Source organism: Vibrio sp. AH4 (assembly GCF_030710545.1).
GTDB classification, from domain to species: domain Bacteria; phylum Pseudomonadota; class Gammaproteobacteria; order Enterobacterales; family Vibrionaceae; genus Vibrio; species Vibrio metoecus.
The window spans coordinates 2669320-2726990 of sequence record NZ_JALAIV010000001.1 but is presented as its reverse complement, the minus strand read 5'-3'; the positions used below and the strand labels follow the sequence as shown (position 1 = coordinate 2726990).

Annotated in this window: 50 protein-coding genes and 1 tRNA gene (2 of these 51 only partly in view); 26 read left to right on the top strand and 25 right to left on the bottom strand. The window is 45.6% G+C overall.

Annotation, left to right across the window (positions count from 1 at the left end; all coding sequences use genetic code 11):
- On the bottom strand, nt 1-280 hold the beginning of the coding sequence (locus tag MKA69_RS12485; protein ID WP_305848162.1) for a YecA family protein. Its footprint begins 293 nt before the window's first position; the window shows 280 of its 573 coding nt (coding positions 1-280); its start codon is at nt 278-280; its stop codon lies beyond the left edge, outside the window.
- 209 nt (nt 281-489) lie between these two features.
- Here MKA69_RS12485 and cqsR point away from each other — a divergent pair, with 209 nt between their 5' ends.
- Both cqsR and MKA69_RS12475 read left to right on the top strand, forming a co-directional pair.
- Entirely contained in the window at nt 490-2691 is a 2202-nt protein-coding gene (gene cqsR / locus MKA69_RS12480; RefSeq protein WP_055033019.1) for a hybrid sensor histidine kinase/response regulator CqsR, read from the top strand.
- Between the two features lie 302 nt (nt 2692-2993).
- Entirely contained in the window at nt 2994-3446 is a 453-nt protein-coding gene (locus tag MKA69_RS12475) for an L-alanine exporter AlaE (protein ID WP_000647487.1), read from the top strand.
- Nucleotides 3447-3562: 116 nt separating this feature from the next.
- On the opposite strand, the gene manA is transcribed toward MKA69_RS12475, so the two are convergent.
- Together manA and MKA69_RS12465 are read right to left on the bottom strand one after the other, a co-directional pair.
- Entirely contained in the window at nt 3563-4783 is a 1221-nt protein-coding gene (gene manA / locus MKA69_RS12470) for a mannose-6-phosphate isomerase, class I (protein WP_305848161.1), read from the bottom strand.
- 61 nt (nt 4784-4844) lie between these two features.
- Entirely contained in the window at nt 4845-6746 is a 1902-nt protein-coding gene (locus tag MKA69_RS12465) for a fructose-specific PTS transporter subunit EIIC (protein ID WP_305848160.1), read from the bottom strand.
- 371 nt (nt 6747-7117) lie between these two features.
- Here MKA69_RS12465 and MKA69_RS12460 point away from each other — a divergent pair, with 371 nt between their 5' ends.
- A complete protein-coding gene (locus tag MKA69_RS12460) occupies nt 7118-7957 on the top strand; it encodes an AraC family transcriptional regulator (RefSeq protein ID WP_000575416.1) in 840 nt (279 codons plus the stop codon).
- Here MKA69_RS12460 and MKA69_RS12455 read toward each other — a convergent pair.
- Nucleotides 7949-8728, bottom strand: a complete 780-nt coding sequence (locus MKA69_RS12455; RefSeq protein WP_000972040.1) for a PTS sugar transporter subunit IIA — start codon at nt 8726-8728, stop codon at nt 7949-7951. The two genes, MKA69_RS12460 and MKA69_RS12455, sit on opposite strands and share 9 nt — an antisense overlap.
- An 8-nt stretch (nt 8729-8736) precedes the next feature.
- Entirely contained in the window at nt 8737-9036 is a 300-nt protein-coding gene (locus MKA69_RS12450) for a PTS fructose transporter subunit IIB (RefSeq protein ID WP_000706150.1), read from the bottom strand.
- A 228-nt stretch (nt 9037-9264) separates the two neighbouring features.
- Here MKA69_RS12450 and MKA69_RS12445 point away from each other — a divergent pair, with 228 nt between their 5' ends.
- Nucleotides 9265-11130 carry a fructose-specific PTS transporter subunit EIIC gene (locus tag MKA69_RS12445; RefSeq protein WP_305848159.1) on the top strand — a complete coding sequence of 622 codons (1866 nt, stop codon included), beginning with the start codon at nt 9265-9267 and terminating at the stop codon, nt 11128-11130.
- A gap of 100 nt (nt 11131-11230) precedes the next feature.
- A complete protein-coding gene (locus tag MKA69_RS12440; RefSeq protein WP_305848158.1) occupies nt 11231-11410 on the top strand; it encodes a hypothetical protein in 180 nt (59 codons plus the stop codon).
- Between the two features lie 72 nt (nt 11411-11482).
- Here the strand turns inward: MKA69_RS12440 and MKA69_RS12435 are convergent, their stop codons facing one another.
- Nucleotides 11483-12886, bottom strand: coding sequence for a fructose-specific PTS transporter subunit EIIC (locus MKA69_RS12435; protein WP_000105923.1), 1404 nt, complete (start codon nt 12884-12886; stop codon nt 11483-11485).
- Between the two features lie 11 nt (nt 12887-12897).
- Nucleotides 12898-13338, bottom strand: coding sequence for a PTS sugar transporter subunit IIA (locus MKA69_RS12430; RefSeq protein ID WP_305848157.1), 441 nt, complete (start codon nt 13336-13338; stop codon nt 12898-12900).
- A gap of 402 nt (nt 13339-13740) precedes the next feature.
- On the opposite strand from MKA69_RS12430, the gene MKA69_RS12425 reads away from it, so the two are divergent.
- Nucleotides 13741-13956, top strand: a complete 216-nt coding sequence (locus tag MKA69_RS12425; RefSeq protein WP_305848156.1) for a VF530 family DNA-binding protein — start codon at nt 13741-13743, stop codon at nt 13954-13956.
- A gap of 10 nt (nt 13957-13966) precedes the next feature.
- Here the strand turns inward: MKA69_RS12425 and MKA69_RS12420 are convergent, their stop codons facing one another.
- Nucleotides 13967-14674 (bottom strand): SDR family oxidoreductase, encoded by a 708-nt coding sequence (locus tag MKA69_RS12420; RefSeq protein WP_301895971.1) that lies wholly within the window; start codon nt 14672-14674, stop codon nt 13967-13969.
- Nucleotides 14671-16059, bottom strand: a complete 1389-nt coding sequence (locus MKA69_RS12415) for a DASH family cryptochrome (protein WP_305848155.1) — start codon at nt 16057-16059, stop codon at nt 14671-14673. Before MKA69_RS12415 ends, MKA69_RS12420 begins: the two co-directional genes overlap by 4 nt.
- A gap of 151 nt (nt 16060-16210) precedes the next feature.
- Here MKA69_RS12415 and MKA69_RS12410 point away from each other — a divergent pair, with 151 nt between their 5' ends.
- Nucleotides 16211-16603: a thiol-disulfide oxidoreductase DCC family protein gene (locus MKA69_RS12410; RefSeq protein WP_305848154.1), complete on the top strand. Its 393-nt coding sequence runs from the start codon at nt 16211-16213 to the stop codon at nt 16601-16603.
- A gap of 57 nt (nt 16604-16660) precedes the next feature.
- On the opposite strand, the gene MKA69_RS12405 is transcribed toward MKA69_RS12410, so the two are convergent.
- Nucleotides 16661-17608, bottom strand: coding sequence for a sensor domain-containing diguanylate cyclase (locus MKA69_RS12405; protein ID WP_095458529.1), 948 nt, complete (start codon nt 17606-17608; stop codon nt 16661-16663).
- 550 nt (nt 17609-18158) lie between these two features.
- Between MKA69_RS12405 and MKA69_RS12400 the strand changes: the two genes are divergently transcribed.
- Entirely contained in the window at nt 18159-18632 is a 474-nt protein-coding gene (locus MKA69_RS12400) for an NYN domain-containing protein (protein WP_055027967.1), read from the top strand.
- 10 nt (nt 18633-18642) lie between these two features.
- Here the strand turns inward: MKA69_RS12400 and MKA69_RS12395 are convergent, their stop codons facing one another.
- The 5 genes from MKA69_RS12395 to MKA69_RS12375 all read right to left on the bottom strand — a co-directional run bounded on the left by MKA69_RS12395 (nt 18643) and on the right by MKA69_RS12375 (nt 24890).
- The gene (locus MKA69_RS12395) at nt 18643-18813 is read right to left on the bottom strand and encodes a DUF2986 domain-containing protein (protein ID WP_305848153.1); all 171 of its coding nucleotides are present in this window, start codon (nt 18811-18813) and stop codon (nt 18643-18645) included.
- Between the two features lie 597 nt (nt 18814-19410).
- Nucleotides 19411-21756: an exo-alpha-sialidase gene (locus MKA69_RS12390; protein WP_305848152.1), complete on the bottom strand. Its 2346-nt coding sequence runs from the start codon at nt 21754-21756 to the stop codon at nt 19411-19413.
- A 420-nt stretch (nt 21757-22176) separates the two neighbouring features.
- On the bottom strand, nt 22177-23313 hold the full coding sequence (gene nagA, locus MKA69_RS12385; protein ID WP_305848151.1) for an N-acetylglucosamine-6-phosphate deacetylase: 1137 nt from the start codon (nt 23311-23313) through the stop codon (nt 22177-22179).
- A 3-nt stretch (nt 23314-23316) separates the two neighbouring features.
- Complete coding sequence (locus MKA69_RS12380) at nt 23317-24180, bottom strand: N-acetylmannosamine kinase (RefSeq protein WP_305848150.1); 864 nt, start codon at nt 24178-24180, stop codon at nt 23317-23319.
- Nucleotides 24168-24890 (bottom strand): putative N-acetylmannosamine-6-phosphate 2-epimerase, encoded by a 723-nt coding sequence (locus MKA69_RS12375; protein WP_305848149.1) that lies wholly within the window; start codon nt 24888-24890, stop codon nt 24168-24170. Before MKA69_RS12375 ends, MKA69_RS12380 begins: the two co-directional genes overlap by 13 nt.
- Nucleotides 24891-25104: 214 nt before the next feature.
- Between MKA69_RS12375 and siaP the strand changes: the two genes are divergently transcribed.
- The 7 genes from siaP to MKA69_RS12340 all read left to right on the top strand — a co-directional run bounded on the left by siaP (nt 25105) and on the right by MKA69_RS12340 (nt 32252).
- On the top strand, nt 25105-26070 hold the full coding sequence (gene siaP, locus MKA69_RS12370) for a sialic acid TRAP transporter solute-binding subunit SiaP (RefSeq protein ID WP_055030291.1): 966 nt from the start codon (nt 25105-25107) through the stop codon (nt 26068-26070).
- Between the two features lie 50 nt (nt 26071-26120).
- Entirely contained in the window at nt 26121-26642 is a 522-nt protein-coding gene (locus MKA69_RS12365; RefSeq protein ID WP_005508754.1) for a TRAP transporter small permease, read from the top strand.
- Nucleotides 26643-26650: 8 nt separating this feature from the next.
- Complete coding sequence (gene siaM / locus MKA69_RS12360) at nt 26651-27934, top strand: sialic acid TRAP transporter large permease SiaM (protein WP_055030341.1); 1284 nt, start codon at nt 26651-26653, stop codon at nt 27932-27934.
- Between the two features lie 38 nt (nt 27935-27972).
- Nucleotides 27973-28869 (top strand): dihydrodipicolinate synthase family protein, encoded by an 897-nt coding sequence (locus MKA69_RS12355; protein ID WP_055044533.1) that lies wholly within the window; start codon nt 27973-27975, stop codon nt 28867-28869.
- 128 nt (nt 28870-28997) lie between these two features.
- Nucleotides 28998-29834, top strand: coding sequence for a MurR/RpiR family transcriptional regulator (locus MKA69_RS12350; RefSeq protein ID WP_001052934.1), 837 nt, complete (start codon nt 28998-29000; stop codon nt 29832-29834).
- A gap of 181 nt (nt 29835-30015) precedes the next feature.
- Nucleotides 30016-31170 (top strand): N-acetylneuraminate epimerase, encoded by a 1155-nt coding sequence (locus tag MKA69_RS12345; RefSeq protein ID WP_305848148.1) that lies wholly within the window; start codon nt 30016-30018, stop codon nt 31168-31170.
- A gap of 14 nt (nt 31171-31184) precedes the next feature.
- On the top strand, nt 31185-32252 hold the full coding sequence (locus tag MKA69_RS12340; RefSeq protein WP_305848147.1) for a YjhT family mutarotase: 1068 nt from the start codon (nt 31185-31187) through the stop codon (nt 32250-32252).
- A gap of 174 nt (nt 32253-32426) precedes the next feature.
- Here MKA69_RS12340 and MKA69_RS12335 read toward each other — a convergent pair.
- Nucleotides 32427-32514, bottom strand: a tRNA-Ser gene (locus tag MKA69_RS12335).
- Between the two features lie 443 nt (nt 32515-32957).
- On the opposite strand from MKA69_RS12335, the gene MKA69_RS12330 reads away from it, so the two are divergent.
- The 6 genes from MKA69_RS12330 (at nt 32958) to pepE (ending at nt 40128) form a co-directional block, all read left to right on the top strand.
- Nucleotides 32958-34370, top strand: a complete 1413-nt coding sequence (locus tag MKA69_RS12330) for a winged helix-turn-helix domain-containing protein (protein WP_305848146.1) — start codon at nt 32958-32960, stop codon at nt 34368-34370.
- Nucleotides 34371-34453: 83 nt separating this feature from the next.
- A complete protein-coding gene (locus MKA69_RS12325; RefSeq protein WP_305848145.1) occupies nt 34454-35614 on the top strand; it encodes a PQQ-binding-like beta-propeller repeat protein in 1161 nt (386 codons plus the stop codon).
- A 244-nt stretch (nt 35615-35858) separates the two neighbouring features.
- Nucleotides 35859-36713, top strand: coding sequence for a MurR/RpiR family transcriptional regulator (locus MKA69_RS12320; RefSeq protein WP_305848144.1), 855 nt, complete (start codon nt 35859-35861; stop codon nt 36711-36713).
- Nucleotides 36714-36774: 61 nt separating this feature from the next.
- Entirely contained in the window at nt 36775-38136 is a 1362-nt protein-coding gene (dcuC, locus tag MKA69_RS12315; RefSeq protein ID WP_305848143.1) for a C4-dicarboxylate transporter DcuC, read from the top strand.
- Between the two features lie 10 nt (nt 38137-38146).
- On the top strand, nt 38147-39400 hold the full coding sequence (pepT, locus tag MKA69_RS12310; RefSeq protein WP_055030356.1) for a peptidase T: 1254 nt from the start codon (nt 38147-38149) through the stop codon (nt 39398-39400).
- The gene (gene pepE, locus MKA69_RS12305; RefSeq protein ID WP_055030357.1) at nt 39397-40128 is read left to right on the top strand and encodes a dipeptidase PepE; all 732 of its coding nucleotides are present in this window, start codon (nt 39397-39399) and stop codon (nt 40126-40128) included. The genes pepT and pepE overlap by 4 nt, the downstream gene beginning before the upstream one ends.
- A 57-nt stretch (nt 40129-40185) precedes the next feature.
- On the opposite strand, the gene MKA69_RS12300 is transcribed toward pepE, so the two are convergent.
- From MKA69_RS12300 to MKA69_RS12275, 6 genes are all read right to left on the bottom strand, one after another.
- On the bottom strand, nt 40186-40968 hold the full coding sequence (locus MKA69_RS12300; RefSeq protein WP_055030358.1) for an EAL domain-containing protein: 783 nt from the start codon (nt 40966-40968) through the stop codon (nt 40186-40188).
- A 266-nt stretch (nt 40969-41234) separates the two neighbouring features.
- The gene (gene vexD, locus MKA69_RS12295; protein WP_055030359.1) at nt 41235-44285 is read right to left on the bottom strand and encodes an efflux RND transporter permease subunit VexD; all 3051 of its coding nucleotides are present in this window, start codon (nt 44283-44285) and stop codon (nt 41235-41237) included.
- Entirely contained in the window at nt 44285-45379 is a 1095-nt protein-coding gene (locus MKA69_RS12290) for an efflux RND transporter periplasmic adaptor subunit (RefSeq protein ID WP_055030360.1), read from the bottom strand. Before MKA69_RS12290 ends, vexD begins: the two co-directional genes overlap by 1 nt.
- A gap of 195 nt (nt 45380-45574) precedes the next feature.
- Nucleotides 45575-46153, bottom strand: a complete 579-nt coding sequence (locus MKA69_RS12285; protein WP_055030361.1) for a membrane integrity-associated transporter subunit PqiC — start codon at nt 46151-46153, stop codon at nt 45575-45577.
- A complete protein-coding gene (gene pqiB, locus MKA69_RS12280) occupies nt 46153-47778 on the bottom strand; it encodes an intermembrane transport protein PqiB (protein WP_055034646.1) in 1626 nt (541 codons plus the stop codon). Before pqiB ends, MKA69_RS12285 begins: the two co-directional genes overlap by 1 nt.
- 11 nt (nt 47779-47789) lie before the next feature.
- On the bottom strand, nt 47790-49094 hold the full coding sequence (locus MKA69_RS12275) for a paraquat-inducible protein A (RefSeq protein ID WP_305848142.1): 1305 nt from the start codon (nt 49092-49094) through the stop codon (nt 47790-47792).
- 249 nt (nt 49095-49343) lie between these two features.
- Between MKA69_RS12275 and MKA69_RS12270 the strand changes: the two genes are divergently transcribed.
- On the top strand, nt 49344-51035 hold the full coding sequence (locus MKA69_RS12270) for a mechanosensitive ion channel family protein (protein WP_305848243.1): 1692 nt from the start codon (nt 49344-49346) through the stop codon (nt 51033-51035).
- 78 nt (nt 51036-51113) lie between these two features.
- On the opposite strand, the gene MKA69_RS12265 is transcribed toward MKA69_RS12270, so the two are convergent.
- Nucleotides 51114-51941, bottom strand: coding sequence for a hypothetical protein (locus tag MKA69_RS12265; protein ID WP_095456868.1), 828 nt, complete (start codon nt 51939-51941; stop codon nt 51114-51116).
- Between the two features lie 202 nt (nt 51942-52143).
- On the opposite strand from MKA69_RS12265, the gene MKA69_RS12260 reads away from it, so the two are divergent.
- Entirely contained in the window at nt 52144-52743 is a 600-nt protein-coding gene (locus MKA69_RS12260; protein ID WP_305848141.1) for a TetR/AcrR family transcriptional regulator, read from the top strand.
- Nucleotides 52744-52903: 160 nt separating this feature from the next.
- Entirely contained in the window at nt 52904-54355 is a 1452-nt protein-coding gene (locus MKA69_RS12255) for an NAD-dependent succinate-semialdehyde dehydrogenase (RefSeq protein WP_304572661.1), read from the top strand.
- Here MKA69_RS12255 and MKA69_RS12250 read toward each other — a convergent pair.
- Nucleotides 54336-54620, bottom strand: coding sequence for a DUF1496 domain-containing protein (locus MKA69_RS12250; protein ID WP_009355462.1), 285 nt, complete (start codon nt 54618-54620; stop codon nt 54336-54338). The genes MKA69_RS12255 and MKA69_RS12250 overlap by 20 nt on opposite strands.
- An 18-nt stretch (nt 54621-54638) precedes the next feature.
- Nucleotides 54639-55532, bottom strand: a complete 894-nt coding sequence (locus tag MKA69_RS12245; protein WP_305848140.1) for a 1-aminocyclopropane-1-carboxylate deaminase/D-cysteine desulfhydrase — start codon at nt 55530-55532, stop codon at nt 54639-54641.
- Between the two features lie 442 nt (nt 55533-55974).
- Between MKA69_RS12245 and MKA69_RS12240 the strand changes: the two genes are divergently transcribed.
- A complete protein-coding gene (locus MKA69_RS12240) occupies nt 55975-56601 on the top strand; it encodes a TetR/AcrR family transcriptional regulator (RefSeq protein WP_032470065.1) in 627 nt (208 codons plus the stop codon).
- Nucleotides 56602-56694: 93 nt separating this feature from the next.
- Nucleotides 56695-57671, top strand: the 5' end (the start) of a protein-coding gene (locus MKA69_RS12235) for an acyl-CoA dehydrogenase (RefSeq protein WP_095456871.1). Its footprint extends 1306 nt past the window's final position; the window shows 977 of its 2283 coding nt (coding positions 1-977); the start codon lies at nt 56695-56697; the stop codon falls past the right edge of the window.

Genomic DNA, 57671 nt, shown 5'->3' with positions numbered 1-57671 from the left:
CATCCAGTATGTAGCCAGCAGGCCACTGCCATTGACCTTCCAACAACTGGGGACGGGTTTCATTCCAAAGATTAATGATCTCTTGAAAGTAATGCTCAAGCTGTCTTGCATCCGTAAACGGTGCTGTTTCTTCGCCTCCCCATAAGAAGGGTAACCACTCTTCTGGAGGTAATACGTTTGGACAACAAGCCATTGAGGTGACAAAACCAACCGTTTTTGCATGGTTGAGCAATTTATCTTCTAATTCGGGCTGTTGAAGAATTTCTTGTAAGGTCTGCATGAGTTCAATGGGTTAAAAAATCAGTGTGATGATTCTATCTTGAAAGCATGGTGAGAGCACCCGCTTGTTGGTTCAGTGAAGGATAAAGTCACAATTTGATCCGCGAGAGTGTTACATAGTGCGCAAGTCGATGGAAAATACCGCAGAAAACCGAACTGGCAGGAATTATTTCGCTATAATTTTGTAAACAAAAAGTAATTCAGTTGGTTATGGCTATTCGCTCCTCGCTTAAAAAGAAAAGTATTCTAGCGCTCACCATTTATCTGGCTTTCTTCCTCGCGATTGTAGGAACGCTAAGCTATTGGGGGCTTGAAGTCCCATTTCGTAAGGAGTTGAAGAATAATCTTGCCCTGAGAGCGGAGTTGCTCGCGACTCAAGTGCGTGAGCCGCTGAATAACTCAATCGGTGTACTACAAAGTGTCACCAGCATTGGAAAAAGCGCAACGGATAAGCAAGAGCAGGAACGCATGTTACGCTCGTTGTTCTCGGTGGTTGGCGGGGTCATTATCAGTGGTGGTTTGTGGCCGGATCCCAGTTTGTCTACCGATGAAGCATTACGGTATGACAGCTTGTTTTTCAACAAAGCGGTGGATGGTCACATCGATCAATTGATCTCATGGAACAATCCTCAAGCGGGGGGGTATGACAAAGAGAGTTGGTACCTCGCAGCAGAACATGAGGCTGAAGGGCTTTATTTTTGGTCCCCTGTGTATGTTGATGCCTACACGCGAGTAGAGATGATTACCGTCTCCACCCCATATTATCGAAATGGCGTATTTGCAGGTGTCGCAACAGTGGATTTATCACTGGATGGCTTGATTAAATTTGTTGCTGCAACGGCAGAGCAATACAATTTGGGCGTCAATCTTAAAGATGCCTTCGGAGTTGATATTGTTTCTCATAATTTTCGAACTTATGAACATGCGCTAGTGAGTTATCACAACTTTGGTGAGTTTAACTGGCAGATTGAAGTGGTCAATGCCACTCAACATGTTGATGAAATCATTTTCAATTTAATCATCGATATAGAAAAAAGATTGATGCCGATCCTACTACTGTGCGTAATGGTAGGGTATTTCTTGATCAACCATTATTGGATCCGCCCGATCGTGATGATTGCCAAGAAAGTCAGTGAATCGGGAGAAGGCGAAATCATTGATATTCGCTACCAATACCAAGATGAAATTCGCCATCTCATTGATACTTTTAACCAGAAAACCATTTACTTAGAAGCTGAGAAAGTCAAAGCTCAAGCGTCAACTAAAGCCAAAAGTGCTTTTTTAGCAACGCTTTCGCATGAAATTCGTACACCGATGAATGGGGTTCTCGGCACCGCGCAGATATTACTCAAAGATGAACTCACCACAAAACAGCGGCAACATCTAACCAGCCTTTATGAGTCAGGTGAACACATGATGTCGCTTCTTAATGAAATTCTGGACTATTCAAAAATCGAGCAAGGCAAGTTTGAGCTAGATTATAGCCCGTTCCCATTACGCTCTATTATTGGCAGTATCAAAAGTATTTATTCCAGCCTCTGTTATGAAAAGGGACTCAAATTTCAGCTCCACTCGGAGATCAGTGATACGCGTTGGTATTACGGAGATAAAGCTCGTTTACGACAAATCGTCTTTAACTTACTGAGCAATGCCGTAAAGTTCACTGAAAAAGGCTTCGTTTCAGTGGGTTTGATGGAAGAGAAAACCCATGATGGAAACTACCTCACCATTAAAGTTCAAGACAGTGGGATCGGGATTGCCCAAGAGGCATTGGGGCGTATTTTTCAACCCTTTGAACAAGCTGAGTCTCATACGACCCGCCGTTTTGGTGGAACGGGTTTAGGGCTAGCGATTGTTAAGCAGATTGCTGAATTGATGAATGGTAGCGTTGTCGTGCACAGTGAAGTGGGGCGCGGCACCTGTTTTGAAGTGAAAGTGAAGCTCTCCATCACAGAGCCTATCAAAGAAGAATTTAAACCAACGAAAGCCAAAACATATCCAGGGTTACGTGTGTTGATCGTGGAAGATAACCGCACCAACATCATGATTCTAGAGGCTTTCATGCGCAATAAAGGCTTTGAATGCCAAAGTGTAACGGATGGCGAACAGGCTATTGTGGCCTTGCAACAAGGTCAATTCGATTTGGTTTTAATGGATAACCACATGCCGTTAAAAGATGGGATTCAAGCTACACGAGAAATCCGCCAATTGTCTTCGCCACAGTCCAATATCCTACTTTTTGGTTGTACCGCTGATGTGTTCAAAGAGACGAGAGATCGCATGATCGCAGCCGGTGCTGATGACATCATTGCTAAACCGATTGCAGAGCATGAGTTGGATTTCACGCTTGAACAGCATTATGAGCGCCTCTATCAATACCATCCCGAATGTTTATCGGCAGTTTCCGATTAACCCCATCCTATTTCTATTCACCCAGTGTGGTTGGGCGATAACATCGCGTTGTCACATGTAATTAAATTACCAAAATTAAACCCACTAACCGATGTGTTATTTCAAAAAGCCAAAAACTAGCTATAGATGCTACTTTGGTTTCATTTTCTGGTTGTTTATTTACCTGTCGCGTTCAAAAACAAAGCCTAAAACTAAAAATTATATGATTTAATAGCACCATAAACTGCCATATAGGATTAATGGCAGTTCCATGTCTGGCTATGGTTGTGAAATTGTAGTGATATATTTTATAGGGGATGTAAATGAAAGCACGTGGTCCATTCTGTATTCGTCATGCAGCGGCAGATACTTTTGCGATGGTTATATTTTGTTTTGTAACAGGCATGATTATTGAAATTTTTGTGTCTGGGATGACGTTTCAGCAATCATTAGCGTCTCGAACCCTTTCTATTCCCGTTAATATCGCGATTGCTTGGCCGTATGGTGTGTTTAGAGATTATATCCTGCGCCAAGGGCGCAAAATTTCCCCAACGGGTTGGATGAAAAACCTTTCCGACCTTGTCGCTTACGTTCTCTTTCAATCCCCAGTTTATGCGGCAATTCTATTTACTGTAGGCGCCTCGACCGATCAAATTGTCACAGCGGTAGCGACTAACGCATTAGTGTCTTGTGGTATGGGCGTGCTGTACGGTTATTTTCTCGATATGTGCCGTCGCTGGTTTAAAGTTCCTGGGTATACCATCTCTGAAGGTTAGTGGGGTTAAATACTCGCTCCGTAGGTTGATCTACTGGTTAATTCGGCCAATTTCAGTTCCCCAAAAATCAAGCAGTCAGATCTTGGGAATGCACGAAATTGGCCTATTCGTTAACACTAGGCGCTAAACGCTCTTGCCACTCGGCCATTACACGTAATGGTGTACTGCTCTGCATAAGCAGGGATAAAGACGGACTGTCCTTTTGCTACAAGGCATTGCTCGCCATTTGCATGTTGCAACATCATCGAAGAATCGAGAGGCAGCACAATTTCCGCACTCCGAACGCATATTGCTTGCTGAGTCGCTTGCGGGATGATGGCAAATTTAAAATCGGCAACTGGGATTGGATATTGTTCACTTCCCTCAATCATCTCGGGCTTAAGGCGTAATTGCTCAAAGGGCTTATGTTTGAACTGAGTACACGCCACCAACTCTTCAATATCCATGTATTTTGGGGTCAGGCCTGCGCGCAACACATTGTCTGAGTTGGCCATAATCTCAAGGCCCGTTCCGTGCAAATACGCGTGCGGCGTTTCTGCATCTAAAAACATGGCTTCGCCCGGCTGTAAGGTAATCACATTGAGCATCAGAGGGGCGAACAAACCGATATCGTTGGGATACTGCTTTTCTAATTCGACGATCAATTGAAAAAGAGGCAGATCTATCTGTTTTGCTTGGTTCATGAATGTTTCAAGTGCTCGGTTTTTAGCTTCTCCCTTTAATGACAGGAGTCCCCAGAAAAAGTGGCTCAGGCCTTGCGCTGTCGGGTTTGCTTGGAATGCCTTTACCAGAGGTTGCAGCTCATCTATCGCTAATTCAATAAAGTAGCTAAGGATTTCCTGATTGGTACGAAAGCCATTCATGGCTTGGTATTCGGTGAGGGCATAAACCAACTCGGGTTTGTGATTCGGGTCTTTGTAATTTCGATGAGCCGCTGTGAGCGCAATGCCTAATTGTTCCTCTCGGGCAAAGCCTCGTTCCGCTTGCTGTTTGTTCGGATGGACCTGAATGGAGAGTGCATTTTCTGCAGCTAAAATTTTAAACAGATAAGGAAGCTCACCGAATTGTTGTGCAGTATGTTCACCCAGCATTAAGCTTGGATTTTGCGCGATAAAGGCAGAAAGCTTAACGTTTTGACCGTTGATAACCAGGCATGAACAGCCGTTAGGGTGTGCGCCCATCCAAAGTTCTGCTTGCGGCTCCTGATTTGAGTTTTCGATTGCAAATAGCTGATGCAAAGCCGTTTTACTGCCCCATGCGTAGTTTTGAATTGGATTGATCATCGGGAAGAACACCGCCTCTGATTGGGCAGCATCCTGAGTTTGAATCTGAGTCATTATGGTCACCGTTAGAAAGATGGCTTGAGTGAATCCTCAAGCCATAACGAGGAAGGGAGAATTAAGCCGCGGCGGCTTCAAACTTTTGCGAACGGATTTTTTTGAGTGTCACACACGTGATGGCCGTGACACCTGCACCGGCAGCCATACAAAGTAGGGCAAGCAGTGGGTAGTTCATTGCACCTAACAGAGCAACCACGGGGCCGCCATGCGCCACGCTATTGGTGATGCCAAAAGAGAATGCCATGACAGCGGCAACCATCGAGCCCAACACGTTGGCCGGAATGACCGACATAGGATCTTGCGCCGCAAAAGGAATCGCGCCTTCAGAGATACCGACTAAGCCCATCGCCCCTGCGGCTTTACCGGCTTCAAGCTCAGAAGACTCAAACAGTTCGAGCTTACGACCCATCGCTGTCGCTAGTGCCATACCGAGCGGAGCAACGGGAATTGCGCAGGCCATGGCACCCATAAATTGGGTTTGGCCACTGGCAATCATGCCGACAGAGAACAAGAACGCGACTTTGTTAAAGGGGCCGCCCATGTCAAACCCCGCCATACCACCGAGTACGATGCCGAGCAGAATGACGTTGCCTGAGCTCATGCTGGTCAATAGGGCCGTGAGGCTATCCATCAAGCTCGCAATGGGCGCACCAATAACGAAAATGAACAAGCCAGCAATAAATAGCGATGCGGTGATTGGTGCGATCATGATCGGAACGAGTGGCTGAATGAACTTGTGGTAGTTGATTGAGGTGATCCACTTAACGAAGTAACCAACAAGCAAGCCTGCGATAATGGCCCCAATAAACCCCGTACCTGCGTCAGCACCATAAAAAGAGCCGTTGTTGGCAATCCATCCACCAATCAAGCCCGGAGTGAGCGCAGGACGATCGGCTATTGCGTAGGCGATGTAACCGGCAAGGATAGGGATCATCAAGGTAAAGGCCACAACTCCGACTTCGAGGATTTGGTTCCACATGCTGCCTGCGGGAATCGCCATGCCCGCTTCAGTAGGCTCACCACCTACCGCTAGTGCCAGTGCAATCAAAAGTCCACCTGTCACCACAAATGGGATCATGTGTGAAACGCCATTCATCAAAAAGCGATACAAATCAGAGCGGGCTTGTGAGGCCTTGTTGGCCACGGACTGTGTTTGCGTACTTTCTACTCGGTAACTTGGCGCACTTAACGCTTCATTAATCAGCTTTTGTGCATCACGAATTGGCGCTTTCACATTTGTTTTTATGAGGCGTTTTCCGGCAAAACGAGCCATGTCGACTTGCTTGTCACACGCCACCACAATGGCTTCAGCGCGTTCAATGTCTTCTTTGCTTGGGCTGTTTTTTACCCCAATCGAGCCGTTGGTTTCCACTTTGATCTGATAACCCAAAGCGGCTGCCCCTTTTTCCAGTGCTTCTGCTGCAAGGTAAGTGTGGGCAATACCCGCCGGACAACCAGTAACACCGATAATCAGCCCTTTGCTTTTGGCTGGGTTTGTCACTGGTGAAGAGGTGGATTTTTTCAGCAATAGCGCCAGTGCTTGCTCTGGGCTTTTGGTGTTGAGAAAGGCCTCGATAAAACCTTCTTCAATCAGTTTGGAAGAGAGTTCTGCCAAGACTTCAATATGGTGGTTATCACCGCCATCGGGGGAGGCGATCATGAAAAAGAGTTTGGATGGCAAACCATCTTCTGCGCCATAGTCGATACCTTGTCGGCTGACACCAATCACGACGGCAGGTTGAGTCACGGCCGCACTTTTGGCATGAGGAATAGCCACACCATCTTCAAATCCGGTATTACCTAATTCTTCACGTGCTTGAATATCGTGTAAGAAAGCCGCTTTATCTGAAATTTTCCCTTGGTCATGCAGGATCTTTATCAGTTCTTCAAATACGGCTTGTTTGGAATTCGCTTGCAGATCAAGCTGAATTAAATCGGCATTAATTAATTGGTTGATCATGGAGACCTCTGTACATTTTATTTTTATATCAGAGGCATTCTTTAATTTTTTTGTTGTTCTGATTAGTGAAGAAATAGAACATTCACTGGAAGATTGTAACAGTGTTGTTTGAGTGTGATTTAGATCTCTTAGTCTCTGTGTGGGGGTTTGGCTCGCTTGAAATCAATCATTTGTGAGTAAAATTCTTATAATTCATTTGTTTGTATTATGTTTGTTATTATTCAACATAGGAAGTGGTGCTAGAGAATTGGTGCTAAAACTAGATTATTGTATCATTCGTGGCTGATTGTGATGTTGTTCATGGAGACTCGATATCATTCGAGGTATACCTGACGTTATTAACAGTGCCGTGATGAAGTGAGAGTTTAGATATGATATTTGATGATTTGATTTCGTCGGTAATCAATGAGCGTGAATCATTTCATCATATTTGGTTTGCGGGGGATTTTCATACACCACCTGAATTCAGTTATCAGGTGAATTTTCCGCGGTTAGAATTAGTTTTGGGTGGCGAATATATTAATGAAATGGAAAGTCACGATCGTAAAATCACCAAAATTGTCGCCAAAGCGGGAGATGCGATTTTTATTCCCGCTAACTGTTGGAATAAGCCGAATTGGGATACCGATTGCTCAGTGTTGAGCATGTTGTTTGGTCGCCGCCAGTTGGGGCTCAGTTTGGTGAGTAAACGCAAAGGTGAAGCCAACTTTTACGATATCCAAAAACACAGTATCCAAACGCGCTCAGGCTTTGCCATCGATAATATTTTAGAAGCGCTTAGCTCATTGGCGCGTGAGAATCATAAAAAACCGATGGATGAGCTGTTGCTGCAAGCTCTATTGCAATACACCCAGACCATGTTGAATGCACCTACTGAGCAGCCACAAAACCGAGTGCAGGATCTCTACCAAGGGATCTGTATCTATATCCAAGAGAATTTTCACCGTCCGATCACTCGTGAGAGTATTGCATCGCGCTTTAGTATCTCTGCCAACCATTTATCGCGGCTGTTCCGCCAGCAAGGGCATATGACTTTGGCCGATTACATCACTTGGGTAAGGGTGGATCGCGCCAAGTTTATGCTCAAGAAATATAATTTTAAGCTCAATGAAGTGGCGCTGCGTTGTGGGTTTAAAGATGTGAATTACTTCTGCCGCGTTTTCAAAAATCGTACTGGTCGCACACCGACGGATTATCGCGCCTCAATTTAACAGGCGTGACATGGCGTACATCAGTAGCGCTTGTAAATCAACGCCGCTGCGTGTCAGCAGTAGGCGCTCAACCATCTGATCACACAGTAAATTACGCGTTAAATTGGTCGCAGTGATGATCTGATCACGATTGGGTTTACTCGGCATGACCAAAGCAATCGCCAAATGTACCTCGCCCATTTGAGACGCCCAATCCATCGCATCGTCATTTTTAATCACGGCAACCGCAATGTGCTCAATGTCTGGAAACATCACATGGGGAATCGCAATACCGGGGGCGACGCAGGTGGAAGATCGCTCTTCGCGTTTGATAAAAGCTAAAATTAACTCATCGGGAGAGCTGGGATAAATCAGCTGAGCTAACCCTTTCAAGCACTCAAATTTGGTGAGCTCGGTGTGTGCTTTGGCATAGTGCCATTTGACTTCGGCCGGTGGGCAAATTTGTGGTAGACGCTCAGCGAGATGGCTAGAAAATTCATAGTTGATTTTGGATCCGACCACAGTGTAGTGCGCGGAGAGCATGTCTTTAATTACGAAACAGGCGAGCTCTGCATCCATACCTATCGCGGTGATTTGGCATAAATCCCCATCCTGAAGCCCGACTTGTAACACCGCGAGGGATTTGGTGAGCTCGGCACTGCGGTTTCTGGTGATGTTGATGATGTGTAGGGTGCTTTTGAACTTACGTGCGACACGAGAAAGTGGTAGGGCAACATGGGCGCTCGCATTGACATCACTCACCAAGAAAGTGACTTGGAATTCATGCATCATGCTAAAGATCAGCGGCAGTGGACGAGAAAGACTTTGTCGACATTGAGTAGTACTTCTTCGATAGAGAGTTTGACTACCTTCATTCCTTCAAAACGTGCGGGCTGCTCGATATCGATATCGGAAACGATCAGCACTTTATCGGCGTGAGCGACATCATAAGGCGTCAGAAGATTCTCGATACCCATTGCGCCTTGAGTTTCCACTTTGATCTGCACATTGTACTTTGGTGCAGCTTTGGTCAGTGCATCGGCCGCCATGTAAGTATGTGCGATGCCTGTTGGGCAGGCGGTGACCGCGACAATTTTCATGGAAATTCCTCATTCTTATTTTTGCGGCGATAGTAGCATAGCGTTTGGCAAATACCCTGTTTTCGGCGCAGACCTAGTTCACAGTTCAAATCGAATGTTACATTAATCCAGTAATTGCATCTTTTGTCTTGTGTCTTGAAAGTGTGTTGCTCGTTACTCTAGCCACGCGCGTGCGCGAGGAGCATCAGGATGACAATGCTTATTCCAACAACAGCAAGGTAAACAACCGTGGATATTACCCATCTGATCGAACCTGAAATCATCTGTTTAGATCTGAAAGCCAACAACAAAGAAGACGTTCTGATTGAGCTGGTTGAATTGCTCGATAACGCAGGGAAATTAACTGATAAGCAGCAATTTTTAAGCGATATTTGGCGAAGAGAAGAGATCGGAAATACAGGCTTTGAAGAGGGTATTGCAATTCCTCACGCCAAAAGTGCCGCAGTGGCATTGCCTGCTGTGGTGGTGGGGATCAGTCGCCAAGGGATTGATTATGGTGCAGAGGATGGCCAGCTTTCCGATGTGTTTTTTATGCTGGCATCACCGGATGGCGAAGATCATCATCATATTGAAGTGTTGGCACAAATCTCCAGTAAATTGATTGAAGATGGGTTTGTTGAGCAGCTCAAAGCGGCAGAAAACGTTGATCAGGCACGAGCCCTTTTTATTAGCCCATACCATGCCCAATCGAGTGCTGGCCAGGCCATTGATTATGCCGATTACCAACCTATGAACCCAATGGCGCAAAGGTTGGCCCGTGTGAAAGAACATCTGCTGTTTGGCACTTCTCATATGATGCCCTTTATCGTAGCAGGTGGGGTGTTGCTCTCCCTGTCGGTGATGATTTCTGGTCACGGTGCGGTGCCAGAAAAGGGCGTGTTGGCGGATATCGCGCAGATGGGTATTGCTGGGTTAACCTTGTTTACAGTGGTGCTAGGAGGGTATATCGCCTACTCGATGGCCGATAAACCCGGTTTAGCCCCCGGCATGATCGGTACTTGGATTGCTATCAACCAATATCAAACCGGCTTTATTGGCGCGATCATCGTGGGATTTTTCGCCGGCTTTGTGGTTCGCCAACTGAAAAAAATCACCCTCCCCGATAGCATGAGTTCGTTAGGCTCCATTTTCATTTATCCATTAGTGGGTACGTTTGTGACCTGTGGTGCCGTGATGTGGTTAATCGGCTCACCCATTGCCAGCAGTATGCTGTGGCTCAATCAATTTTTGGCCTCGATGGCCGATTCCGGCAAAGTAGTGCTCGGTGCGGTGTTAGGGGCGATGACCGCTTTTGACATGGGGGGGCCAATCAATAAAGTCGCTACGCTGTTTGCCCAAACTCAAGTCAACACCCAACCTTGGTTAATGGGTGGGGTGGGGATTGCGATTTGTACCCCACCACTGGGAATGGCGCTTGCGACCTTACTGTCACCAAGTAAATTCAAACGGGATGAACGTGAAGCCGGAAAAGCGGCGGGCATTATGGGCATGATTGGCATCAGCGAAGGGGCGATTCCTTTTGCCGCGGCGGATCCCGCACGCGTGCTGCCTGCGATCATTGCGGGTGGTATTGTTGGCAATGTGATTGGTTTTCTCTTTCAAGTGCTCAATCACGCCCCTTGGGGCGGCTGGATTGTGCTGCCAGTTGTGGATGGCAAGTTAGGATATATTCTTGGTACGATTGCGGGGGCATTGACCACGGCATTCATTGTGATTGCACTCAAGAAAACGGTCAAAGAACAGGAAAATGAACTCGTGGATTCACTTGCGTTTACCTCGGTGGTTGGAGAGGGGCAAGCGGATATTTTGGCAGTCACTTCTTGCCCATCGGGCGTTGCACATACTTTTTTAGCCGCCAAATCACTCGAAAAAGCTGCCTGTCTGGCGGGAGTGAAAATCAAAGTAGAAACACAAGGCGCCAACGGCATCATCAATCGAATCACGGCCAAAGATGTGCAACGAGCCAAGCTGGTGATTTTCGCTCACGATGTGGCGATCAAAGAGCCCGAACGTTTTAAACATATCAAGGTGTTGGATGTGACTACCAAGGATGCCATTGTGAATGCTTCGATTTTGGTGAAGGTGACCAAGTAGGTGCTAGAGGTAAATGGATTCGTTGGGGATTCATTAGTCAGTGATCAATATGAATAAATGCTATAGCGTTTTTCTTATTGCGTAATAAAAATGGGGGAACATGACGTTCCCCCTATTTTTATTTGCCCAAGTTGGCCCGCATTGCCTCAGATTTGTTAGCCGTCATTACGAAGTGCAGTTCACCGCCTGCTTTGAATTCGCTGTGCTGGAAGGTGTTGTACACATCCAGTGGTTTACCGTTGATGGTCACTTCTTTGATTACGCTTTGGATTTTAAATAAAAATTAGGAGTCATCGTTTTTATAAAAAGAGCCCTTTAGGGGAAAGGGCTCTGGGGGGGAGGAGCTTAAGGGTTAAGCTTGGATAAGTTGGGCGGCTTTTTTCATCGCCTCTTTGGTAGAGCATTCGATGACTTTCGCGTTGGCAAAACGGTGTGCATCTTTCACTTGGATGTCGTGAGCGAGGATAACCAGTTTCGCATTGGCGACATCTAGGTCAGTGATGCGGTTTTTAATGCCATTTTGGCCTTGTGTTTCTACCTTGATCTTGATTCCTGCTACTGCGCCTGCTTTTTCGAGCGCTTTGGCGGCCATAAAGGTATGAGCTACGCCAGATGGGCAACAAGTGACAGCAACGATATCGTACTCGCCTTCGCCAGCTACTGGCGCTGTTTGAGCTAGGGTTGGTGCAACCGAAGCAACTTCATCTTCTGCTTCTTCTTCAGCTACTGGTTTCCAGAAGCCAACGATAAGTGCGGTTGTTAGTGAGCCTAGTGCGATACCCACAACGTACATTGGAATGTTGCTTGATACAGGCGCTGTGATTAGACCGCCCCATGGTGCGTGTAATAGAACATCGGTTAGGAAGCCGAACACACAACCGACAATACCTCCCGCCACAATCGAAGGCAGAACGCGCATTGGGTCGTTGGCTGCAAACGGGATAGCGCCTTCAGAGATGCCGATAGAACCCATGATTGCTGCTGCTTTACCCGCTTCTTGTTCTTGTTTGGTGAATTTTTTCTTGAACAGGAACGTGGCTAGTGCCATACCGAGAGGCGGTGTACAGATTGCGATACCGACACCACCCATCAACCATGGTTGAGTATCCACTTGAGTTTGAGCAAATAGCGTGGCCACTTTGTTGATTGGGCCCCCCATATCGAATGCCGTCATACCGCCAAGAATTGTACCTAATACCACTTTAGATGCGCCCGCCATTGAAGCGAGGAACTCATTCATCGAAGCCATGAACAGCTTGATTGGTTCACCGATACCCCATAGAACGATGCCTGCAGAGATAAGCGTACCGAGTAGAGGGTAGATAAAATACGCGCCGAGCGCCGTCATGTTGGCAGAAAGCGGGATTTTCTTAAGTTGGAATACCACGCCACCGGCAATGAAGCCCGCAACGATACAACCAAGGAAGCCGCCGCCCATGTCCGCCATGATGCCAGAAGAGATCATGGCTGGCGCAAGAGCTGGTTTGTCTGCAATGGAATAACCTATGAAACCACCCAAAATAATAGGGAACAGCACCAGGCCTTTAATACCGATATTGGAAATATCCGCCAGGAAGCCATCTGCAGGAACGGCACCTTTGCCGGAAGCCATCACAGCAAGCGCCAATAATACACCGCCAGCAACAATAAATGGCAGCATATGAGATGTACCAAATAAAAGGTGACCTTTCATGGTACTGAGGAGTTTTTTATAATCGCTACTATTATTGGTAGCTTGAGCGGTTAGGGTACTCATAATTTCACGCCTTATGCTTGAATTAAAACATTAAGAATTTGATGTTCATTTTTTGTGTTATGAATATCTTCAATAAACTCGTCACTAAATTTTCCGAATAATTCTTGAAGAACATAAATATGATGATCAGCACCGTTATCAGGTGAGGCAATCATAAAAAATAGAGTGGGTTGGATACCTTCTTCATCATCATAATCAATGCCTTCACGCTTCACACCTACGGCAATCGCGGGTTCAATCACAGCCTTACTTTTGGCATGTGGATAAGCGATGCCATCCATTGATGTGATACTTAATGCCTCACGCGCTTCGATATCGGTTAAAAAAGCCTCTTTGCTACTGACTCGGTTATTTTCAAATAGAATTTGTGCCAGCTCTGCAAAAACTTCTTTTTTATTGTTCGCTTGGAGATTGCCTTTAATTAAATTGACGTTGGTGAGTTCTGTGATCATTTATTTGCTCATGAAGTATTTAACTGATGAGCTAAAATTAAGGGATGTGGAGTTTTACTGAAATAGCAAAAATAATTCACTCACTATAGATTTGTACCACACACAATTAAGTGTGATATCTGTCGTTCTATTCTTTCCTAGTTGAAGCTGCAGTGTTGGTTATATTGGTTCACTCCACGCTTCTAGAAGAAACCGAGAGAAGGTAGAACACTCAAATCCTACCAAGTAACGTAGGGCTGAATCGGCCAAACTAGGATTGAGCCGAAATACCATCGATCGTAAATTGAAAGCGCTAGGGATACTGAAGTAAGATTGGCGGCTTTACGCCATCAAGGGACGGCAGCTTATCGCCTATCCCGAACTACCGCCTGATGATGGGCGAATTTTTACAGAGAACTCTCAATGAACCAACAAGTTAACAACCCGCTGCACGGCATAAGCCTAGAAAAAATCGTCACTCGCTTGGTGGAGCATTATGGCTGGAGTGGGTTACATCAGCGCATCAACATCAACTGCTTTGCAAATGACCCATCGATTAAATCGTCGCTCAAGTTTTTGCGCAAAACCCAATGGGCGCGCGATAAGGTTGAGGCGCTGTATCTATCCACCTTTAGCTAATCCCTATGCTTTACCAAGGCAGCGCCTGACCATCGTAGGCATAAAATCCGCCGCTTTGTTCAGGCGTTGCCGCTGCAATCAAACCAATCAAATCGTGCGCAACACGGGCGGGGCTGAACAGTTTCTCTGGGGCGACATTGCTGTGAAACGGCGCAGAGAGTTTGGTGTCGGTCGTGCCGGGATGCAGTGCCAACACCACCCCTTTTTTCAGTGAGCGTTGCCATTCAATCGCTAACGTTTTCAGCAGCATATTGAGCGCCGCTTTCGAGGCACGATAGCTGTACCAACCGCCGAGTTGGTTATCACTAATACTGCCGACCTTGGCGGAAAGCGTGGCAAACTTGCCCGCCTCACTCTGCTTCAGTTTGGCGGTGAAATGCTTGGCAAGCAGTAGGCTAGGCAAGGCATTGTGGATCAGGTTGTAGAGGAAAAAATCCGCATCTAAGGCATTGAGGTTCTTTTCTGGTCCTTTACTTGCGGTATGCAGTACGCCGACACAGTTGATAAGCCAATCGACTCGGCTAAATTGCTCACTCAGGGCTTGTACTTGCGCTTCTTGGGTGGCATCGAGTGCATGCCAAGTCAGCCGCGGGTGCTGCCACGTCGGCATAGTACTATGGTAAGTCGCATCCACGTTGGCCTCACTAAAACGGTTCAGCGCTTCTTGCACCATCGCCAAACCAATACCGCCGCTGCCACCGATGATCACGATATTCATGATGAGCTTTCCTTATTATGAGGATGATGGATAAGATGAGACGCGCTGGCGGCGATTGGCCAGTCAACCATATCGACACTGTCGAGCGTCAAATTTTCGAGAGCATTTAGCTTGTCACAATCCGTTCCGCACCATTTGGCAACGAACTCGCCCTTTGGATCGTAAGTGTGCGCCTGTTTTGCGAGGTTGAATTGCCGCGAGCCGCGTGGGTCGGCTCCGACTCCCGCCAAATATTGCCAGTTGCCCCAGTTGGATCCGACATCGTAATCTACTAACTGGGTTTCAAAATAAGCGGCACCATAGCGCCAATCTAAGCCTAGTTCGTGGACTAGGCAGCTGGCGACTAACTGTCGACCACGGTTGGACATGTAACCCGTTTGATTCAGTTGTCGCATACAGGCATTCACAATAGGAAAGGGCGTTTCTCCGTGCTTCCACTGTAAAAAGCGCTGCGCATAGAAACTGGTGAGCGGTTTTTTCTCGCCAATCCCAGAGAAGCGAAACAGTTTTGCGCCATAGCGCCGCGCGTGCCAGTAAAAATATTCACGCCACAGTAACTCAAAGAAAATCCAGTAGGTGGAATCGTTCGCGCCATGTACAGCTTCATAACGCTGCAACATGGCATAAATGGTTTTTGGCGAAACCGCGCCGAGCGCGAGCCAAGGCGAAAACTTAGTGGAATAATCCATGCCGTCTAACCCATTGCGTGTCTCTTTATAGCAACTGGGGAGCATGGAGGAGAAATAGTGTTGGCAATGCGTCAGCCCTGCTTGCTCACCACCGACAAAGGCGCTGTGATTCGGCTCGGTAACAATATCCATCAAAGGCAACTGCCAGCCTTGCTCAATGGGTGGTAAAACACGCGGATAGCCAATCGGCGCAGAAGAGAGGGAGAGCGTTTCTACTTGCTTACGAAATTGGGTAAAGGTGCTCGGTAGCGCCTCAAGTGCAAACGGCAACTGCGGCTCACTCAATAAGCTGTGCAGAGCTTGCTGATGGATGTGCACAGAAGAAAAGTCCTGATGAATGCGCGCGATAGCTTGACGCTCATCTGAGCCCGAAACTGCATCCACATAAATATCCGTAATCTCGACTTGAGTCAGTAGATGGCGCAGCGCTTGATAGGGCAAAAGTGGCGTCACCCAAAGCTTTTGGCCTAGCGTACTGAGCGAATGATCTAAATCAGCCAAGGTTTGGTTGAGAAACCTTTTTTTGGCTTCGCCCCATTGTGTTTGCTGGGCGTAGCGCGCCAAAAATGGCGTAATCGAGGGATAACAGTACAAACAGATCAAGCGATCCACTTGCTGCGAGGCTTGCTCAAGTAGCGGGTTATCGTTCACTCGTAAATCGTTGGTAAACCAGTACAGGCCAATTTTTTTACTCAAGTTCCACTCTCAATACCGATGATGGGGTTAATGAGCGTTTATACGGTCAAAAGGATTGAGCGATCACGCGCTGCGGTTGCGGTAATGGGATTGATCCTCGAAAAGAGAGTGTGCGTAACAGATTGCAATGATGAATCTGAGGTCAATAGCCATGAATAAGCCAGATCTGGTGATCTTTTTTGATGGACAATGTCCGCTCTGTTGTAACGAGATGCGCGCATTAAAAACGGCGGATCACCAAGCGCGAATTTTGCTGGTGGATGTGCATGATACGGATACGATGTCCTGCTACCCATCGATCGATAAACAACGTGCATTGTCTATCTTGCACGGTATCGATCAGCAAGGACAACTTTTATATGGCTTAGATGTGACAGTGCTTGCATGGCGTTTGGTCAACCGACATCGCTGGCTTTTCATTACTCGTATGCCGATTTTAAAGGGGATCAGTGACCGAATGTATCTCCTATTTGCCAAACACAGAATGCGCCTCTCGCGCTGGTTTGGCCAAAACCAATGCCAAGAGGGGGGTTGTCAAAAATAATTGGATTGGAGCTGAAATGAAACTGGACGGCAAATATATTCTCTATTTCTGGGGTCTTTAGTCGTCCGTCGATAACGGCAGATTATGGGGGTAGAGATACAGTCTATTTTTGCCGGCTTTTTTGGCTTGGTACATAGCCTTATCAGCATGTTCAAATACTAGATGCATATTCTCATCGTCTGGGGTGATTATTCTAATACCAATGCTAGCCGAGCACTCATGTTCAATAATCCCATCTAAAACAATTAAACGATACTTTTGAGCAAGTAGCTTAAGCACATTCTCAGCGATCCTAAGGGATTCTGATATTGCTATCGATTGCAATGGACCAAAGCTGTCTAGCAAGATAATGAATTCGTCGCCACCAAAACGAGCAACAATATCTGACCGCTTAATCGCTTCCTGAATGCGTTTTGCCACTTCTATAAGCAGGATGTCTCCCGCATAGTGTCCGTATATATCATTAATTTGTTTGAAATTATCTAAATCAATAACCATATATGCCGCAAAGGCATGATCCTGTTTCAATTTGAGGAGAAACTGGTCTAAAAGGCTGGAAATATATCGTCGATTAGGAAGGTTAGTTAAGTTATCCACCATGGCCATTCGATTAAACTCTCTCTGTACAGAGTTACGTTTGGTGACATCAATAAAGGTTGCCAAAAATCCATTATTAAGTTTTGCACCAGATATTTCCATCTCAACGATGTCGCCATTTTTACAACAAACGAAATACTCTTTTGGTGTAATATCGTGACACTCTTGCTCTGTTGATTTAACTGCTTCTTCCCATGATGCCAGCACCCATTCCCTGTAACTTGGTTCTGGGTATGCAAGCACCCACCATTCGTTTAAGGTTGGAATATCTTGTAGGTCATAGCCAAAAACATCAATGAACCGATTGTTGATTTTTAAGATCGCTCCACTGTCAGAAACTAAACAAAGTGGGATGGGTACGGTTAAAAATAATTCAAGAAATGAGTCATTTCGCTTTCGGCTATTCATCTGAGTTTTTACTAACTGATCGCTAAGTAATAAAAATAGTAGTATGAAAATCTAACTACTGCGTACCCCGTTGTTGAGGTCGCAGTACGGGATTAAGCCTCTGGTAGAATCATGTAGCCAGTTATCTTGAGTGAGAACTCAAAACCCTCATCAGCTGTCATCCCCAAGGTTTGCCAGTTTTATGTAGAGTTTCGTGACGATTTCTTGGTAGTGAGTATTTTGGTATGGTTACGTTAGTTCACCCCAATCATAGTGTTTGCCTATGCTAATGAAGACTCACTCACTTACCGCTTACCTGCAACTCCAAGTTGTCTGGGTATAAAATTAAGTCGTTGCTTCTGTGGGATGGAGGTTCGAAACCTATATCACTTGTCAGCCATAACACCAACACCTCGAAAATCCTGCAGGCGATAAGGCAGATCACTGATATTTTATTAATGAGTTCGGACAAACTCGAGTTGTCCGCTCGGCAAGTCCTGTAACAAGCATTAATAGAGTACAATGCGTTCAATCTTTGTTCTTGAAGCAACACTTACTTAAGTAGGAATCAATGGAAAAAATTGCCATTCTGGTTGATGTACAAAACGTGTATTACACGTGCCGAGAACGCTATGGGCGGCACTTTGATTATAATCAGTTCTGGTCGCAAGCGACGCAAGGTCGTGCGGTAGTTAAAGCCAATGCCTATGCGATTGCCAGCAAAGATCCGCAGCAGAGGCAATTTCATCATATTTTACGAGGTATTGGCTTTGAAGTGATGCTGAAACCTTTTATCCAACGCAGTGATGGTAGTGCAAAAGGAGACTGGGATGTCGGTATTGCTCTTGATGGTTATGAATTAGCTCAAGAAGTGGACACCGTGGTGCTCGTCTCTGGGGATGGTGATTTTGAGCCTTTGGTGACCAGAATTCAGCAACGGTTTCAGGTTAAAGTGGAAGTGTATGGTGTGCCGAAACTGACCGCGCAACATTTAATCGATGTGGCCAGTCAATTTCATCCGATTGAGCACAATCTATTACTGTAATGCGCAATTTCTATGCTGTAGGTTGGTCGCTGATAGCAGTGTCTGCATTGGTTTGTTCTTCGGCAAGCTTAGCGTGCTCTGCTTTAGAAATATAACGAGGCTTGTTGCTCGGGTGCAATTTCGCATGTTGCTTTTTTAGGCGTTTTTGCAATGTTTGATTAATTTTCTTTTTACGGTTCATTGGGTTGTGCTCGAAACAGGATAAAAGGATGATTAAGGATTATCGTCTTGCGACTTGAACTTGCTGCAGTGTTTGCCGCGTTTGCTTGCTCAGAGCCGCGTAGTGTACCTGCATCGAGTTGGTAACACCAACGGTTTACTTGGTTGGAGTCGAGTTCGAGATCTAAAGGACTCTAGGCCATTATTCTGATAAGAAAAACTGGCGATAAACACAATGGTTCCGTGATTCGTTATTTGTTTTGGAGCTGTATTTCGACAGAATGTCGATCTGTACGAGATGAGTCGTAGTGAGGCTCTCGACAATGAGAGCAACTTGCTCTGCTTCTGCGGGATTTTAACACGACGAGATGTTGTGTTTAGATCATGAAAAAAAGCGGCCGGCTAACGGGATATTGTGGTCGGGCTCCACAATCATCACTTCCTTCTTATGCAAACCACATATAGCTTATTGGACAATAATTACGTGGTGTGGCATGCAAATTTCTACCAGAGATAAGTATTGCGTTTGTAAATGTGAGTTCTGGTTTGAAACGGTTGACGAGAAATAAGCTGATAGCATCATTTGATGTGCTATCAGCTTTAACACGTTAAGCTGCTCTTAGTTTTGCGATAAGCTCAGCTTCTGTTTTAGCAATGTGATAGGCAGACGAAGAATTCGCATATTTGAATTATCCGTTTCAACAATGACAATCGCGTTTTCCGAGTCCAATTGATAAATATCAGAATACGCCGATGCTCCATTGACGAGCTGAATTGGCCCATTCCATGTCACCCCTTCATCGAAGCTAAACCATAAACCTAGATTCTGCCTGCCATTGGTTCCTGCCGGATTTCCTTGTGGGTTGGTAAAGAGTAAGAAATGGCTACCGTCACGTTGCTCGAACCGAGTAATAGAGGCATCAACAGTGCCGGTACTGATATTGTTGAAGACGCTGGCGTTGTTACCCTCTAGCATGCTCCACGTGATCCCACCATCTTTACTCAAGAATTGCTGACGTGGGCCATAGTTCACACCATTGACGGTCTGGTTAAAATCAAGGCGTGCAGTGAGCAGTAAATCACCGTTTTGGAGTTCCACCATATCAGACTCACTAGGTTCGAGAGTTTCTAGGATGCTAGAACTCTTCCAGCGAAAGGGGATAGGGAGTGTTGAACCAGTTTGCCAGTTTGAACCGCCATCGTCACTGTAAATAGACATGACGTTGAGGAAGAAACGATCAAGCACAATCGCAGGATAGATCAAGCGACCGTTTTGGCTACCACTGATATTTTGTTGTCGAGCAAGAGTGATGCCATGACCCGGTCCCAGATTGACGCTGGCATTCCCATACAAACTCATGGTGTTGCCAGTTTTAATTTTTGTCCAACCAAGCTTTTCAAGGTCTTTCTCTACTTCAGGGGTTTGCTGTGCCAAATAGAAAGCATCAAACTCCACGAGGTTTTGACCTTGTTGTGTGAGAGCAATATTTTGCATATGCAGTCTGCCATCAATTTGGGCATCCGCATTACCAAACTGAATGTTGTTCTCCTGCGATACTTCGCCAGCCCAAGTGGTGATTGGCTGACCATCAACGAATAACGTTGTGGTGCGGTTTAACGCCGAATATTGAAGTTCGTAGTCATGGAAAGAGTGTACCTTCGCGCGTTCCGATTGCAGGATAATCGGAGCACTAACACCGTTTAGATTAGCGACCAGACTGCCTGATTCATCAATACTCAGTGTGAAAACATATTTTCGGCCACCATCGGCAACTTGTATCTGGTTCGCAGCACCATCAACAATTCGGATCTTAGCGTGTGACTGCCAGTCTTGCTGGCTATTTAGGCTGGTATTTCGGCGATACAGCTCTGAACCACCCCAACCAGCAATTTGGAAACTGCGTTCTTTCACCTGATCGGTAACATCGATAGGCGCTTGCCAATTTCCTGATGCAACATCATAGACGCTGTAAAAAATACCGTTTGGCATCCATGGTTTTATTCGATCTCCGTTTTGTGCGGCATCGGTCGGCCATCGAGCATAAGAGACAAGAACCGTATTAGAGGAAGGATCATAGATAGGCCGAGGATCGGAGAAATCAAACTCATCACTGACATTGATTTGCTCAGTGAGGTTAAGCTCGGCATCCCAGGTTATCCCGCCATCTCGTGAGGTACGAGTGATAATGTCATTGGTATTACTCAGAGCACCGGGGTCGCCACCGCCCACACGTTTCTCTGCAAATGCGGTAACTACTCCTGGTGTTACGCTACTTGCTACAATAGATGGTATACGATCTGGGCCTCTGAAGATAACGTCGCCTTGAATTTCAAACTTAATATCACGATAGGCGGCGACACCATCCGTATTTGATGAGCCATTTCCCCATACGATCATATTTTGTTTTGATGCCGTTGGCTGGATGTTGTCACGAATGAGTTTGCCATCGAAGTAAAAGCTAGCGGATGGGTTACTTTCAGGAAGGAATACCAATTCAAATTTATGATATTCCGTTGCTGCTGTGCCGGTTGCCAAAATGGTGCGTCCAATTTGCCCTTCAAACTCAACAACTAAGTTACCACTGCTGTCTAATGAAATGATGGGCAAGACACGCTGAGTGCCGTTGGCGTAGTAGTTTGTGATCATTCCACCACTGAGCACTTTCATTTCTGTCGTCATTCGCCAACCGAAACTTGATGCTTGGGCATGTTGGTTAGTAGAGAGAGAATATGTCCATTGAGCTCTCCCTCCATTACCTTGCACCAACCAAGCGGGCATTCCATCTGCATTGGTTAAAACACCATTGCCATTATTCGTGTTGTCTTGCATCCATCCCTGCTTGGCAGGGCTGTCAAACTCAGTGTCACCCGTTGCGTTATAGTCAAAAAGTGCGGCGTTTGAGCTTGTCGCCATACCGAACATAGCAAGCATTAAAGCGGTTTTCTTTACGTTTTTGAAACGCATATCTACTCCCTTTATATTAGAATCTGTTTCCTTGTGAATCGGTGCTCTTACTCGTTGTGAAGTCATTTGATTGACAAGTCTCCATCGAATGTAAGGCTTGGAAACGTTCACATTTCCAGTTGTAGATTCTCATTAAAAAATATTTTCTTCATTAACTGCGATCGCAAAAAAAATAATTTCCATAAATGTTTTTGTGTGTTGTTTAATCGATGAGACATCAACACGTTGCAGTTATGTTCGTACTTAGATGTGTGTAGTTGGGTTAGAGGAGGCTACGGAAGTCGGAATAACGGTGACGGAAGTGCAGTTAATGCCTAAAGGCATAGAGATTTTTGGGAAGAGCTATTCCAATGATCTCTGCTGAACATTGGAATAGTGAAAGATCTGGTCAATAACGGATTGGCATGTTTGATCGGTAGCTCAGTTGTAGAGCAAGCCTTCACTGACTACAGCCAAGCTTTCATATTTGGAGTTTAATACAGTGGCGGCGGCTCGATAATTGGGTTTTAGTTGCCCTAAATCATCACAATGGATTGCTTGAGCCGGATAAGACGAGGCCATTCTTAGTGCTTCATCTTCCGCGATTCCCCAACGAATAACATTGGCAACCGATTCATCCATCCCGATGTGTGCTCCCGCAAGGTTGCCTCGGCTATTAACCAGTTTATTATCGATGACGCGAATGGTTTCCCCATCCAATTCAAACTGGTTAGTCACACTGCCAAGGCTAGCCATGGCATCGGTAACAATAAGAAGTTTGTCTTCAGGTTTGATTCGCTTCGCGAGTAAAAAACTTTGTGGATGCACGTGAATGCCATCAGTTATGACCGAACACCAAGCATGATCGGTATTCAATGCTGCACCGACAACTCCGGGTTCACGACTCTCAAAAGGCGACATGGCATTAAATAAGTGGGTAAATCCATCAATGAGAGCTAACTTCTCAGTGGTTAATTGGGTTGTAGTGGCATTACTGTGACCACACGAGAGAGTAACATGATGATCCTTTAACCACTTTAGTGAGTCGATGGAGAGGTTTTCAGCCGCGACCGTTACAAGAACTTTGCCTTTGGTTGGCCAGTGAAACTGTGAAAGTTGCGCTGGTGTCGGGGAATAAAACAGATCTGAGTTATGAGCGCCTTTCTTTTCTGGGTTTAACCAAGGGCCTTCTAAGTGAATACCCAATACACCCGAGACTTGATGTTCGATTGCAGATTGAATGGCATCAAGTGCACGGTTGATGTGTTCCGGTGTTGCACTGATTAAGGTTGGAAGCAGATAGGCGGTTCCGTGAGTTCTGTGTGCTCGGCAGATCGAATCAATACCCGCAAGAGTCATGTCATTATTGAACATGACATCGCCACCGCCATTAACTTGTAAGTCAATGAATCCCGGAGCGATCAATGCACCATCAAAATGTTGATGTTCAATATCCGCCGTCAGAGACTCAACAGGAACAATGGAGTGAATGTGTGAACCCTCCCAAACCATTGCCGCATTCTCGTAATACTGAACTCCATCAAAAAGCCGTGTGGCTGAAATTGCCTTTAATGCCATTGTTTACTCCTTAAACTGAAATGCTGCTCCGAGTAGGCAAGCATCATAATCGCCATGAGCAGGAGTAACAGGAACGTGAAATACAGGCGGTCGAGATTGAATAGCCTTGTTGAGGCGTTCAAGGTAGCCTTCTGCGAGACCAATTCCACCACCCAAAACAATAATATCCAGATCTAAGCATGCTTTAAGATTACAGCATAATGTGGCTATTGCTTGCACACTTCGATTGATGATCGATTCTGCTTTCGGGTTGAATGCGGCTTGCTTAAATAACTCAACATTACTCATTGCCTCGGTAAAAATGGCTTCGCTCTCTTTTTGAATCGCGTTACCTGAAGCCATGGACTCAACACAACCTCGCTGACCACATCCGCATAATGGGCCTTCAATTGCTACCGACATGTGACCTATGTGTCCCGCTAAACCGCTGTTTCCTTTGTGCAGCTTGCCATCAATGATGATTCCGCCACCAACCCCTGTTGAAACCGTAATAAAAGCCATATTTAAGCGAGGATTTTTTAACTGTACAAATTCAAACCATGCCGCGGCCTGAGCATCATTAAGAATGGAGACTGGTTTATTGGTCAGTTGTTCTAGCGTATGAGCTAATGGAAAAGGTACAGGGAATTTAAGAGTCTCAGGATTTATCGATGTGATGCCCTCTGGCGTTACATAACCCGTCGTTGATACGCCTACATAATCGATAGAAGGAAGCCATTCAGTGATCTTTTCGAGAATTGCTTGAACAAACTTGGTGACGTCCTGCACCACAGGCGTTGCTATCTGGTAACGCTGTATGATCGTACCTTCTTCTACAATCGCTAATGCTATTTTTGTTCCGCCGATATCGATGGCTAGTGTGCGCATTTCCTTTCTCCCGCAGCTTGGGTTGCGTTATTGAACCATTGAGTCACCACTTCTAATCGAGTCAATGCAGAACCAACCGTTACGGCAACCGCACCAGACTCAATCGCTTTCGCTGCTAACTCAGGCGTATTGTATCGACCTTCCGCCATGGTAAAAAAGCCGGCTTCAGAAAACGCTTTCACAAGTTGGAAATCTGGAACCGTGGGCTCAATATCTCCGACATAACCTGACAGTGTTGAACCCACAATTTCGACACCTTGTGCATTAGCCCATAATCCATCCTCGAAGGTGGAACAATCGGCCATCGCAAAACATCCCGTATTTTTTATGGCTTGCGCAATTCGTTCTCGGCTTTCAGGGCGTGTTCTATTGGTGGCATCAAAAGCAATGACCGTTGCGCCAGCATTCGCTAAGCCATCCACATCTGAAACAAAAGGGGTGATCCGAACTGGGCTATCAGGCAAGTCACGCTTAACGATACCTATAATCGGAATTGTTACTGCGGCGGATACGGCAGCCACGTTACTGACACCCTCAATGCGCAGCGCTTTTGCACCCGCTTGTTCGACGGCGATCGCCATCGCCACAATGAAATCTGTTTTATCGAGTGGGCTGCCTGTTACAGGTTGTATGGAAACGACAGTTTGGCCGTTTAAAAATCGCTTTAACTCTTCGATATTCAAAAAATTCTTTCTCACGATGGGCCTCATTTTTCTTTTCTAAAAACGTTTTTAATTCCTGACTTGATGAACAAAAGGACTCTTGTAACCAAATTTTGTTCGCCATCACACTTTGAAAAAAGGTGGTTTGAAAATAATCTCCACCGCAATGATAATTCATAACGAAGATTTTTTTCAAACGAAATAAAAGTTTTTTTTGAAAATGGTGAGACAAGGCGTAACAGGAAAGAACAAAGGGAAAAATATGAAAACCATTAATAAGATTACTATCGCAATACTTACTTTGAGTGCTGCTGCTTCTGTCAATGCTGCGACGACTTTAAAGATGGGGATGCAAGCTTCTGTGGGCTCTGTAGAGTACAACTCTGCAAAAATGCTTGCTGACACATTAGAAGAAATGAGCCAAGGGGAGCTCAAACTCGCCCTTTATCCTAGCGCACAGCTTGGTGATGATCGTGCCATGCTTCAGCAACTGACTTTGGGTGATCTCGACATGACTTATGCTGAGTTTGGTCGCATGGGGCTTTGGATACCACGAGCAGAAGCGGTCATGCTCCCTTATGTCGCGAAAGATTTTGACCATTTACGCCGCATGTTTGAATCTGACTTTGGCCAAGGTGTGCGTGATGAAATGCTCCAGAAGTTCAACTGGCGTGCTTTGGACACTTGGTATAACGGTACCCGTGAAACCACTTCAAACCGTCCTCTCAACTCGATTGAAGATTTCAAAGGGTTAAAACTTCGTGTTCCCAACGCCAAGCAAAACCTCAACTACGCGAAGTTATCGGGTGCCTCTCCAACACCGATGTCTTTTTCTGAAGTTTATTTAGCGCTGCAAACCAATGCGGTTGATGGGCAAGAAAACCCGTTACCAACAATTAAAACGATGAAGTTCTATGAAGTACAAAAGAACTTAGCCATGACACATCATATCGTTAACGATCAAATGGTGATCATTTCTGAATCTACATGGCAGAAGCTCTCTGATACAGACAGAGACATCATTCAGAAAGCCGTGCAGAAAGTCGGAGAAGTTCATACACAGACCGTTAAAACCCAAGAGGAAGAATTGGTGTCCTTCTTCAAGAGTGAAGGCATCAACGTTACTTATCCGGATCTGGGGCCATTCCGAGAAGCCATGCAGCCGCTCTACAAAGAGTTTGACAGCAAAATGGGTCAGCCGATTGTGTCGAAATTGGCAGCAATGTAAAGGGTGGAATTCTCTGTCTCAACTGATTAGCTGGCCAGTCCTGGTCAGCTATGGAGCCTAAGATGTTACGTAAGATAGTTGATAATATAGAAGAAATTATTACCGTCCCTTTAATGGCGGCCTTGCTTGTTGTTTTAACTTGGCAAATTGGTACCCGTTGGCTTCTCAATGATCCTTCCTTATGGAGTGAAGAACTTGCCAGATTGCTCTTCATGTATATGTGTTTGGTGGGATGTGCTATCGCAATTAAGCGAAGTTCCCACGTCAACATCACCTTTTTCTCTGACAAACTTCCCGAAAAAGCGCGCTTGTCATTAGTGATCTCGTTAGAGATTGCCGTGCTGGTTTCTATTGGCGCAATCATTGTGCTTGGTTATCAACACGCCCAACGCAATGCGTTCTTTGAATTGATCACATTAGGGATCTCGAGTAGTTGGATGAATTACAGCTTGCCTGTTGGTGGCTTGTTTATGGTGTTTAGACAACTCGAAAAAATCGTCAGCCTTTCGAAGCAGTTATTGGGTGTCAGTGCATCCGCTTCGATGACTGATTCGCAAGTCACAGAGAGGTAATGAGCGCTATGGTGGGTTCAATTTTTGGTTGGTTAGGATTGTTATTTGCGGGCATGCCAGTGGGTTTCTCACTTATTTTTGTGGCATTGGCATTCCTCATTTTAACCAATAGCACAGGGATTAATTTTGCCGCCCAGCAAATGCTGGGGGGGATCGATAACTTCACATTGCTGGCCGTTCCATTTTTTGTGTTAACTGGCCATCTGATGAATAGTGCTGGTATTACAGAAAGAATCTTCAACTTCGCGAAGTCTCTCGTTGGCCATATTACGGGTAGCTTGGGTCATGTAAATATCATGGCAAGCTTGTTGTTCTCTGGAATGTCTGGCTCAGCATTGGCAGATGCAGGTGGGTTAGGTCAGCTTGAAATCAAATCTATGCGTGATGCGAAGTATCACGATGATTTCGCGGGCGGCCTGACAGCGGCATCTTGCATTATTGGTCCTCTGGTGCCGCCATCAGTACCACTAGTCATATACGGTGTGGTTTCCAATACCTCTATTGGCGCATTATTTTTAGCAGGCGCGATACCTGGTTTACTGTGTTGTATTGCCTTAATGGTGATGAGTTATTTTATCTGCAAAAAGCGCGGATATATGACATTACCCAAAGCGAGCCGACGTGAACAACTGAAATCACTTAAAGAAGCGTTCTTATCGCTGCTCACGCCAGTTATCATTATTGGGGGGATCTTCTCTGGTAAATTTACGCCAACTGAAGCGGCTGCTGTTTCATCTCTCTACGCACTATTTTTAGGTACGGTTGTTTATAACACGCTCACGTTACATGGTTTCATCGACATTCTGAAAGAAACGGTCAATACCACAGCCGTGGTTGCTCTGATGGTTATGGGCGTGACTGTTTTTGGGTGGATTGTGGCTCGCGAACAGTTACCGCAGATGTTGGCTGATTATTTCTTAACAATCAGTGATAACCCACTCGTACTGCTTCTGTTGATCAACTTGTTGCTCCTCTTCTTGGGCACGTTTATTGAGTCATTGGCCTTGCTGTTGCTGCTAGTTCCATTCTTGGTGCCAGTGGCTTCAGCGGTGGGTATCGATCCTGTTCACTTCGGTGTTATGGCGATTCTTAACCTAATGATTGGCATTCTTACCCCACCAATGGGAATGGCTTTATACGTGGTTTCTCGAGTCGGAGATATCCCATTCCATACGCTTACGCGTGGTGTTTTACCACTACTGGTGCCGCTATTCATCGTGTTGGCGCTGGTGGCTGTATTCCCTCAATTTACTCTGCTACTACCGGAATTATTCCTCGGATACGGACAGTAGTTGAACTAGCGAACTTATAGAATTTAAAGGTAAACAAAATGAAAAAATTAACAGGTTTGATTGCTGCTCCACATACGCCTTTCACAAAAGATAACAAGGTTAATTTTGCGGCGATTGACCAAATTGCTGAGCTTCTGATTGAACAAGGAGTGAAAGGTGCTTATGTCTGCGGAACGACAGGTGAGGGGATCCATTGTTCTGTCGAAGAAAGAAAAGCCATTGCAGAACGTTGGGTGAAAGCTGTTGACGGGAAGTTAGATATTATTTTACATACAGGCGCTTTAAGTATTGTTGATACCATCAACTTGACAGAGCACGCTGAAACACTGGATATCTTTGCTACCTCCGCTATTGGCCCATGCTTTTTCAAACCGGGAAGTGTTGATGATTTAGTTGAGTATTGTGCTCAAGTTGCTGCCGCAGCTCCTTCAAAAGGTTTTTATTACTACCACTCAGGAATGTCGGGTGTGAATCTGGATTTAGAGCAGTTCTTGATTAAAGGCGAACAGCGCATTCCTAATCTTTATGGCGCAAAATTCAATCATGCTGATTTGTATGAATACCAGCGTTGCGTACGAGTATCGAATCGCAAATTTGATATTCCATTTGGTGTGGATGAGTTTTTACCTGCTGGTTTAGCCGTTGGTGCGGTAGGCGCAGTTGGTAGCACTTATAACTATGCTGCTCCATTGTATTTGAAAATCATTGAAGCATTTAACCATGGTAAACATGATGAAGTCGCAGCGTTGATGGATAAAGTGATTGCGATTATTCGAGTATTGGTCGAATACGGCGGAGTTGCGGCAGGTAAAGTTGCCATGCAGTTACATGGTATTGATGCTGGGGATCCCCGCTTACCTATTCGTTCATTGAATGACAAGCAGAAAGCGGATGTGCTTGCGAAGATGCGTGATGCTGGGTTCCTGTCGATCTAAATAAAGGCTAGGGAGGAATATTCATCCTCCCTAAAAGAAGATTTAAGAACAAATTATCATGATGATGTATTAATAGATCTAGGTCTTTGGTACTTTTATGGTAGTCAAAAGAATATTAAGGACTCCAAGTGAATTTGCCTAAAAATCTGATGGTTCGATTGCGCTCGAATACCGAACCTTTGAGCAAAAAACTCAGAGTTGTTGCTGATTATGTGCTCGAAAATGCACATGAAGTTCAGTATCAGACGATCACCGATCTAGCGTTTAATACAAAAACAAGCGAAGCCACTGTAGTCAGGCTATGCCGTGATTTGGGCTACAAAGGTTATTCGGATTTTAGAATGGCATTGGCGGTTGATCTTAGTCAGTCTGCAAACCAATCTCAGCCCAAAATGGATGGCGATATTTGCGAAGTTTCTGCGCAAAGCGCGGTAGATAGTTTAATGGATACTGCAAAACTGATAGACAGAGCTGCCTTAAATAGAATATGTGAGTTGGTTCATGGCGCTAAGTTTATTGGGTGTGTTGGTGTGGGAGCATCCAGTATCGTCGGTCGCTATTTGGCGTACCGATTAGTGAGAATAGGTAAAAAAGCCATCATGTATGAAGATACACACTTGGCGGCAATGAGTGCTGGACAGAGTGTTGTCGGGGATGCATGGTTTGCAATATCGAGCTCAGGTTCTACAAAAGAGGTGGTTCATGCGGCCACCCAGGCTCATCAACGCGGTGTGCCAGTTGTATCTCTTACGAATATTAGCCATAGCCCACTTTCTTCGATTTCAGATGAAATGTTAGTGGCTGCAAGGCCTGAAGGCCCTCTCACTGGCGGTGCTTTTTCTTCTAAAGTTGGTGCTTTGTTGCTTGTTGATGTTTTGATTAACACACTTTTAGATGTATATCCTGAATATTCAGCCTCCGTATTTGGTACTGCGGAAGTGGTTTTACCTTTAATGGACAGTTAAGCAGTATTTAACAAGTTTGAAACCCATCAAGATATCGATGGGTTTTTTTAGCATTTTCCATGAAGATAATTTTTACTTTAATTAATTGAAAGGAAATTAATCTTCAAAATGAGGTGTTAATGTTCAGTTTCTCACTGAACACCTAACAAAAGTATGGATAGCAATTAATAAGGACAAATCAATGAATATGAAAACTCTATTGACTTACACTACGTTACTTTCTGTGACAGCATTTAGTCATGTGGTCTATGCCGATAATCAATGGCCTGATTTACCTACTGGATTTAAAGATGGGGTTGGTGCACAAGTTGGTTCAAAAGTGTATGTAGGACTTGGATCTCTGGGGAAAAGCTTTTATGTACTTGATTTGAATTCATTATCGAAAGGATGGCAAAAGATTGCTGATTTTTCCGGTGCTGAACGAAGTGGGGCGACGGCATCTGTAATAGGAAATGATATTTATCTCTTTGGTGGCTCCGGCAAAGCAGAACCGTCTGATCCATCGCCTATCTTGTTTGATTCGGTATATCGCTACGACACCAAGAAAGATTCATGGGAGAAAATGAACACCACCTCGCCTGTAGGACTTCTTGGGGCTTCTTCTTATTCTCCGGACAATAGACAGATCCTCTTCTTTGGTGGTTATAACAAAGCCTATTTTGATCGCTATCTTCGAGATATATCGACCACTGACAAGCAAGCAAATCCTGAAGTATGGCAACGTATTGTTGATGATTATATGGGGATGAAGCCTACGGATTATAAATGGAACCGAAACGTGATTAGTTATTTGCCTGAAAAACAAGAGTGGCGTGATTTAGGCATGTCTCCGTATCTCCCTAATTGTGGTAGCGCAACCGTTATTGAAGGGAACAAAGTAACTCTCATCAGTGGTGAGATAAAACCGGGTTTACGCACCGCTGAAGTTAAGCAATATGAATTTGAAATGGATCAACCGTGGCAAAGTTTGTTGCCCTTACCTGCACCCCAAACGAGCAATATCCAAGAGGGTGTAGCAGGTGCATTTTCTGGGAAGACAAATGGAGTGACAGTTGTTGCTGGTGGAGCGAATTTCCATGGTGCGAAACAAGCATTTGAAAACGGAAAAATGTTCGCCCATGAAGGGCTACCTAAGGCGTTTAATTCCGAAATCTATGTAGAAAAAGAGGGCATTTGGTCAACGGTAAATTCGCTTCCGGAGGGCTTGGCATATGGGGCTTCATTTACTACATCAGAGGGTGTTTTAATTGTCGGCGGAGAAAAAAGTGGTAAAGAAATGAGTCATAAGGTTTATATGTTGGCTTGGAATGGCTCTACTGTTGAAGTGATAGACTAATTAAGGAGAGCATTATGGCAATCTCATTTCAATTACTCCCTGAACTTCCAGTAGGAATTAAACACGGAGTGGGTGGAATAATAGGTCAAAAATTGTATGCAGGGCTTGGTAGTTCTGGAAATGCATTTTTTGTTTTAGACCTAAAAGATATGAATAGTGGTTGGAAGTCGGCTGCTGACTTTCCTGGAATTGCTCGAAATGATGCTGCCTATACAGTCTGTGGTAACAAGCTTTATGTTTTTTCAGGTGCAGGGATAGAGGGTAATAACAGCTTTCCAACAGTTTTAATGGATGGTTATGTATTTGATAGTCAAATCAATCAATGGACACGATTAGAGAGAACACTTCCTACCGGCTTTCTTGGTGCATCTTGTTGTAGTCTATCACCGACGGAGATCATTTTTTTCGGAGGGTATGATAAGGATACTTTTAATAATTTCCTTTCTGAATTGTCAATGATTGATGTAAAAAATGATCCTCATAAGCATAAAGATCTTATGACGAAATTTATGTCTCAACCAATAGATAACTATAATTGGAATAGAAATATTTGGTCATTTACACCATGCAATGAACACTGGTCAGTTGTTGGTGAAAACCCATTTAAGCCTAATTGTGGTTCTGGAATAATTCATAAAGACAACGTTGTAACTTTGATTGAAGGGGAAGTGAAGCCAGGTCTGAGAAGTTTGGAGACTAAACGCTACTTTTTTAAAGAAGGAAAACTGGAATATTCTGAGAGTTGTGTATCTATTGTTGATATAAGTAAAAGCCATGAGGGGCTAGCAGGGCATTTTTGCGGTGAAATTGACAATAATATAATTGTTATTGGTGGGGCATATTTTATTGGTAGTCAAGACGCCTCTATAAAAGGAAATTTATATGCCCATAATGGCCTTATTAAACACTTTAGTTCGAATGTTTGGATTTTTGATGGTAAATCCTGGGAGAATAAATGCCAATTAGACTCAGGTCTTGCCTATGGCGTTTCCGCTTCAAACGGAAAAATTATGTATGTTTTAGGGGGAGAGAACTCTAATAGTGATGCAATAACAACATGCTTATCATTATTCATGGATTGATTTGTTCTATCAAAATGTCCATTTTCGTTAGCTAGATGAATGTATCAAAAGTGTTTAAATTGTTGTGTTCTCATCAATCCCCAAGGTAAGGGAGTTGATGAGAGCTTTCTTAAATGATTTTTATAAATTTCAGATAAGAAAAAAGACGCCATAAGGCGTCTTTTTTCTTGAATGTGGCGGTGAGTGAGAGATTCGAACTCTCGATACGTTGCCGTATACACACTTTCCAGGCGTGCTCCTTCAGCCACTCGGACAACTCACCGAATCGTTAACCGCTTGGCTAACGAGGCGCTAATTTAATGATTCTACTGTGGATGGTCAAGCAGAAATCCGAAAAAAACTCGCGCATTGAGCGCGTTTGCTTACAAAGTAGCTGGAGTGGGTAAAATCACACCACTATTGGTGTAGGAGAGGTAGAGCCGGAACAAAATCTCAAGCTGACGTATACCCAATCTTTGCTTATGGGCATAAGCCTTCAAACGATGTCGGCGACCTATACTGGATAGGCCTCGCACACGAGGGGTTTCTCAAGCCTATCTATACCGTTTTGATTTCAGTGATCAATTGCTCAACTCTGTGTATCACAGTGAATTGAGTTTCCCGATTCAGTTTACTCACTCCAAATTTCGGGCCTTGAGTTTTACTCACCCAAGCAAGGTTCCTACACTCGTCAAACTGCAATCCACAAAGACGTATGGCACGAGTATGGTTCAAGAGCTTACCAAACAGAGGAATCCGATTTCTCATCTGGCCGATTGGTATGTAGAGCACCAATCACGAACGCTGCGTAATGCTCACTCCACATTACATTTTGATACAACTCAATTTGCCGTTTTAATGCTTTTGGCTGAAAGCGCGCCAGAGGCAGCCTCGAAAGAGGCCTTATTGGAGAATGTGTGGCGTGGCAAGGTGGTCACTGAAGATAGTATTTATGTGGTGATCAATGGGCTACGAAGAGTGTTCTCTGATAATGCGCGGCAGCCCAAGTATATTGCTACCGAGAATGGTGTGGGGTATCGCTGGATAGCAGAAGTTCGGCGTGAGCGATCTCAGCAAGTGAAAAGGTGGCGGTTAGCGGCGGGAATATCGGGATTATCGAGTCTGGCTCTTATCGGATTATTCTGGTTATATCGCCCTGTCGTATCGCCGCTTCCCGCCACGGCGCTTGAGCACTTTCAACGTGCCAATTATTTAATGACTCAGCCTGCGCAATATCACGATGAGGCGATAGAGATTTATCAATCACTTATCGATCAATATCCCTCTTTTGCAGAAAGTTATGTGAAACTTGCCGCGGCAATGATGAGCACTATTTTCAATAGTGATGTGCGAGTAGTTGAGAAAAAACGATGGATCGAGCAGCAGCTACTACACGCTCTTGAATTGGATCCCACACATCGCGAAGCTCACAAGTTATTAGGCAACCTTTATTTTTTGGTTTTTCATCAACATGACAAAGCCAGAAAACACTTTGAACAAGCACAGGGTTTGGCTGATGCCCATTATTTCTATAGTCAATTCTTATTAGCGATGGGCGAATTTGAAGCTGCTCATCGAGAGTTAGAGCGATACATTGCCTTGCATCCTCAGGGGTATTCAAGTGAAGGAGCCGCTTGGATCTATACCATGGCTGGTAATTATTCGCGCGCGAGGCTTGAGCTAGAAAAACTCAAGGAATTCTCTACAGATAGTTACTATTACTTGGTTTCTCAGCAAGCCATCGCGGAGTTGAGTGGTGATGATAAAACCGCTTTCGCGTTTTTGATGCAACTTATTGAGAAAGCCGGTTACAACCAGTTGGATCGTGATCATTTACAAAGTGAATTTGATTCTTTTGGTTTACAAGGTGTGTATCACTGGCTGGCTTTTAATGATCCGAAAAAGTTGTATATCGGGCAATATTCACCGCCACTTTCCCTTGCTCGCTATGCGATTGTCGCTGGTAAGTACGAAGCGGCGCTGGATTGGTTAGAACTGGCCTATCAACAAGGTCGGATAGAGTTACTGTGGTTGGTGGCAGATCCAAAATATCGTCCTCTGTTCAATGAGCCTCGCTTTATTGCACTCATTAAAAAACTCAATTTATATTTTGCATTACAATCAGTTAAGGAAATTTAAGATCATTTTAAGAGCGATTTAAGGACGGCAGCGTAGCGTTAGGTTCATGCTGCACTGTCTTTAATCACACAATGGATGGTCACATGAAAATACGCATTCGATCTCTGCTTCTTTCTGGGTGCTGCTTATTCGCAAGCTTGGGAGTGAAGGCAGGACAACAAAGTCAATTAGAATGGTTCTATCAAACAGAGGGGGCGATTTGGTCTTCGGTTAAAGTACAGCAAGAAACGGCTTACTTTGGCAGTGATGATGGCCACGTTTATGCACTTAATCTCACTGATAAGTCACTCAAATGGAAATTCGCCACACAGGCTAAAGTGCGTAGCCATGCCGCATTTTATGAACCTTGGGTGCTGTTCAGCAGTGATGATGGTTTCCTCTACGCGTTAGATCAGCAAACGGGTGAACTAGGTTGGAAAGCGTCACTGAATGATAGTGCTGTGAAACGGATTCTGCCTGCTAACCAAGCTCCATGGGAGTTTGACTACAATAAATCCTCACCCGTAGTTGATGAGGGGTCAGTTTATATCGGTAGTGCAGATGGCAACCTCTATAGTTTTAGCGCGAAAGAGGGCAAATTAAGGTGGGCATTTTCTACTGAAAGTGCCATTCGCTCAACTCCAGCGATATATCAAGAATGGGTTGTGTTTGGCTCGAAAGATGGTGGAATTTATGCACTCAATAAAAACAGTGGAAAATTGGTTTGGAAACACCAAACTGGGGCTGCGGTAGTCTCTGATCCTACCGTTATCCAAGATAAGGTGATTATCAGTTCGCGAGATACCAACATTTATGCACTGGAATCGAAAACGGGCAAAGTGGTGTGGCAGTATTCATTCCCAGATCAGTCGTGGGTGGAATCATCGGCAGCGGCAGATCCTTCCCAAAAATACTTTTACATTGGTAGCTCAGATTCTCATAAGCTACTGAAGTTTGAGGTTGGAACAGGTAAACCAGTTTGGTTTTTTAATACTCGTGGTTGGTCATGGGGAACTCCCTTGGTTCATAATGATACGGTATATATTGGCGCTAAAAGTACAGATAGCTATTGGCAAATCCCTTACCGTGGTTTTTATGCGGTCGATGCTCAGGTGGGTGAACTCAAGTGGCAATATCAACCAATGCGCAGCCAAGCTTATGTTTCTGGTGGTGTTTATGGTCAGCCTGCTTTGTATAAGAATCAGCTATTGGTTCCTGACCTTGATGGATCATTACGTGTGTTTGTTGTAAGAGAAGTCCAGTAGTTCGTTAACCTAATAAATTCGAGAGTAATAATAAAGCTATGGCTCCCTAGGTGGAGCCATTGTTTTTGAGGTGGTTTGTTATTGGTTACTTCACACTTTGTTATTTATCTTAAATTGAAATGTTATATTTCTATTCATTTACTAACCTTGGTCACAGTTTAATCATGGGAAAAGTACATTCCCTTGAAGGTTGCATTTTATATATAGGAAAATTCTCCCATATTGTTCAGTCTGTGGGAAAATGATGAATAAGCAAGTGTTTATTAATAGTGTGAATAACTTAAAGTCAACCACTCCAGCTGAGAAATTGATTATTGAATATTTCATTAAAAATTACACAATGCTGCCATTTGCGAAAATGGATGAACTCTGTCATCAAATTGGGGTTGGTAAAGCAACACTAGGACGATTTTTAAACAGATTGGGTTTTGATGGATTTATTAGATTTAAAAAAACAGTTTCAGAAGAATTGGTGCAAGAACTGACAACGCCAATCGACCGATGTAACAAATTAAATATTCAAAGTCCTTATGATGAACTTATAACAAATCATTATCAGGAGATTGTTTCGAATCTTGAGTCCACTTATCAACTGATGCAATCGAATGATTTTTCTTTAGCGATTGAACATCTCCTCAACCCGCAAGGTAAGCTTTACATTATGGGGAGTGCGTCAGCGGAAGCGTTGGCCAACTACTTTTTTCTTCTGGCTCGTTATTTAAGAAAGGATGTGATTTTTCTTAAAGCGGATCCTTCCACTCTGCCGCACCAATTGGTGGATGTAGAACCTGCGGATATTCTGTTTGCCGTTTCATACCATCGATTTTCAAGTATTACCGTTCGTTGCGTACGTTGGTTTAAACAAAATGGTGGAAAAATAATAGTGTTAACCGATCAGCAGGTTAATCCATTTGTTGCTTATAGCGATATTCAATTTACCGCAGAAAGCCATAGTGAAGGATTATTTAATAACCGTACATCTGGTTTTTCTATTATTGAAGCGTTGATAAAAGGTATGTCGATAACCAACGATAAGGATAAACGGTTTCGTAGAATTGAAGATACATTCAATAACTTTCATATTTTCAAAGAAAGCTAAGAGAATTTAAAACTCTCGTCACTCAATTGTAATGAGAAAATCAAACTAATAGAGGTGTAATATGATTACATGCTTAGCTATACCTATTATTTTTCTAGTCGGGTATTTTATTATAAAAAAATATAACACTCAGGCAGTTTTGCTGCTTGCGGGTTTATTTATGATTATGCTTGGTGTCATCAATGGTGATGCGGATTTTATGCCGAAAGGGAGCAAAACAACGGGCTCTGTGATGGTGGATTTTTTTGAAGTTATCCATGTTATTTCATCGTCTACACTCGCCAAATTGGGCCTGATTATTATGGCGGTGGGTGGTTTTTCAAAATACATGAGTCATATTGGTGCCGCTAACGCTATGGTGCAAATGGCAACGAAACCATTGTCGTACATTAAGAATCCCTATTTAGTTTTGGCGATGGCTTACATCACTGGACAGCTTATTAACATTTTTATTCCAAGTGCGACGGGGTTATCTCTGCTTTTGTTGGTGGCGATGTACCCAGTTTTAGTTGGGGTGGGGTGTAACCCTGCTGCTGCTGCGGCTGTGGTGGCAACCACTGGCTGCTTAGACTTAGGGCCGGCCTCCTCGGCAGCAAATAAAGCGGCGGAAGTATCAGGGATTGAAGTGGCGACGTATTTTGTGAGCTATCAGCTACAAGTGTCTGTTGTTGCGATGGTGGTGATTGCGAGCTTGCATTTTATCTGCCAACGCTATTTTGACCGTAAAGATGCGGAAAAAGGCATTCAAAGTGAATTCAATATTCAGGAAAAAGAACAACGTATCGTACCCAAGTGGTTTGCGATCTTTCCTATACTGCCGTTGATGCTGCTACTGACGTTCAGCCAATTTGGCATTGATACGGTTAAGATGAATGTGGTCACGGCGATGTTCATCGCGTTGTTTGTCTCTATGGTGTTTGATTTTGCTTTAACGCGTGATGGCAAAAAAGTTGCTGCTTCTTTACGCGTGTATCTCGATGGTATGGGAGGCGTGTTTGCCAGCGTGGTGAGCTTGATCATCGCGGCTCAAGTGTTTGTTATGGGGCTCGAAACGATCGGCTTTATCAGCTTATTACTCGATTCTGCCTCTAGCTTAGGGTTTGGCTACATCGCCATGGTTCTGGTGCTAGTTTCGATTATTGTTTTGGTCACCTTGCTTTCAGGCTCAGGCAACGCCTCTTTCTTCAGTTTCTCCAATCTTGCACCAGAAGTCGCTTCACAAGTTGGCGCACCGATTGCGGCAGTAGCGATGCCAATGCAGCTTGCCTCGGGTCTAATGCGTTCAGCATCACCGGTGGCAGGGGTCATTATTGCTTGTGCTGCGGTGGCAAATGTATCGCCGATCGATCTGGCCAAGCGTACCGTGATCCCGATGTCGGGCGGGTTGTTAACAGTTTTACTGGCTTCACAACTGTTTATTTAGGAGAGTGGTGATGAATATTGTCGAACGTTTTATCGGTTATACCGAAATCAATACTACGACTGATCGAGTCAAAGGTGCGCAAGGGATCATGCCATCATCTCCTGGCCAAATGGTATTAGCACAGCAACTGGCGCGTGAGTTAGAACAACTTGGATTGATCGATGTACAAGTTGCGGATACTGCGATTGTGACGGCCACATTGCCTGCCAATATTGAACATGAAGCACCGACAGTCGCGTTTTTCGCGCATTTAGATACCAGTGCGGAACAATCTAATGCTACGCGGGCGCAGATCAAACGGCATGAAAAAGACGCGATTTGTCTCAACGAAGCGTTAGGGATTTATCTGCGCGAAAGTGAATTTCCTGAACTGGCTGCCTACCGAGGCCAAGAGATTCTGGTGACCGATGGAACCAGTTTATTAGGCGCGGATGATAAAGCCGCAATTGCCGCGATTATGGATTCATTACAATATTTTCAAGCGAATCCCGATCAACAACACGGCACAGTAAAAGTTGCGTTTTTACCGGATGAAGAACAAGGGCTAAGAGGTGCCAAAGCGTTTGATGTACAGGCCTTCAATGCAGATTTCGGGTTCACTTTAGATTGTTGTGGAATTGGCGAGTTTGTCTGTGAAAACTGGAATGCGGGCGATGTCGTGGTGACGTTCACAGGGCAGTCGGCGCATCCTATGTCGGCCAAAGGCAAGCTGAAAAACTCGTTACTGATGGCACACAAGTTTATTGCCATGCTCCCCGCCGGTGAAGCACCGGAATACACCGAAGGGCGTGAAGGGTATTACTGGGTGAAAGAGCTCAAAGGCAATAGTGCGAAAACCGTGTTGAACCTAGATGTACGTGATTTTACCCAACAAGGCTATCAACAGCGGATGGACTTTTTACAGAGCTTGGCAGAAAGCTGCCAACAACTGTGGGGCGGCGTGGAGATCAAACTCAGCAATCGCTACGAAAACGTCGCGAACAGCTTACAAGACGATCGTTTTGGCATTTTGGAGATTGCCAAACAAGCCTATCTGCGAAATGGCATTGAGATGAAATCCATTCCGATGCGTGGCGGCTATGATGGGGCGGTATTGTCACAAAAAGGGTTGCCTTGCCCAAATCTGTTTACTGGCGCACATAATTTCCACTCGATTTACGAGTATCTTCCTGTGCAATCTCTTTATTCGGCAAGTGCCGTCGTGCAAGAGATCATTCGTCTAACCAGTGAGAAGCAGTTAAATCACGGAGAAAATGCGCTATGAATATGTTGTTGTTTAGTAATGGCAAGGTGAGTGGCAATGAAACACTGTTGCAGTTTGGTCTAGAGTGGATTGAAGCGGCGATTCAACGAACAGGTGCGAAGCGGTTCTTGTTCATCCCTTATGCAATGATCCGCGGGAACTATGATGACCGTTTGGCGCAATTAGAGCAGGTATTAAACCCATTGGATGCGCAGGTTATTGGCATCCATCACGTGGAAGACCCCGTCAAAGCCGTTGAAGATGCCGATGCGTTTATTGTAAGTGGGGGTAACACTTGGGTGCTGAATAAACAACTGCACGATTTGGGGCTGGTTCGTCCGTTGCGTAAAGCCATTTTAAAATCCAATAAACTTTATGTTGGTTGGAGTGCGGGAACGAACATTGCCTGCCCAACGATTCGTACAACGAACGATATGCCGATTGTATCGGCGGCCATTCTGCCAGCGTTGAATCTAGTGCCATTTCAAATTAACCCACACTACATTGAGGCGGCAATTTCAGGGCATATGGGGGAAACCCGTGATGAGCGTATTGAAGAGTTCTTGATTGAAAATCCGCACGAGATTGTGGCCGGTATTCCGGAGGGAACGTTGTTCGAAGTAGATGGGGAAACTTTGCGTTATCACAGCCCTGCCGGGACGCCATTAAAGTTATTCCGTCACGGTTGTACGGCGGAGTATTTTGCTGCGGGTGAGGACATGAGTGTGCTAATGCAGCACGGTTGTTAACCGTATTGGAACATGAAAACAGCAGGGCTTTGGCTCTGCTGTTTTGTTTTATGTTAGTCAATTCAATGGACTCAGCGCGGTTGGCCGCGCCAAATAGTAGCCTTGAAAATAATCAATACCTAAATTCTTCATCAAATTCAGCTGTTCAAGATATTCAATACCTTCTATTACCGTCGGGGTATGGGTGGCATGACACAGCTGCAGAATGTCATCAAACACATGGGTTTGGCCACGACAATAGTCATCCAATAACCCTTTATCGAGTTTAATGATGTGGGGATGAATCAAATCCACACGGCGAATATCGGAAGCAAAACTACCGTAGTCATCGATCGCAATTTGAAAGCCAGACTGTTTAAGATATTCCCCTGCTTTACACAGCAGCTCTTCACTGGCGGCATCGGACTCTGTGATTTCGAGTACGATCTGCTCAGGGCATAAGCCTAATTCACGAATCCGTTCAACAAGCAACCCAGAAGGATAGGCTTGTAACATGTTGTATTCGTTTGAAATAGGCAGAATATTCAGGAATAACTTGTGAGCAGTTTTCGTGCTTTGAGCAAAATTGCGGATATGGATGACTCGGCTTAAGCGGTCGATGTTGATGCAGTTTTCGAGCAACTGTTGATGAATGTCGAGCACAAGGTTGGGCGCGATAGCTGCGTGGGTGTGAGCGTGGTTGATTCTTAATAACGCTTCAAAACCGAGTATATCTCCCGATGGTGCAAAGATGGGTTGATAGACACTGCTCAGTTCAAGGTCATGATATTTTGCACACCATAAGCCTTCATCATCCTGATAAAGATGTGCGTTAAACTCAGCTCTTGAACTGATGATCATACTGCCACTCCAACTGCTTGAATGTGAACATGTTTCCTCGATTTCGGTGGTCACATGAACCTTCAAAAATAATATTGCCCTACGTGGTAAAAAAGTCCCTATTTATTGTAGTGATAAAACGGCCAATATACTGAATCAATTTTGAGTCACGCGGGTGTTGAGGCTGCTACTGTTTGGCTTATTGAGCATGACTGCGCCAATGGGATAGATAAAAATTAAGGCTCCGTTAGGAGCCTTAATGCTGAGGGTGGTGTTTGGTTTACCGGTTACACTGTGGCAACTTTTACTCGAAACAGCACGGCATAAAACAGTGGGATCACCACTAAGGTGAGGATGGTAGCAAACAACAAACCAAACATGATGGTCACCGCCATACTTTTAAAGAAAGGGTCCACCAGCAGAGGTGCTACACCTAAAATGGTGGTGAAAGCGCCGAGCAATACTGGCCGTGCGCGGCTCACCGCAGCATCAATAATTGCGAAGTAAGCTTCTTTCCCTGCTTTGATTTCAGCATCGGCTTGGTCAACTAACACAATTGCGTTTTTCACCATCATACCAATCAAGCTTAAAAAGCCGAGGATCGCCATAAACTCGAATGGGGTTTGAAAGGCGATGAGGCCAATGGTGACACCCACGACGGCAAAAGGCGCCGTCATCCAGATCACGAGTGGCTGACGCAGTGCGTTAAACATAAATACCACCGCGAGAATCATCGCTGCAAAGCCGTAAGGTGCTGAAATTGCTAGGCCTTCATTGGCGTCGTTTGATGCCTTATATTCGCCGTACCAAATCAGCTCATAGCCAGCGGGCAATTCAATCTGCTCGATTTTTTCACGTACATGGTTGAAAGCGTCCGCAGTCATCACTCCTGGGGCGGGATCGGCTTGTACTAAAATGGTCGGCATGCGGTTGATGCGGCGCAGCAAAGCATCTTGATAGACCGTGTTTACCGAGTCCACCAACTGGCTAACTGGAACGTAGCGGCCCGTTTGCGCACTGAAGACTTCACTGTTCTCAATTGCACGTTCGTGGTTACGTTCACTCTCTGGTGCACGGACAATCAGCGGGATCAAATCATTGCCTTCACGATACACACCAACATTACGTCCACTCAACGTTTGCGCGATCGCCGCGCTGATTTCTTGTGTGGTCAAACCAAGGCGTTGAGCTTCTTGCGCTGAATACACCGGCTGCAATACCGGCACTTGCTGACGCCAGTCATCTTGCACCGCGATCAGGTTCGGGTCGTTATGCATAATGGCTTTGGCTTGCTCAGCCAATTGGCGCAGCACATGGCTGTCTGGCCCTTTGAAACCGGCTTCAATTTTCTTACCGCCGCCACGACCGAGCATAAACTTCCACACTTTGATCGAAGCATCTGGGTATTTCGCATCTAACTCGCTTTGTAGTTCACCCACCAGTGGCGCAATTTTGGTGTAGTCATCAATATCGATCAGCAGTTGTCCGTAACTTGGGTTACGTGCCTCAGGAGCATAAGTGAGCATAAATCGCAGACCACCGCCACCGATAAAGCTAGTGATATTGGTGATGCCTGCTTTCTGTGCCACGTCTTTCTCAATGCTTGCCACCACTTGTTCGGTACGACGAATGTCTGAGCCTTGAGGCAAAGAGACATCGACTACGAATTGCGGGCGTTGCGATTCAGGCATAAAGCCCGGTGGAATAAATTGAGCGCCCCAAATTGCGGCAATCAGAGTGCCAAGCAGCATGAAACAGCTCACGACACGATGGCTCAGAACCCACTGCAACACTGCTTTATAACCCGTCACCATTTTAGAGGGCTTGGTTTGTTGCGTTTGTGCTTTGACCCGTAAAAAGTCGTGACACAGCATCGGTGTTACTGTTACCGCAAATACCCAACTCAAAAACATCGAGTAGAGGATCACCCAGAACAGAGAGCCCGCGTATTCACCCATATCAGAAGGTGAAAGGCCAATCGCGCTGAAGGCAAAAATACCCACCACCGTACCCCCAAGCAGTGGCCATTTTGTGGCATTCACCACTTCGGATACCACTTGTTGCTTATCTGCGTTCGGTTCTTGCTGAAATCGCACTAGTACGCCATCTGTGACCACAATCGCGTTGTCTACTAACATGCCGAGGGCAATGATGAGCGCACCTAAAGAAATACGTTGCATGGCGATGTCATCGATTAACATCACACACAAGGTACCGGCCACGGTAAGCAGCAGAACAAAGCCGATGATCACGCCAGAGCGTACCCCCATAAACAGAAGTAACACCACAAACACGATCGCGACAGCTGCGATGAGGTTATCGATAAAATTAGCGACCGAAGCACGAACCGAGTCAGACTGCATTGAGATAACATGCAGTTCCATACCCAGTGGACGTTGATCTTCCAGTTGGGCCAGACGCGCTTTCACAGCATCCCCCATCTCAACCACGTTACCGCCAGTCATGTTGGAAATACCAAAGCCAATCGCACGTTGGCCGTTGTAACGCATGAGCATCGACGCAGGTTCAGTGTAGCCACGACTGATATTGGCGATATCCCCTAAACGGACAATGGCGTTATTGCTGCCCACCGCAACTTGTAAATTATTAAGGTCGGCAAACGAGCTGATGTTAGAGGTTGGGATCACCGGAATGCGCATCGCGTTAGCGTCTACCGTGCCGGCTACCGTCACTAAACTTTGTTTTTGCAACACTTGCAGCACGCGCTCGACAGATAGGCCATATTCCGCCATTCGGTCGCTGGACATTTCGATGAAAATGGCCTCTTGTTGCTCGGCTAACGTAGCGGCTTTGGCGACGCCCGGTACGAGCACCAGTTCACGGCGCAAAGTATCAACGTAGTCTTGCAACTGCTTATCGCTAAAGCCTTCACCGGTGACAGCATAAAACAGTGCATACACATCGGCGAAATCATCATTCACAATTGGCGCCCCCGCTCCAGGAGGGAGCTGACGTTGGGCATCCGCGACTTTGCGACGTAGCTTATCCCAGACTTGCTGCAACTGAGCCGAAGATTTAGCAAATTCGAGTTTGATTTCGACGGTGACCTCAGAGCGTCCTTGCATCGAAACCGATTTCACTTCTTTGAGCTCTTGCAGTGCTTGTACCGCGCCTTCAATCACATCTGTGACTTCATCGGATACTTCCTGCGCCGTTGCGCCCGGATACGGAGTAATGATCACCGCTTGGCGAATCACAAACTCAGGATCTTCAAAGCGGCCCAGTTTCAAATAGCTGATGTAACCGCCAATCAAAGTAAGGGCAATCAGCACCCAAACGCTGGTGCGTTTAGCCAAGGTATAACGTGCAATATCCATTATTGGGCTCCGTCTTTCTCAGTATACGGACGCACTTGCATGCCTTCTCGAACGCTAGAAACACCAGCGATGATGACTTGTTCACCGGGGGTGAGATTCTGCTGAATAACGACGCGGTCTTTATAAGTAGGACCGATTTCAACGTAGCGTTTTTCTGCTTGGTTTTGTGCATTTACCACCCAAACATACTGTTTGCCTTGGTTATCTGGTACGAGTGCCGTAATGGGCAGAGTGATCAAGCGACGCTCTCCCTCAGAATTTTCTTGCACAGGGATAACTTTGGCAGACATGCCGGGCATGACGCGGAAGCCTTTCAAATCTTCAAAGCCAAGTACCACAGAATAGGTTTGCGAATCAGAGCTGGCTTGAGTGGAGTAGGTACGCAGTTGTAAATCAAACTGCTGATTAGGAATGGCGCTAAGTTCGGCAATGGCACGGGTATTGCGAACACCAGCAATCATCACGCGGTGCGGGATTTCAATCGCTACTTCCAAATCATTCAGGTCTTGCAGCGTCATGATCACTTGATTGGCTTGTATTTGAGCAAAGTTTTCCACCACCTTTTCACTGATGATGCCGTCAAACGGAGCGGTGATTTGCGTGTACTCCAGTTTGCGTTTTGCTTCTTCCACACGATTCTTCGCCAGATCATAGCGGTTAGTGACTTTATCTAACTCAGCTTTAGAAATGGCTTGGGTCTTCTCGAACACCGCTTTCGCGCGGCGGTATTCTTGCTCGGTGTTTTTCAGCTCAAGTTGAGCGGCTTCCAATGCCGTTTTGGCATCTCTAGAATCGAGGGTGGCAAGCAATTGACCCTTTTTCACTTGGTCGCCTTCTTTGACGGCGATATCCGTGAGACGGCCACTGATGCGGAAAGCGAGATCAGCACGTTGCGCGGCTCTGACGACTCCGTTAAAGGTCAGATCGGAAGCTTGTTGGCTAGCGACAATTTCAGTCAATGCTGGCTTGATGATCGGGGCTGGAGTGCTGACCTGTGGTGCTTCGCCACAACCGGCTAGCAGTAACGCTGAACCCACAACCACACTCAATAACGTGCGTTTAGTGATGACAGAACGAATGAAAGGCCGAGTCATAATATGTTGCTCCTCAATGTCTCATCGGGAAGATGGATTTCGTATCAGTATCTGATGAATAGCTGTGTATTCAGCATGGTTCATCCACTTGCTTTTAACGCCCATTTTCTGCGTAGCAAGTAACATTTTGCGCATCATACCTTGAGTGATGCGCAAAAGTAAACTTGCAAGTATACATTTTATGAATCGCTGAGTTTACTGTTTCACCAACTCTATTTGTATCTGCACAGCAAGCTGTGCCAACCCTAAAGAAAGGGCTTCCACTAATGCGGGATAGCCTTCATCGGCAAGTGGTATCTGAAAGCTAAACTCTTGGCTAAGCGATCTTTCTCCCTGAGCATTAAAGAGTACCCAGCTTCCTGCGATTTCTGCGTTTCCAGTATATGACCCATTAAACTGCTGAAATCTTACTTGCAGTCTGGCGTGTTTCTGTTGCGCGATGGCGGTATCCAAGGCGGTTGGCCAATATGGTGTTGAATTTTTTCGTAACTCATTGATAACCCGCTGTGTAAGTTGCGAGCTTAAACGTTGCGCCCATTGGTTTTGTCGCGCTTGGATGACTTGCGTCTCCGACTTACGGTAGACGATCCCTTGCGTGTCGAGATAAGCGGCAAGCTCTACCGGTTGAACGATCAATAAAGGCAGGTTTTTATTCTGATTTACGTCGCTTAACGCTGGATTATTGGGTAGCAGGTAAAAGTGGTTTTTGGGTTGCGGCGTACTACTGCAACCAACGAATAATGTGGCTAATAACATCAATAACCATTTGTTCATTATTGTTTTCCTTTCGCCGGAATCGGATCTGTTGCGTCACTGTCACCAAAGATTAAAGCATTCGGTTTCTCATTAATTGTGCGCAATACAGGCTTAAATTCGGCCATGACTTGATTGAGTTCTTTAAGCGTGGTTTCCAGTTCATGGTACACGGTTGATTCTGGGCCAAAACCGCCCAGCGTTGCTTCTAGCTGCTTGAGGCTGGCTTTAATGTCAGCCGGCAAATTTTGTGTCTCTTGTTTTTTGAGAATTCGTTCGGCCGAGGCTAACAGTTTCTCTGACGTTTTTAAGGTGTTATTGAGTGAATCCAAGGTATCACCCATGGGTAATCCATTGAGTTTTCTCAATAAATCAGTTACTTGTTTTTGAACTTCAGCAAACCCACCTTGTTTGGTTGGGAAGAGGGGATAGCCTTCGAAGTGCCGCAGCCCGTCAATCTTTTCTTCAGGGTAATAATCGGTGTCGATGTACAGAGCCCCAGTGACCAAGTTGCCGGTTTTTAAAGAGGCTTTGAGTCCTTTGAAAAATTCCTGTTGCATACTCGATTTTAAGTTCGGGAGATCGGCTTTGTTGAAATTATCGTATAGGCGACCGAGTTCAATGCGCACCAAAACGGGGATGCGGTTGGTACTGATATCGATATTCGATGTACGAGTGCGAAGTGGCACTTTGCTCACGGTACCGATACGTAAGCCACGATATTCGACAGGGGCAGAAGGTTTGAGCCCACGCACGGATTCATCAAACATCATTACAAACTCGATATAGTCGTCGTACATACCTTCGCGGATCTGCTTCACATCATCAAATAAACGAAACTCGGTCATTTGCTGAGTAATCGGCTGACCAGCGTCCTCTTCTTGTAACAGGCCAAAAGTCACCCCACCTTTAAGCAGGCTTTCGACGGAACCTAAACTGAACTCAAGCCCTTCGGCATTGAGTTGAAGATTAATCCCCGAATTGAGCCAGAAGAAAGAACGAGTGCTGACCAATTTATCGTAGGGGGCAAAAATGAAGAGTTGGTAGTGGGCTTTTTTACTTTCCACATCAAATTGGGTTGTTTCCACGCGTCCCACGGTAAAACCTTCATACATCACGGGGTCGCCCACACTGAGTTTTCCCGCTTCTTTACTGGTCAAAATTAAACGTAGCCCTTTGGCATCTGGTGGTGCGATTGGCGGTAAATCCATAACCGTAAATTGGTCTTGAAAAGCAGTTGATTGACCGGGTTGCAGCTGAATATAAGCGCCGGACAGCAGGGTATCGAGCCCAGAAATGCCCTCTCTGCCAATACGTGGTTTAACCACCCAAAGCAGCGAGTCTTCACGCAACATGCGCTCAGCATCTTTGCTCATTTGTGCGGTTGCCACGATGTGATCGTAATTTTCGCTCAAGGTAATGTCGGTGATGACCCCGACATTGACATTCAGGGCTTTGATCTGGGTTTTACCCACTTCCAACCCATCCGCCGTTGGAAGGATTAAGGTGATTTTGGGGCCAGTGCTATTAACGTACTGAAACAACATCCACAGTCCCATCGCGAGGGCGAGAATTGGAATAATCCAAATCGCAGATAGCTGCTTTTGCGAAGTCACCTCAGCGTTAGCTTGGATTTCGTCACTCATAGAAAGCCTTTTCAATTGAATTTTGTTAGGGAGGTTTTAGGCGATTCTTGCCACAATGTTTTGGGGTCAAAAACCATTGCCGATAACATGGTTAAGATCACTACCGCTGCAAAAGAGAGCGCCGCAGGACCCGGATAGATGGCCATCAGGTTATTCAGTTGCACCAAGGCCACCAAGATCGCCACCACAAAAATATCGATCATTGACCAACGCCCGATAAGCTCGGTGATTCGATAGACTTTGAGGCGTTTTAGATTCTGCTTTTCAGGAAAAACGTTCAGTTTTCCGGCTTGCCAATAAAGCCAACCGAGCGCAAACATCTTCGCCATCGGAATGAAAATACTGGCTAAGAAAATCACCATCGCAATCGGGTAGGAGCCAAGATGCCATAAGAGAATTACGCCCTGCATAATGGTTGAACCTTCCGATTGGCCGAGACTGACGGTGTACATCATCGGGTAAAGATTGGCCGGAATATAAAAAATCACCGCCGCAAACAGTAATGCCCAAGCACGCTGTAAATTGAGTTGTGGGTGATAGGCATGCAGACGACTACCACAGCGTACGCAAGAAGGTTTTTTATGCTCAGGCGTAAGCAGATTGATTTGCTGACAAGTATGGCAACTGACGTGGTTGTGAGTGCAGTGGGTTTGCCCAGAGGTGACTCCTTGTGGGATCAGCGCTGGAATAAAATGCTGCCACAACCAATAACGATCCACCAATGAGACGGTTTTCACCACCAAGACCGAAAAAAGGCAGAATGCCCAAAAGGAATACCCCATTGCCACTTCGGCCAGTGAGGCAATTTTGATGAGGCTGACTAATACGCCAATCAAAAAGACATCCACCATCATCCACGGCTGAACTTTAAACAATGCTTTGCACAACAGTTTTGCTAACTGGATTTCACGTTTCGAAAGTGCCCGTTGTTTGCTTTGCGCCGCTTTAAAATACAAAAACAGCAGGAGGGAAATATAGAGCGCGGGAAAGAGAATAACGGTGGCGAAAAGTAAAATGGCTAATAAGGCATTTTGGAATTCCCCCAACATTTTTGCCGCATTCAGGAGCGTAATTTCCTGAGTCAATCCTTGCACACTAAACGACATAAACGGGAACGCAAGGCTTAGCACCAATAACATCAAACAACTTATCGCGAGGGCGATAGCGGTTTGATAGGGGTGCTTTTGGGTTTGGGTAAGCGTATGACCGCAACGGGGGCAGTGCGCGGTTTGCGCTTGGCTTAACGCTGGCACTGTGGCGATGAGTCCACATTCATCACAACTGATCAAATTTTTGTGGCGTTCGTCCGTGGTCATTGGTTTTATTCGTAGATAGTATGCCGGGAAACAATTCTACACAGTTCTTAACAAAGTGATAGCTGATAGATAGGAGTTTGTTGGATGACTGTGGTGAGGGGCTACTGTAGCAATTTATTATCTCTAGCAGGAAAAGTTTTTTATTTTCAGATAGATTTCACCTTAGCGAATCACTGATGAGGCAAATTAATAATGACAACCAAAACGGGTAGGCACTTCATAACCGCGAGTTTGAGCTGGATTGCGCTGTTGCTACTAATGGCAAGCAGCGCTTTCGCGAGTAACCCGCCGCAAGTTGAGCTTCGCACCGAGAGCAATCCCGAGCCGATGGCGGTAGAAACTCCGTCTGAGCTTGAGAATGACATTGATCAAACCAAGCTGTATATCAATGAGTTGTCGGTGACATTAAGCCAAGCAACGGGTGATGTACGTGATGCTTTGCAATTGCAACTGTTTCAGAAAAATGCAGAGTTAAGAAAAAATATCGCCAAAGCTCTGGAAGAAAAAACCATGGCTAAAGATAAGTTAGTTGAGTTGGTCAACATCCAACAAACTTATACAGAAGAAGCCAACCGTTATATTTCTGAGCGGCTTAATTCTTTGGACGGTAATCTTGAGAAGGCTTCGCATGAAGAAAAGTTGTCGTACATTGCGACCTACAGTGACCTGCAGCAATATTTGGATGCGACATACCATTCCAGTTTTGAAAATATTCGTTGGCTCAGTAGCTTAGGTATTGACACTCATGAAGTTGAAAAAACGCTGAGAGATCGAGTCAATCAACGTTTACGTTTGCTATCTGCTTCGGTGGAGTATCTGAAGCAGCAAATCAATGTGATCAACAATCAGATTAAGTCGAGCCCAGAATCGGAAAAAGCCAACTTACAATTGGCTCTGCTTTTTACTCAGCAACGACTCGACATTGTCACCAAGAGCTTACGCTCAGTGGTGGGAATTGCTGATAATCTGACCATGGAAACTGCCGACTATAAACGGCAAATCTTCCAAGTCACAGGCAGTATTACTCAGGATTTACTGAATACTCAGGTGGTATTCTCCATCCTCCGTCACTGGTCAAATTCCTTGATTAGTTGGTTTACCAGTAATGCCGTGCAACACCTGCTGCAAGTTTCGATTTTTCTCCTGATTTTGCTCGCCGCTAAAGGCGGAGCAAAAGTGACGCGAACGCTAGTGCGCTCAGCGGTGAGCTCCAAGAATATTCATATGTCACACCTGATGCAGGATTTCTTTGTTTCGATTTCCGGCAAAGTGGTTTGGGTGATTGGTATTTTGGTCGGCTTATCACAAATTGGTCTCAACCTCGCACCGGTGCTGACGGGTTTTGGAATCGCAGGGGTGATCATCGGTTTTGCTTTGCAAGATACCTTATCTAACTTTGCTGCCGGTATGATGTTACTGATTTACCGACCATTTGATGTTGGGGATTTCGTGCATGCTGGGGGCGTGGATGGCAAAGTGAGCCACATGAGCTTGGTCAATACCACGATTCGAACATTCGATAACCAGATCATTATTGTGCCAAATAGCAAAATCTGGGGTGATGTGATCAAAAACGTCACTCATGAGCGGATCCGTCGTGTTGATATGGTGTTTGGTATTGGCTATAGCGATGATTTGCTGAAAGCTGAAGCGGTGCTGACCGATATCGTGAAATCACACCCTGCGGTGCTGCGTACTCCTGAGCCTAATATTAAAGTGCATACGCTTAACACCTCTTCGATTGATTTTATCGTCCGTCCTTGGGTAAAAACGGAAGATTATTGGGATGTGTATTGGGATGTCACCAAAGAAGTGAAGCTACGTTTTGATCGCGAAGGCATCTCGATTCCGTTTCCGCAACAAGATGTGCATTTGCATGTTGTGGAGCAAAAAATACGGGAGCAAAAAGTCGTTATCCCGCCCACGCCTCCCGTCTCTTAGTCACGAGCTTGGTAGGGTGATGAGTTCACTCTACCAAGCGACTTGATGTTGCCGTGTTAGCGATTTGCAATCGCTGAGCTAAAAACGTCTATCGAGAGAGAAAAAGAGACTTTGGCGATCGCCAAAACCGAACTCGCCGAGCAAATACCAACTGTCATTGAGTTGATATTGCATCCCGACCAGCGGATTCCACGGTGTTTGTAAATGTTGTTTTACCTCAAAGCCTGCATCTTTCGGCAGGATCGCGGTGAGTTTGCTGGGAAGCCCCAGATCAGATAACGAGCCTTGTAACGTTTGTTCGACATCTTGATACATAGCCCCCACCCAAATACGCAGCGGGTGGCCGTGCTGATGAAAGTCGTAACCGACTCTAGGCGAGATCACCAACGCATCAATACTGCCATCAATCACTGTTAAGCGGCTCTGGGTAAAGCTCGCATCCACCAAAGCAAACCAGTTTTGATAACCACCCACGAGGACACCACCAACCCCAGTTGTGTAACCATCGAGATCGAGGCGAAAATCTTTAATCGGTGGCGTTGGGGAACCGAGAAATTTAACGTTGACATCTGTTGTTGAGTAGCCATCCAACTTTCCGACGAGGCCATACAGGTTAAGAAATGGAAATAGCCACACGTCGGCGCGTAGAGTCAACACTTCGGTGTATTGTCTGCCCGGATCCGCTTGCAGTTGCAATGGCAGCTTACCAAGCCCTTGGATAGCGATTGAATCGACATTGATCCCTTGTTCCATGGTCATGTAACTGAGGCTAAAGCCGATCGGTTTGGGTAATTCATAGCCGAGGGCTTCGGCCTTTTCTTTCCAAATGGGCAGTGAAAAATCATCCGCCCAAGTGAGTGTAGGAAGAGAGAGAAATGTCAGTACCAATAATGTTCGTAATCTCATTCAGTTGACTCAGTAGTGTTATCCGGTTGGGGATAAAGGAAGAAATACGCCTAAAAATAGGTTTTCCCATGATGGTTTCTGATTCCCTGAATGCCATGGCTGCGGATCATACTCTGAGATTAAGATGAAAGTAAACTTATAAGTGTACTTATTATGGTTTCAGGTTATAGTGAAACCTTGTGAGTTTGAGAGAAATCCTTGTATGAAGCTAAGTGAACAAAAACGCCTCGCTTTAATTGAAGCCGCAAAAGAAGAGTTTATTCAGTTTGGGTTTCATGCTGCGAATATGGATCGTGTTTGTGAAAGGGCTGGCACGTCAAAACGTACTTTGTATCGCCATTTTACGAGCAAAGAATTGTTGTTTATCGAAGTGATTAATGCGCTGGTCGTGCAACCCAACGATTTTATTTTTGAGTATCAACATGACCGCTCATTGACGGAGCAGTTACTGGGTTACCTGATGGTTAAAATTGAGGTGCTGTATCAACACATTGGCCTTGATGTGGTGCGCATGATTGTCGGTGAGTTTATTCGCGATCCTTCATTAACTCAGCAATATCTTTCCCTCATGGGGGCCAAAGATCCAGCGCTAAGTGCTTGGCTAGATGCCGCCATTCAAGCGGGGCAATTGCAAGATATGGAGGCCAGTCAGATGGCCGCTACATTGATGAATCTCTTCCATGGTCAATTTTTATGGCCCCAACTGTTTGCGGCGATTGAACGGCCGAATGCCGAGCAACAGCAAACGATGATGGAGGAAATTGCCCGTGTTTTTGTCAAGGGTTATGCAAGACTCCCTTAGTAAGGTTTATCGCAGCTTGGTTGCCATTCACGGTAAGAATGGCTTTTCATTTGAGGTTGATAGGAGCAAGATGCGTTTTTCATTGCCAATCCCGCTAGGGCAGTAGTGTTTAGCGGCAAGGGCGTTGCTTCAAAGGCATTGTTTGATGAGGAGCCTTCTTATGTTTTCGACCAATCTTCCATTTTTTCACCAAAGTGCATTCATTAATGGGCAGTGGATTTCTGGCGAGCAAAATGCAAGGCAAAGAGTGACTAACCCGTTTGATGGATCTGTTCTCGGCAGTGTTCCGCAGTTAACTGGCGCTGAAGTACAAAGGGCGATTACGGGGGCAGAAAACGCGCAAGTTGCTTGGCGTAACCAAACGGCAGACACCAAAGCGAAAGTGTTGCGTCGTTGGTACGAGTTGATCGAACAACATCATGAGTCGCTGGCGACCTTGCTAACGCTTGAACAAGGGAAACCACTGACAGAAGCGAAGGGGGAGATTCACTACGCCGCTAGCTTTGTGGAATGGTACGCTGAAGAAGCCAAACGTGCGTATGGTGAGTTGATCCCATCCCACAAGTCTGATGCGAGGATTATGGTTTCGCGTCAGCCTGTTGGCGTTGTTGCAGCGATTACGCCTTGGAATTTTCCCGCAGCGATGATTACCCGTAAATGTGCTCCTGCTTTTGCAGCCGGTTGTGCCGTGGTATTAAAACCAGCACCGGATACGCCATTCACTGCCTTAGCCTTGGCCGATCTCGCACAACAGGCTGGAATTCCTGATGGTTTGTTTCAAGTGGTGACTGGCGATGCGATTGAGGTTGGCCGAGCACTAACGGAAAGTAAAGTGGTGCGCAAACTGTCGTTCACGGGGTCAACCGGTGTCGGCAAACTTTTGATGGCACAATCGGCCAACAGTGTGAAAAAACTATCGCTAGAGCTAGGCGGTAATGCCCCGTTTATTGTGTTTGAGGATGCTGACATTAATGCTGCGATTGACGGTGTGATGGTGGCGAAATTCCGTAATGCAGGGCAAACCTGCGTATGTGCAAACCGGATTTATGTGCATGACGCGGTATACGATCAATTTGCTGCCAAATTGGTGGATCGAGTCCGCAAACTCAAAGTCGGCAACGGTTTGGACGAGGGAGTGAACATTGGCCCGCTGATCAATGATGCCGCCGTAGCTAAAGTCACCGCACATATTGTGGATGCACAAAGTAAGGGGGCAAAAGTGGTGTTTGGGGAGCTTCCTCAAGCCGGAAGCCGTTTGTTTGAGCCTCATGTTCTGACTGAAGTGACAGATGAAATGCAAGTGGCGAGCGAAGAAACTTTCGGACCGTTAGCCGCACTGTTTCGCTTTAGCTCAGAGCAAGAGGTGATTGAACGCGCCAATGCGACCGATTCGGGGTTAGCGGCCTACTGCTATACGCAGTCTTTACGCCGAGCATGGCGTATGAGTGAAGCATTGGAGGCGGGTATTGTGGGGATCAATGAAGGGTTAATCTCCACAACGTTAGCGCCTTTCGGCGGCATCAAGGAGTCTGGCCTTGGCCGAGAAGGGGCAAAGCATGGCCTTGAAGAATACCTTGAAGTGAAATACACCCTTATGGGTGGACTAGCTTAGGCTTAGTCGTTTCGCTGGTTTGCCCATTCAGAGGCAACCATTTCAGCGGGCCATTGGTTTCAAAATCATTGGCTCGCTGACAAGCAAGATAGATCTCACCCACCACAATTACCGCGCCTTCGGAATAAGCTTGATCTTGGTAGTAGCAAACACGCTTGGCGATATCATCACCGACCACCACGGGTAGCGTAGTCGTTGTTGTGGGTGCTGCTTGCAACGCGACACTGTAACTTAATAAGGCAAGAGCCCCGATCGTTTTTAGCATCCAACCTCCAGTCATGATTTAACCAAACTGCCTTTCATAGCGTGGCAACATACTCTCATTACCCAGTAAACCGCCTTGATGCAGATAAAGCAAGCTTCGAGTCGGGTTCTCGACTCGCCAAGGCAATAGCAAGCGCCACATCAGTGGGTCGTACAACAGATCAAATTCGATATGGGTTTGCGCCATTAAATTTTGCCAAATCTGATAGTCTTCCTGATAAAGATGACCAAAGTAATGTTTGGTCGGCGGGTTAAGCAGGGTGGGATGATCGCTCTCATCCAGCATGCAAAACTGCTCTCGCAAATAAGCCTCATCACCCACACAAGGGCAAGTGATGACTTCAACACCATGTGGCTGTAAGTATTTGTGCAAATAGAGCGCCGTTGTTCCTGTGCCCGATGGCAAAGCTACCACCCAATCTTGTTGGGGTTGGTGGCGGATCCATTCGAGCATTTCCATCGCTAATTGTTTGATCCCCGGCTCGGCAAATCGGCTACGAGCTCCTTCTTCAATCACCAAGCAATCCGTATCGGGTTTGCGTTGTTGCTGAATAAAGTCTCGTGGATGCTTAGCCCCTTGTGGGCGCGTTTCAATAATGGTTGCCCCCAGCTCCAATGCACCACGATAGTTGCCGATCGGATAACTTTTCAACCAAGCGGGAATATGGTCAACATAAAACTCTAAGCGCCAACCACGAAGTTTGGCCAGAGCGGCAAAAGAGTAAAGCGAGTTGGCTTGTGCTGAACCGTAGCTGACTAACGTGGTGATATCAGGAAAATCCCCTTCCAACAGTGCCATTAATTTGCGGGCTTTGTTACCACTGAAATGTGGATGAAGTTTGTCATCTCGTTTTAGGTAAAAGGTTTGCCCTTCAAAACGGTGTTCAGTGATGGGAGATTGAGTGATCAGCATAGGTTAGTCGAGCTGTGAATGGGGGCGGCCATTATACGCACATTGTGCTTAACTGCTACTGCTTGAGTAACAAGGTGGGGAATTGAAAAACTGCCAATAAAAAAAACGCCCAAAACAATCTAATTTTGGGCGTACACAAGTATAGGAGTTAATAAAAAGGAAAAAGCAGCGTAATTGGTGACAGTCGGTCGAGAAACAAGTTTGACGGCCAGTAAAACTCTCAAAGCTCTGTCAATCACGTCTATTCAGACTGGGGGTTTAGCAAAGAGTTCCGACATTTCGCAAAAATTTTTAAAAATTTTTTATGGGAGGCTTTTTCATCACTGAGCAAGCACTTAACACCTTCTGGTCTGACCATGGATGGAAAATGTGAAGTTAATCGCTTGTTAATAAAATGTGGCAAGAGTATATTTCAAACAGTTGTTTGATACGAGTGATTGAAATGGCATTACGCAGCAGTACTAAGGAAAAAATACTCGATGTGGCAGAAGGGCTTTTTGCCGAATACGGTTTCAATGATACCTCTTTGCGTACCATCACCAGTAAGGCCGGAGTGAATCTCGCATCGGTTAACTACCATTTTGGCGATAAGAAAACCTTAGTTCGTGCGGTACTCAATCGTTATCTCGAAGCCTTTATGCCCGAGATGAAACATGCATTAGAGCTGCTGAATGAGCGTGAGAATTACGACATGGCCGAGGTGTTTGAAGCTCTGCGAGTTCCACTGCGTTCGCTCAATGACGTTCGTCCTAATGGTACCAGCCGCTTCATGTTATTGATTGGCCGAGGTTATACCGACGTTCAAGGGCATTTACGTTGGTTCATTACCAATCGCTACAACGATGTATTGACCTTATTTACCGATTCTGTGCTTAAGGCGAATCCCAGCTTAACGCGCGAAACCTTGTTTTGGCGGCTGCATTTCACCTTGGGTACGTGCGTCTTTACCATGGCCTCTAGTCAGGCATTGGCTGAGATTGCAGAAAATGCTTTTGGAAGCAAAGTTGATCCGAAATCTGTGGTTGATCAACTGATTCCATACCTCGCGGCCGGTGTGGCGGCGAACTAAACAACCGATTGATAAACATAATAAGATGACATTTCCCTATACCGCTAAAGCGTCAAGTGGAAAGGGATAACCAGTGAACAAAAGGATCTGAATATGAGCTCTCTACGCAGAAAATGGATCAGTGACCCCGCTTTCAAAATGTTTAAAAAAGTGCTTCCTCCTCTGTCACAAACGGAGAAAGAAGCCATGGAAGCGGGCAGTGTATGGTGGGATGGCGAACTGTTCTCTGGTAAGCCTGATTTCACCAAACTACACCATTACCCTAAACCTACTTTGTCAGTTGAAGAGCAAGCCTTCATCAACAATGAGCTGGAAACACTGCTCAGCATGTTGGATGACTACAAAATAGTGAAACAAGATCGCGACCTACCGAAAGAGGTTTGGGATTTTCTACGCAAAGAGCGCTTCTTCTCGCTGATCATTTCCAAAGAATATGGTGGCCGTGAATTTTCTGCGTTAGCCAACTCTACCATCGTGTCACGTATTGCTACACGCAGTATCAGTACGGCGGTAACGGTGATGGTGCCTAACTCATTAGGCCCTGGTGAGCTTTTGTCTCACTACGGAACTCAAGCGCAAAAGGATTACTGGTTGCCACGTTTAGCGGACGGCACCGACATCCCTTGCTTTGCACTGACCGGCCCAGAAGCGGGTTCCGATGCGGGGGGGATTCCTGATCAGGGCGTGGTTTGCTATGGAAAACATGAAGGCAAAGAAGTGTTGGGCATCCGTTTAAGTTGGAACAAACGCTACATCACGCTGGCGCCGGTGGCGACGGTATTGGGTTTAGCATTCAAACTCAATGACCCAGACCATTTGCTTGGCGATAAAGAAGAGATCGGTATTACCTGTGCATTGATTCCCGCTTCCCATGAAGGTGTGGAAATTGGTGAGCGCCACGACCCTCTGGGTTTGGCCTTTATGAACGGGCCAACGCGCGGGCAAGATGTGTTTATTCCTATCGATTGGCTAATCGGTGGAGCGGATTACGCAGGTAAAGGCTGGCGTATGTTGGTGGAGTGCCTCTCCGCTGGGCGTGGTATCTCACTGCCTGCATTAGGTACGGCAAT

What these genes read in the sequence shown, in the direction of transcription:
- cqsR (WP_055033019.1), top strand. Translation starts at nt 490, where the DNA reads ATGGCTATTCGCTCCTCGCTTAAAAAGAAAAGTATTCTAGCGCTCACC.
- MKA69_RS12475 (WP_000647487.1), top strand. Translation starts at nt 2,994, where the DNA reads ATGAAAGCACGTGGTCCATTCTGTATTCGTCATGCAGCGGCAGATACT.
- manA (WP_305848161.1), bottom strand. Translation starts at nt 4,783, where the DNA reads ATGACTCAGATTCAAACTCAGGATGCTGCCCAATCAGAGGCGGTGTTC.
- MKA69_RS12465 (WP_305848160.1), bottom strand. Translation starts at nt 6,746, where the DNA reads ATGATCAACCAATTAATTAATGCCGATTTAATTCAGCTTGATCTGCAA.
- MKA69_RS12460 (WP_000575416.1), top strand. Translation starts at nt 7,118, where the DNA reads ATGATATTTGATGATTTGATTTCGTCGGTAATCAATGAGCGTGAATCA.
- MKA69_RS12455 (WP_000972040.1), bottom strand. Translation starts at nt 8,728, where the DNA reads ATGATGCATGAATTCCAAGTCACTTTCTTGGTGAGTGATGTCAATGCG.
- MKA69_RS12450 (WP_000706150.1), bottom strand. Translation starts at nt 9,036, where the DNA reads ATGAAAATTGTCGCGGTCACCGCCTGCCCAACAGGCATCGCACATACT.
- MKA69_RS12440 (WP_305848158.1), top strand. Translation starts at nt 11,231, where the DNA reads ATGACGTTCCCCCTATTTTTATTTGCCCAAGTTGGCCCGCATTGCCTC.
- MKA69_RS12435 (WP_000105923.1), bottom strand. Translation starts at nt 12,886, where the DNA reads ATGAGTACCCTAACCGCTCAAGCTACCAATAATAGTAGCGATTATAAA.
- MKA69_RS12430 (WP_305848157.1), bottom strand. Translation starts at nt 13,338, where the DNA reads ATGATCACAGAACTCACCAACGTCAATTTAATTAAAGGCAATCTCCAA.
- MKA69_RS12425 (WP_305848156.1), top strand. Translation starts at nt 13,741, where the DNA reads ATGAACCAACAAGTTAACAACCCGCTGCACGGCATAAGCCTAGAAAAA.
- MKA69_RS12420 (WP_301895971.1), bottom strand. Translation starts at nt 14,674, where the DNA reads ATGAATATCGTGATCATCGGTGGCAGCGGCGGTATTGGTTTGGCGATG.
- MKA69_RS12410 (WP_305848154.1), top strand. Translation starts at nt 16,211, where the DNA reads ATGAATAAGCCAGATCTGGTGATCTTTTTTGATGGACAATGTCCGCTC.
- MKA69_RS12405 (WP_095458529.1), bottom strand. Translation starts at nt 17,608, where the DNA reads ATGAATAGCCGAAAGCGAAATGACTCATTTCTTGAATTATTTTTAACC.
- MKA69_RS12400 (WP_055027967.1), top strand. Translation starts at nt 18,159, where the DNA reads ATGGAAAAAATTGCCATTCTGGTTGATGTACAAAACGTGTATTACACG.
- MKA69_RS12395 (WP_305848153.1), bottom strand. Translation starts at nt 18,813, where the DNA reads ATGAACCGTAAAAAGAAAATTAATCAAACATTGCAAAAACGCCTAAAA.
- MKA69_RS12390 (WP_305848152.1), bottom strand. Translation starts at nt 21,756, where the DNA reads ATGCGTTTCAAAAACGTAAAGAAAACCGCTTTAATGCTTGCTATGTTC.
- nagA (WP_305848151.1), bottom strand. Translation starts at nt 23,313, where the DNA reads ATGGCATTAAAGGCAATTTCAGCCACACGGCTTTTTGATGGAGTTCAG.
- MKA69_RS12380 (WP_305848150.1), bottom strand. Translation starts at nt 24,180, where the DNA reads ATGCGCACACTAGCCATCGATATCGGCGGAACAAAAATAGCATTAGCG.
- MKA69_RS12375 (WP_305848149.1), bottom strand. Translation starts at nt 24,890, where the DNA reads ATGAGGCCCATCGTGAGAAAGAATTTTTTGAATATCGAAGAGTTAAAG.
- siaP (WP_055030291.1), top strand. Translation starts at nt 25,105, where the DNA reads ATGAAAACCATTAATAAGATTACTATCGCAATACTTACTTTGAGTGCT.
- MKA69_RS12365 (WP_005508754.1), top strand. Translation starts at nt 26,121, where the DNA reads ATGGAGCCTAAGATGTTACGTAAGATAGTTGATAATATAGAAGAAATT.
- siaM (WP_055030341.1), top strand. Translation starts at nt 26,651, where the DNA reads ATGGTGGGTTCAATTTTTGGTTGGTTAGGATTGTTATTTGCGGGCATG.
- MKA69_RS12355 (WP_055044533.1), top strand. Translation starts at nt 27,973, where the DNA reads ATGAAAAAATTAACAGGTTTGATTGCTGCTCCACATACGCCTTTCACA.
- MKA69_RS12345 (WP_305848148.1), top strand. Translation starts at nt 30,016, where the DNA reads ATGAATATGAAAACTCTATTGACTTACACTACGTTACTTTCTGTGACA.
- MKA69_RS12340 (WP_305848147.1), top strand. Translation starts at nt 31,185, where the DNA reads ATGGCAATCTCATTTCAATTACTCCCTGAACTTCCAGTAGGAATTAAA.
- MKA69_RS12330 (WP_305848146.1), top strand. Translation starts at nt 32,958, where the DNA reads ATGGTTCAAGAGCTTACCAAACAGAGGAATCCGATTTCTCATCTGGCC.
- MKA69_RS12325 (WP_305848145.1), top strand. Translation starts at nt 34,454, where the DNA reads ATGAAAATACGCATTCGATCTCTGCTTCTTTCTGGGTGCTGCTTATTC.
- MKA69_RS12320 (WP_305848144.1), top strand. Translation starts at nt 35,859, where the DNA reads ATGAATAAGCAAGTGTTTATTAATAGTGTGAATAACTTAAAGTCAACC.
- dcuC (WP_305848143.1), top strand. Translation starts at nt 36,775, where the DNA reads ATGATTACATGCTTAGCTATACCTATTATTTTTCTAGTCGGGTATTTT.
- pepT (WP_055030356.1), top strand. Translation starts at nt 38,147, where the DNA reads ATGAATATTGTCGAACGTTTTATCGGTTATACCGAAATCAATACTACG.
- pepE (WP_055030357.1), top strand. Translation starts at nt 39,397, where the DNA reads ATGAATATGTTGTTGTTTAGTAATGGCAAGGTGAGTGGCAATGAAACA.
- MKA69_RS12300 (WP_055030358.1), bottom strand. Translation starts at nt 40,968, where the DNA reads ATGATCATCAGTTCAAGAGCTGAGTTTAACGCACATCTTTATCAGGAT.
- vexD (WP_055030359.1), bottom strand. Translation starts at nt 44,285, where the DNA reads ATGGATATTGCACGTTATACCTTGGCTAAACGCACCAGCGTTTGGGTG.
- MKA69_RS12290 (WP_055030360.1), bottom strand. Translation starts at nt 45,379, where the DNA reads ATGACTCGGCCTTTCATTCGTTCTGTCATCACTAAACGCACGTTATTG.
- MKA69_RS12285 (WP_055030361.1), bottom strand. Translation starts at nt 46,153, where the DNA reads ATGAACAAATGGTTATTGATGTTATTAGCCACATTATTCGTTGGTTGC.
- pqiB (WP_055034646.1), bottom strand. Translation starts at nt 47,778, where the DNA reads ATGAGTGACGAAATCCAAGCTAACGCTGAGGTGACTTCGCAAAAGCAG.
- MKA69_RS12275 (WP_305848142.1), bottom strand. Translation starts at nt 49,094, where the DNA reads ATGACCACGGACGAACGCCACAAAAATTTGATCAGTTGTGATGAATGT.
- MKA69_RS12265 (WP_095456868.1), bottom strand. Translation starts at nt 51,941, where the DNA reads ATGAGATTACGAACATTATTGGTACTGACATTTCTCTCTCTTCCTACA.
- MKA69_RS12260 (WP_305848141.1), top strand. Translation starts at nt 52,144, where the DNA reads ATGAAGCTAAGTGAACAAAAACGCCTCGCTTTAATTGAAGCCGCAAAA.
- MKA69_RS12255 (WP_304572661.1), top strand. Translation starts at nt 52,904, where the DNA reads ATGTTTTCGACCAATCTTCCATTTTTTCACCAAAGTGCATTCATTAAT.
- MKA69_RS12250 (WP_009355462.1), bottom strand. Translation starts at nt 54,620, where the DNA reads ATGCTAAAAACGATCGGGGCTCTTGCCTTATTAAGTTACAGTGTCGCG.
- MKA69_RS12245 (WP_305848140.1), bottom strand. Translation starts at nt 55,532, where the DNA reads ATGCTGATCACTCAATCTCCCATCACTGAACACCGTTTTGAAGGGCAA.
- MKA69_RS12240 (WP_032470065.1), top strand. Translation starts at nt 55,975, where the DNA reads ATGGCATTACGCAGCAGTACTAAGGAAAAAATACTCGATGTGGCAGAA.